Source organism: Paenibacillus sp. FSL P2-0322, assembly GCF_037975315.1.
Classification (GTDB): Bacteria; Bacillota; Bacilli; order Paenibacillales; family Paenibacillaceae; genus Paenibacillus; species Paenibacillus polymyxa_B.
Map to the genome: position 1 here is coordinate 5,558,015 of NZ_CP150243.1, position 57,671 is coordinate 5,615,685.

57 protein-coding genes and 1 riboswitch (2 of these 58 running past the window's edge) are annotated in these 57,671 nt (G+C 47.2%); of the genes, 11 read left to right on the forward strand and 46 right to left on the reverse strand.

What is annotated here, in order from left to right:
- The 30 genes from MKY24_RS24535 to MKY24_RS24680 all read right to left on the reverse strand — a co-directional run.
- Window positions 1-149: the beginning of a F0F1 ATP synthase subunit epsilon gene (locus MKY24_RS24535; protein WP_013312322.1), read on the reverse strand. 265 nt of this gene lie to the left of the window's left edge; only the first 149 of its 414 coding nucleotides appear in the window; it begins with the start codon at window positions 147-149; the stop codon falls past the left edge of the window.
- A gap of 69 nt (window positions 150-218) precedes the next feature.
- Entirely contained in the window at window positions 219-1,619 is a 1,401-nt protein-coding gene (gene atpD / locus MKY24_RS24540) for a F0F1 ATP synthase subunit beta (RefSeq protein WP_013312323.1), read from the reverse strand.
- Between the two features lie 121 nt (window positions 1,620-1,740).
- Window positions 1,741-2,607, reverse strand: a complete 867-nt coding sequence (atpG, locus tag MKY24_RS24545; RefSeq protein ID WP_339201057.1) for an ATP synthase F1 subunit gamma — start codon at window positions 2,605-2,607, stop codon at window positions 1,741-1,743.
- 214 nt (window positions 2,608-2,821) lie between these two features.
- The gene (atpA, locus tag MKY24_RS24550; RefSeq protein WP_013312325.1) at window positions 2,822-4,336 is read right to left on the reverse strand and encodes a F0F1 ATP synthase subunit alpha; all 1,515 of its coding nucleotides are present in this window, start codon (window positions 4,334-4,336) and stop codon (window positions 2,822-2,824) included.
- Window positions 4,337-4,355: 19 nt separating this feature from the next.
- The gene (locus MKY24_RS24555; protein WP_013312326.1) at window positions 4,356-4,901 is read right to left on the reverse strand and encodes a F0F1 ATP synthase subunit delta; all 546 of its coding nucleotides are present in this window, start codon (window positions 4,899-4,901) and stop codon (window positions 4,356-4,358) included.
- On the reverse strand, window positions 4,898-5,386 hold the full coding sequence (gene atpF / locus MKY24_RS24560) for a F0F1 ATP synthase subunit B (RefSeq protein ID WP_023990709.1): 489 nt from the start codon (window positions 5,384-5,386) through the stop codon (window positions 4,898-4,900). The genes MKY24_RS24555 and atpF overlap by 4 nt, the downstream gene beginning before the upstream one ends.
- Before the next feature lie 109 nt (window positions 5,387-5,495).
- Complete coding sequence (gene atpE / locus MKY24_RS24565) at window positions 5,496-5,720, reverse strand: F0F1 ATP synthase subunit C (RefSeq protein ID WP_007432750.1); 225 nt, start codon at window positions 5,718-5,720, stop codon at window positions 5,496-5,498.
- Between the two features lie 104 nt (window positions 5,721-5,824).
- Complete coding sequence (gene atpB / locus MKY24_RS24570; protein WP_028542178.1) at window positions 5,825-6,649, reverse strand: F0F1 ATP synthase subunit A; 825 nt, start codon at window positions 6,647-6,649, stop codon at window positions 5,825-5,827.
- 29 nt (window positions 6,650-6,678) lie between these two features.
- Window positions 6,679-7,059, reverse strand: coding sequence for an ATP synthase subunit I (locus MKY24_RS24575; RefSeq protein WP_013312329.1), 381 nt, complete (start codon window positions 7,057-7,059; stop codon window positions 6,679-6,681).
- Window positions 7,052-7,306 (reverse strand): AtpZ/AtpI family protein, encoded by a 255-nt coding sequence (locus MKY24_RS24580; RefSeq protein WP_023990711.1) that lies wholly within the window; start codon window positions 7,304-7,306, stop codon window positions 7,052-7,054. The genes MKY24_RS24575 and MKY24_RS24580 overlap by 8 nt, the downstream gene beginning before the upstream one ends.
- Before the next feature lie 171 nt (window positions 7,307-7,477).
- A complete protein-coding gene (wecB, locus tag MKY24_RS24585) occupies window positions 7,478-8,647 on the reverse strand; it encodes a UDP-N-acetylglucosamine 2-epimerase (non-hydrolyzing) (RefSeq protein WP_023990712.1) in 1,170 nt (389 codons plus the stop codon).
- A gap of 109 nt (window positions 8,648-8,756) precedes the next feature.
- Window positions 8,757-9,386, reverse strand: coding sequence for a uracil phosphoribosyltransferase (gene upp, locus MKY24_RS24590; protein WP_013312332.1), 630 nt, complete (start codon window positions 9,384-9,386; stop codon window positions 8,757-8,759).
- 356 nt (window positions 9,387-9,742) lie between these two features.
- Window positions 9,743-11,008 carry an ABC transporter substrate-binding protein gene (locus tag MKY24_RS24595; protein WP_053326266.1) on the reverse strand — a complete coding sequence of 422 codons (1,266 nt, stop codon included), beginning with the start codon at window positions 11,006-11,008 and terminating at the stop codon, window positions 9,743-9,745.
- A 15-nt stretch (window positions 11,009-11,023) separates the two neighbouring features.
- Window positions 11,024-11,860 (reverse strand): carbohydrate ABC transporter permease, encoded by an 837-nt coding sequence (locus tag MKY24_RS24600; protein WP_339201059.1) that lies wholly within the window; start codon window positions 11,858-11,860, stop codon window positions 11,024-11,026.
- A complete protein-coding gene (locus MKY24_RS24605) occupies window positions 11,860-12,741 on the reverse strand; it encodes a sugar ABC transporter permease (RefSeq protein ID WP_068938929.1) in 882 nt (293 codons plus the stop codon). The genes MKY24_RS24600 and MKY24_RS24605 overlap by 1 nt, the downstream gene beginning before the upstream one ends.
- A 174-nt stretch (window positions 12,742-12,915) precedes the next feature.
- Window positions 12,916-14,166 carry a serine hydroxymethyltransferase gene (gene glyA / locus MKY24_RS24610; protein WP_013312336.1) on the reverse strand — a complete coding sequence of 417 codons (1,251 nt, stop codon included), beginning with the start codon at window positions 14,164-14,166 and terminating at the stop codon, window positions 12,916-12,918.
- A gap of 120 nt (window positions 14,167-14,286) precedes the next feature.
- Window positions 14,287-14,874 carry a TIGR01440 family protein gene (locus tag MKY24_RS24615; RefSeq protein WP_023990717.1) on the reverse strand — a complete coding sequence of 196 codons (588 nt, stop codon included), beginning with the start codon at window positions 14,872-14,874 and terminating at the stop codon, window positions 14,287-14,289.
- Window positions 14,875-15,094: 220 nt separating this feature from the next.
- A riboswitch (ZMP/ZTP riboswitch) is annotated at window positions 15,095-15,176 on the reverse strand.
- A 78-nt stretch (window positions 15,177-15,254) separates the two neighbouring features.
- Complete coding sequence (locus MKY24_RS24620; RefSeq protein WP_028542181.1) at window positions 15,255-15,839, reverse strand: low molecular weight protein arginine phosphatase; 585 nt, start codon at window positions 15,837-15,839, stop codon at window positions 15,255-15,257.
- Between the two features lie 104 nt (window positions 15,840-15,943).
- Window positions 15,944-16,504: a manganese efflux pump MntP family protein gene (locus tag MKY24_RS24625; protein WP_023990719.1), complete on the reverse strand. Its 561-nt coding sequence runs from the start codon at window positions 16,502-16,504 to the stop codon at window positions 15,944-15,946.
- Window positions 16,505-16,645: 141 nt separating this feature from the next.
- The gene (locus tag MKY24_RS24630; protein ID WP_339201060.1) at window positions 16,646-17,893 is read right to left on the reverse strand and encodes an L-threonylcarbamoyladenylate synthase; all 1,248 of its coding nucleotides are present in this window, start codon (window positions 17,891-17,893) and stop codon (window positions 16,646-16,648) included.
- 154 nt (window positions 17,894-18,047) lie between these two features.
- Window positions 18,048-18,740 (reverse strand): stage II sporulation protein R, encoded by a 693-nt coding sequence (gene spoIIR / locus MKY24_RS24635; RefSeq protein WP_339201061.1) that lies wholly within the window; start codon window positions 18,738-18,740, stop codon window positions 18,048-18,050.
- 257 nt (window positions 18,741-18,997) lie between these two features.
- A complete protein-coding gene (locus tag MKY24_RS24640; RefSeq protein ID WP_028542184.1) occupies window positions 18,998-20,191 on the reverse strand; it encodes an FtsW/RodA/SpoVE family cell cycle protein in 1,194 nt (397 codons plus the stop codon).
- Window positions 20,192-20,266: 75 nt separating this feature from the next.
- Window positions 20,267-21,166: a peptide chain release factor N(5)-glutamine methyltransferase gene (gene prmC, locus MKY24_RS24645; protein ID WP_023990722.1), complete on the reverse strand. Its 900-nt coding sequence runs from the start codon at window positions 21,164-21,166 to the stop codon at window positions 20,267-20,269.
- A 3-nt stretch (window positions 21,167-21,169) separates the two neighbouring features.
- Window positions 21,170-22,237, reverse strand: a complete 1,068-nt coding sequence (gene prfA, locus MKY24_RS24650) for a peptide chain release factor 1 (protein ID WP_023990723.1) — start codon at window positions 22,235-22,237, stop codon at window positions 21,170-21,172.
- A gap of 271 nt (window positions 22,238-22,508) precedes the next feature.
- Entirely contained in the window at window positions 22,509-23,609 is a 1,101-nt protein-coding gene (ychF, locus tag MKY24_RS24655; RefSeq protein ID WP_023990724.1) for a redox-regulated ATPase YchF, read from the reverse strand.
- A 133-nt stretch (window positions 23,610-23,742) separates the two neighbouring features.
- Window positions 23,743-24,234: a GNAT family N-acetyltransferase gene (locus tag MKY24_RS24660; RefSeq protein ID WP_028542186.1), complete on the reverse strand. Its 492-nt coding sequence runs from the start codon at window positions 24,232-24,234 to the stop codon at window positions 23,743-23,745.
- Window positions 24,231-25,331, reverse strand: a complete 1,101-nt coding sequence (gene fni, locus MKY24_RS24665; RefSeq protein ID WP_023990726.1) for a type 2 isopentenyl-diphosphate Delta-isomerase — start codon at window positions 25,329-25,331, stop codon at window positions 24,231-24,233. Before fni ends, MKY24_RS24660 begins: the two co-directional genes overlap by 4 nt.
- A 311-nt stretch (window positions 25,332-25,642) precedes the next feature.
- Window positions 25,643-26,134, reverse strand: a complete 492-nt coding sequence (locus MKY24_RS24670; RefSeq protein WP_028542187.1) for a DMT family transporter — start codon at window positions 26,132-26,134, stop codon at window positions 25,643-25,645.
- 59 nt (window positions 26,135-26,193) lie between these two features.
- Window positions 26,194-26,898 (reverse strand): cyclic nucleotide-binding domain-containing protein, encoded by a 705-nt coding sequence (locus MKY24_RS24675; RefSeq protein ID WP_339201063.1) that lies wholly within the window; start codon window positions 26,896-26,898, stop codon window positions 26,194-26,196.
- Window positions 26,899-26,957: 59 nt separating this feature from the next.
- Complete coding sequence (locus tag MKY24_RS24680) at window positions 26,958-27,383, reverse strand: DMT family transporter (protein ID WP_023990729.1); 426 nt, start codon at window positions 27,381-27,383, stop codon at window positions 26,958-26,960.
- Between the two features lie 235 nt (window positions 27,384-27,618).
- On the opposite strand from MKY24_RS24680, the gene MKY24_RS24685 reads away from it, so the two are divergent.
- Window positions 27,619-29,115 (forward strand): phospholipase D family protein, encoded by a 1,497-nt coding sequence (locus tag MKY24_RS24685; RefSeq protein WP_075154860.1) that lies wholly within the window; start codon window positions 27,619-27,621, stop codon window positions 29,113-29,115.
- A 33-nt stretch (window positions 29,116-29,148) separates the two neighbouring features.
- Here MKY24_RS24685 and cls read toward each other — a convergent pair whose 3' ends face one another.
- Complete coding sequence (cls, locus tag MKY24_RS24690; protein WP_023990731.1) at window positions 29,149-30,660, reverse strand: cardiolipin synthase; 1,512 nt, start codon at window positions 30,658-30,660, stop codon at window positions 29,149-29,151.
- A 205-nt stretch (window positions 30,661-30,865) separates the two neighbouring features.
- Here cls and MKY24_RS24695 point away from each other — a divergent pair, with 205 nt between their 5' ends.
- The 4 genes from MKY24_RS24695 to MKY24_RS24710 are packed head-to-tail and all read left to right on the forward strand — an operon-like array spanning window position 30,866 to window position 33,148.
- Window positions 30,866-31,459, forward strand: coding sequence for a TetR/AcrR family transcriptional regulator (locus tag MKY24_RS24695; protein WP_023990732.1), 594 nt, complete (start codon window positions 30,866-30,868; stop codon window positions 31,457-31,459).
- 44 nt (window positions 31,460-31,503) lie between these two features.
- Entirely contained in the window at window positions 31,504-31,845 is a 342-nt protein-coding gene (locus tag MKY24_RS24700; protein WP_076264502.1) for a multidrug efflux SMR transporter, read from the forward strand.
- Complete coding sequence (locus tag MKY24_RS24705) at window positions 31,845-32,159, forward strand: multidrug efflux SMR transporter (protein ID WP_013312355.1); 315 nt, start codon at window positions 31,845-31,847, stop codon at window positions 32,157-32,159. Before MKY24_RS24700 ends, MKY24_RS24705 begins: the two co-directional genes overlap by 1 nt.
- Window positions 32,160-32,215: 56 nt before the next feature.
- Entirely contained in the window at window positions 32,216-33,148 is a 933-nt protein-coding gene (locus MKY24_RS24710; RefSeq protein WP_076156434.1) for a 1-phosphofructokinase family hexose kinase, read from the forward strand.
- A gap of 107 nt (window positions 33,149-33,255) precedes the next feature.
- On the opposite strand, the gene MKY24_RS24715 is transcribed toward MKY24_RS24710, so the two are convergent.
- Window positions 33,256-33,690, reverse strand: a complete 435-nt coding sequence (locus tag MKY24_RS24715; protein WP_339201064.1) for an Lrp/AsnC family transcriptional regulator — start codon at window positions 33,688-33,690, stop codon at window positions 33,256-33,258.
- Window positions 33,691-33,969: 279 nt separating this feature from the next.
- On the opposite strand from MKY24_RS24715, the gene MKY24_RS24720 reads away from it, so the two are divergent.
- Both MKY24_RS24720 and MKY24_RS24725 read left to right on the forward strand, forming a co-directional pair.
- A complete protein-coding gene (locus MKY24_RS24720) occupies window positions 33,970-34,431 on the forward strand; it encodes a VOC family protein (RefSeq protein WP_076156437.1) in 462 nt (153 codons plus the stop codon).
- Window positions 34,432-34,599: 168 nt separating this feature from the next.
- Window positions 34,600-35,064: a DUF3592 domain-containing protein gene (locus MKY24_RS24725; protein WP_076156440.1), complete on the forward strand. Its 465-nt coding sequence runs from the start codon at window positions 34,600-34,602 to the stop codon at window positions 35,062-35,064.
- A gap of 11 nt (window positions 35,065-35,075) precedes the next feature.
- Here the strand turns inward: MKY24_RS24725 and MKY24_RS24730 are convergent, their stop codons facing one another.
- From MKY24_RS24730 to MKY24_RS24745, 4 genes are all read right to left on the reverse strand, one after another.
- Window positions 35,076-35,690 (reverse strand): LysE/ArgO family amino acid transporter, encoded by a 615-nt coding sequence (locus MKY24_RS24730; RefSeq protein ID WP_339201065.1) that lies wholly within the window; start codon window positions 35,688-35,690, stop codon window positions 35,076-35,078.
- A gap of 74 nt (window positions 35,691-35,764) precedes the next feature.
- A complete protein-coding gene (locus tag MKY24_RS24735; RefSeq protein WP_339202402.1) occupies window positions 35,765-36,514 on the reverse strand; it encodes a molybdenum cofactor guanylyltransferase in 750 nt (249 codons plus the stop codon).
- A gap of 144 nt (window positions 36,515-36,658) precedes the next feature.
- Entirely contained in the window at window positions 36,659-40,267 is a 3,609-nt protein-coding gene (locus tag MKY24_RS24740) for an Ig-like domain-containing protein (protein ID WP_339201066.1), read from the reverse strand.
- Between the two features lie 18 nt (window positions 40,268-40,285).
- The gene (locus MKY24_RS24745) at window positions 40,286-42,022 is read right to left on the reverse strand and encodes a 6-hydroxymethylpterin diphosphokinase MptE-like protein (protein WP_339201068.1); all 1,737 of its coding nucleotides are present in this window, start codon (window positions 42,020-42,022) and stop codon (window positions 40,286-40,288) included.
- 603 nt (window positions 42,023-42,625) lie between these two features.
- Between MKY24_RS24745 and MKY24_RS24750 the strand changes: the two genes are divergently transcribed.
- A complete protein-coding gene (locus tag MKY24_RS24750) occupies window positions 42,626-43,834 on the forward strand; it encodes an MFS transporter (protein WP_103047381.1) in 1,209 nt (402 codons plus the stop codon).
- Window positions 43,835-44,033: 199 nt separating this feature from the next.
- Here the strand turns inward: MKY24_RS24750 and MKY24_RS24755 are convergent, their stop codons facing one another.
- The gene (locus tag MKY24_RS24755) at window positions 44,034-45,713 is read right to left on the reverse strand and encodes a glutamine--tRNA ligase/YqeY domain fusion protein (protein ID WP_023990741.1); all 1,680 of its coding nucleotides are present in this window, start codon (window positions 45,711-45,713) and stop codon (window positions 44,034-44,036) included.
- A 207-nt stretch (window positions 45,714-45,920) separates the two neighbouring features.
- Between MKY24_RS24755 and MKY24_RS24760 the strand changes: the two genes are divergently transcribed.
- Both MKY24_RS24760 and MKY24_RS24765 read left to right on the forward strand, forming a co-directional pair.
- The gene (locus tag MKY24_RS24760) at window positions 45,921-46,646 is read left to right on the forward strand and encodes a hypothetical protein (protein WP_023990742.1); all 726 of its coding nucleotides are present in this window, start codon (window positions 45,921-45,923) and stop codon (window positions 46,644-46,646) included.
- 84 nt (window positions 46,647-46,730) lie between these two features.
- Window positions 46,731-47,279: a GNAT family protein gene (locus MKY24_RS24765; protein ID WP_028540721.1), complete on the forward strand. Its 549-nt coding sequence runs from the start codon at window positions 46,731-46,733 to the stop codon at window positions 47,277-47,279.
- A gap of 97 nt (window positions 47,280-47,376) precedes the next feature.
- Here the strand turns inward: MKY24_RS24765 and MKY24_RS24770 are convergent, their stop codons facing one another.
- From MKY24_RS24770 to MKY24_RS24780, 3 genes are all read right to left on the reverse strand, one after another.
- A complete protein-coding gene (locus MKY24_RS24770; protein ID WP_339201069.1) occupies window positions 47,377-47,871 on the reverse strand; it encodes a GNAT family N-acetyltransferase in 495 nt (164 codons plus the stop codon).
- Between the two features lie 104 nt (window positions 47,872-47,975).
- Window positions 47,976-49,226 carry an MFS transporter gene (locus tag MKY24_RS24775; RefSeq protein ID WP_076156455.1) on the reverse strand — a complete coding sequence of 417 codons (1,251 nt, stop codon included), beginning with the start codon at window positions 49,224-49,226 and terminating at the stop codon, window positions 47,976-47,978.
- Window positions 49,227-49,272: 46 nt separating this feature from the next.
- Entirely contained in the window at window positions 49,273-51,405 is a 2,133-nt protein-coding gene (locus MKY24_RS24780) for a molybdopterin oxidoreductase family protein (protein ID WP_339201071.1), read from the reverse strand.
- A 71-nt stretch (window positions 51,406-51,476) separates the two neighbouring features.
- Between MKY24_RS24780 and MKY24_RS24785 the strand changes: the two genes are divergently transcribed.
- A complete protein-coding gene (locus MKY24_RS24785; protein ID WP_141697526.1) occupies window positions 51,477-51,764 on the forward strand; it encodes a hypothetical protein in 288 nt (95 codons plus the stop codon).
- 14 nt (window positions 51,765-51,778) lie between these two features.
- On the opposite strand, the gene MKY24_RS24790 is transcribed toward MKY24_RS24785, so the two are convergent.
- The 6 genes from MKY24_RS24790 to MKY24_RS24815 all read right to left on the reverse strand — a co-directional run.
- The gene (locus tag MKY24_RS24790) at window positions 51,779-52,612 is read right to left on the reverse strand and encodes a formate/nitrite transporter family protein (protein ID WP_023990747.1); all 834 of its coding nucleotides are present in this window, start codon (window positions 52,610-52,612) and stop codon (window positions 51,779-51,781) included.
- Between the two features lie 388 nt (window positions 52,613-53,000).
- On the reverse strand, window positions 53,001-54,362 hold the full coding sequence (locus MKY24_RS24795; RefSeq protein WP_013312369.1) for an FAD-dependent oxidoreductase: 1,362 nt from the start codon (window positions 54,360-54,362) through the stop codon (window positions 53,001-53,003).
- Between the two features lie 391 nt (window positions 54,363-54,753).
- Window positions 54,754-55,230, reverse strand: coding sequence for a glutathione peroxidase (locus MKY24_RS24800; protein WP_023990749.1), 477 nt, complete (start codon window positions 55,228-55,230; stop codon window positions 54,754-54,756).
- An 87-nt stretch (window positions 55,231-55,317) separates the two neighbouring features.
- On the reverse strand, window positions 55,318-56,121 hold the full coding sequence (locus MKY24_RS24805; RefSeq protein WP_339201072.1) for a hypothetical protein: 804 nt from the start codon (window positions 56,119-56,121) through the stop codon (window positions 55,318-55,320).
- A gap of 12 nt (window positions 56,122-56,133) precedes the next feature.
- Window positions 56,134-57,027, reverse strand: a complete 894-nt coding sequence (locus MKY24_RS24810) for an ABC transporter ATP-binding protein (RefSeq protein WP_339201073.1) — start codon at window positions 57,025-57,027, stop codon at window positions 56,134-56,136.
- 237 nt (window positions 57,028-57,264) lie between these two features.
- Window positions 57,265-57,671 carry the final stretch of an LLM class flavin-dependent oxidoreductase gene (locus MKY24_RS24815; protein ID WP_028540726.1) on the reverse strand. The gene runs 607 nt beyond the window's last position, so 407 of the gene's 1,014 nt are visible here — the last part of the coding sequence; the start codon falls outside the window, past its right edge; the stop codon is at window positions 57,265-57,267.

Genomic DNA, 57,671 nt, shown 5'->3' on the forward strand with positions numbered 1-57,671 from the left:
ATCGGTGCAATCTTCAAGGGAGTGACCAAGGGAAGGTGTCCAGGTAAAATCCCAAGATCGCCTTCCGAGCCGCGAACACTGATGCTGTTTACCTGTTCTGTATAAACCAGGCGCTCCGGCGTCACAATCTCTAGTAAATACGTGCTCACTTGAATCCCTCCTGGAAGCTGTCCGCAGACAGCTCACTTCGTAAGGCTCGGCTATTCTTTGCCTGTTGTTTACAACGTTTTAGCTTTTTCAACTGCTTCTTCGATGGCTCCTACAAAAAGGAAAGCCGCTTCTGGAAGATGGTCATACTTGCCTTCCAAAATTTCTTTGAAGCTTCGTACAGTTTCTTTAACCGGCACATATTTACCTGGGAAGCCGTTAAATGCTTCGGCAACGTGGAAAGGTTGAGAAAGGAAACGCTGGATTTTACGTGCACGTGCCACCAACATTTTATCTTCTTCACTCAGCTCGTCCATACCCAGGATGGCAATGATATCCTGAAGCTCATTGTAGCGGGCCAAAATTTGTTTTACCCCTTGTGCTACATTGTAATGCTCTTCACCCACAACATCTGGAGCCAAAATACGGGAGCTTGATGCGAGTGGATCAACCGCCGGGTAAATACCCATTTCGGAAATTTTACGTTCCAGATTCGTTGTAGCATCCAAATGGGCAAACGTTGTAGCAGGAGCCGGGTCAGTGTAGTCATCCGCAGGCACATAGATCGCCTGAATGGAAGTAACAGAACCTTTTTTAGTAGAAGTAATCCGTTCTTGCAATTGACCCATCTCAGTAGCCAGCGTAGGCTGGTAACCTACTGCTGAAGGCATACGTCCCAACAGGGCCGAAACCTCAGAACCTGCTTGAGTAAAGCGGAAAATGTTATCAATAAAGAGCAACACGTCACGGCCTTCTTGGTCACGGAAGTATTCCGCCATCGTCAGACCTGTGAGAGCTACACGCAAACGTGCACCCGGAGGCTCGTTCATTTGTCCGAACACCATCGCTGTTTTGTTGATAACGCCGGAATCTCTCATTTCATGATACAAGTCATTTCCTTCACGTGTGCGTTCACCTACACCCGCAAATACAGAAATACCACCATGCTCCTGAGCGATATTGTTAATCAATTCTTGAATGGTTACGGTTTTACCTACACCAGCACCACCAAACAATCCGACTTTACCACCCTTAGCATAAGGAGCCAGCAAGTCGATAACTTTAATACCGGTTTCGAGCATCTCTGCTTGAGTTGTCAGCTCATCGAAAGAAGGAGCTTGACGGTGAATCGGATTTCTAGCCGTTTCACTCATATCAGCACCATTATCAATTGGCGTTCCAAGCACGTTAAATACGCGTCCAAGAGTAGCTTCGCCGACAGGTACTGAAATAGGTGCTCCCAGATCTATGGCTTCAGCCCCACGAACCAAACCATCTGTGGAAGACATGGCAATACAACGCACACGGTTGTCACCTAGATGTTTTGAAGCTTCGAGCGTCAGATCAATTTTGACTCCGCTCTCCAGCACAGTCCCAATATGAATGGCATTCAGGATTTCCGGAAGTTGTCCACGTTCGAACTCAACGTCGACAACCGGACCCATGATGCTCACTACGCGTCCTTTGTTCATCTTTTGGTTTCCCTCCTACAAGCTTGCACAGCCGCAAATCCGAACCACTCTGATTTGTTTTGCGCCCGCAATTTATCATAATAGTGTAGACCCTGCTATAAAACAGTCGCAACAAGCCTGATTAAGACTGAGCGCTTGCCCCTGCAACGATTTCCGTAATTTCCTGGGTAATAGCCGCTTGACGAGCACGGTTATAGGTCAAGGAAAGCTCACCAATTAACTTGGAAGCATTCTTCGTAGCAGATCCCATCGCCGTCATCTTCGCTCCCAGTTCACTAGCTTTACCATCCAGCAAAGCGCCGTAAATGAGCGTTTCCGCGTAACGCGGCAGCAATACTTCCAGCACTCCTTCTGGTGAAGGCTCATACTCATAGTTAATTGAGGATGAAGCTGTAGCTGAATCCGGTGTTGCCATTGGTAACAGACGGTCAACTGTTGGAATTTGAGTCAATGCGTTGACAAAGCGGTTATAGCATAGATAAAGCTCATCAAATTCTTTAAGTTCAAAGCCTTGTACAGCCTTGCTTGCAATTGTTTTGATATCTGCAAAAGCAGGTGTATCCGACAGATCTGTTACCGATTCAGCGATAGGAAATTCACGACGTCTGAAATAATCCCGTCCTTTTCGTCCAATGATGAAAATCACAAATTCATCCTGTGAATGGTGACGTTCAGAAATCGTCTGCGTAACCTGTCGTAAAATATTGGCGTTATAACCACCAGCCAGACCACGATCAGATGTAATGATGAGATAAGCAGTCTTTTTAACCGGACGCGTTTCCAGCATTGGATGCTTGATGTTATTCGCTCCAGAAGCAATACTACTCACAACTTCCTTAAGCTTTTCCGAGTAAGGACGAGCCGACTCCGCTTTCTCCTGAGCTTTTCTCAGCTTGGATGCAGCGACCATTTCCATCGCTTTCGTGATCTGCTTCGTACTCTGCACACTTTTAATCTGACGTTTAATCTCGCGCATACCTTTTGCCATGATTTCACCACCTTTAAGCTCTAGCAAAGCCAAAGCTAACTTCGTAAGCAATCCCTTAGCTTGGGCCAAGTCCAAGCACTTCGTAAGATTCAAATCCAGCCGGACATATGTTAAAGGGCCTGTTATTGAGGGTAAAACATGCCAAGGAAGCCAAAACCCGGAGGGCACGCTTCCTTAGTACATCTTTCATCATAAACAGGCAAATTCCAATGTATTAAACCGACGTGGCGAATGATTTTTTGAATTTCTCGATAGCCGCCTTCAAAGCCGCTTCGTTATCAGCAACCAGGTCTTTCGTGTCGCGGATAGATTGAAGCACGTCTTGATGGTCAGACACCATGAAAGACAGGAAGTCTTTTTCAAAACGTTTTACATCCGCTACAGGGATATCATCAAGGAAGCCTTTTACAGCAGTATACAAGCTCACTACTTGTTGCTCTACAGCAAGCGGTTGGTTAACACCTTGTTTCAAAATTTCCATCATGCGTGCGCCGCGATCCAGACGGGCTTTTGTGGATTTATCCAAGTCGGACCCGAATTGGGAGAACGCTTGAAGCTCTCGATATTGAGCAAGATCCAGACGCAGGGAACCTGCTACCTTTTTCATCGCTTTAATCTGAGCTGAACCACCTACACGAGATACAGAAATACCTACGTTGATCGCCGGACGTTGCCCAGCATAGAACAAGTCAGCTTCCAAGAAGATCTGTCCATCCGTGATGGAAATAACGTTGGTTGGAATATATGCAGAAACGTCGGAAGCCTGTGTCTCGATGAACGGCAATGCGGTAAGTGATCCGCCGCCCAACTCATCATTTAGCTTCGCTGCACGTTCCAGCAAGCGAGAGTGAAGATAGAAAACGTCACCCGGATATGCTTCACGACCCGGTGGACGACGCAGCAACAGGGACAGTTCCCGGTAAGCTGATGCTTGTTTAGTCAAGTCATCATAAACTACAAGAACATGCTCGCCTTTGTACATGAAATACTCACCCATGGCGCAGCCAGAGTAAGGAGCAATGTACAGCAATGGTGAAGGTTCGGAAGCAGATGCCGTAACGACAATCGTGTATTCCAGCGCACCGTGACGACGCAATGTTTCAACAACTTGAGCTACCGTGGATTGTTTTTGACCAATAGCGACATAAATACATTTCATGCCGTTACCTTTTTGGTTCAAAATTGCATCAATTGCGATAGAAGTTTTACCTGTTTGACGGTCACCGATGATCAACTCACGTTGACCACGACCAATCGGAACCATCGCATCAATAGCTTTAATCCCCGTCTGCATAGGCTCATGTACCGATTTACGGGCCATAACGCCTGGAGCCTGACTTTCAACCGGACGGAATTCTGTTGTAGCAATCGGTCCTTTACCGTCTACTGGTTGTCCCAGTGGGTTAACTACACGTCCGATCAATGCTTCCCCTACAGGGACCTGCATGATTTGACCTGTACGTTTTACTTGACCGCCTTCACGAATGTCGGAGAATTGACCCAAAATAACAACACCGACATTGCTTTCTTCCACGTTGAGCGCCAAGCCCAATACGCCAGTGTCGAATTCAACCAATTCACCGGCCATAACTTTTTCCAGTCCGTAGACGCGGGCAATACCGTCGCCGACTTCAACAACAGTGCCGACTTCAACGACCTCGATATCATTTTTATATTGTTCAATCTGACTTTTAATCAATGAACTGATTTCCTCAGGTTTGATACTCAAGTGTGTTCACCCCTATCTTCTATACTCGTCTGTTAAAGGATTTCTCGAGACGATCCAGCTTGCCGGCCAGACTGCCGTCGTACAGTGTATCGCCGATAACCACTTTCAATCCGCCCAGTAGACTCGGGTCCACTATATTTTCCACACGGATTGTTTTATGTTCACGGGCTCCGAATTCCTCGGCTACCGCTGTTTTTTCCTGATCACTTAAAGCATAAGTCGAATACACCTTTGCATGAGCAATTCCCAGCTTGTATTCCTGAATATCGAGGTATCCGGCAAGGAGAGATTCGAACAAATCTGCTCTACTACGCTGAATCAACAGCTTGATCGTGTTAATTAGCGAGGCAGAAAGCTTGCCTTCAAAACTGTTAGCCAGAACTTGAAGCTTGACCGCTTCCGTAATGTTAGGAGAATTAATGAATTTACGGATTTCAGCATCCCCCGATACAGCCTCTACAAAAGCACGTAGCTCCTGCTCGGTTTCCATAATGGTCTGTTCCTGCTCTGCCACTTCAAACAAAGCTTTCGCATACCGTTTGGCTACTACCGTATCCCGGCTCATGCTTTGCCTCCTACCTCTTTAAGGTATTGGTCGACAAGCTCTCCCTGGACTTGGTCTTCCTTGATTTCCTTTTGAATCAGTTTGGAAGCAATTTGTACCGAAGCTTTACCCACTTCGCTGCGCAGTTCGGCAACCGCCTTATTACGCTCGCTTGTGATTTCACGAACAGCTTCGTCTTTCAGGCGGACAGCTTCGTCTTTAGCCTGAACAATAATTTGCTCCGCTTGTTTGTTACCTGTTTGTTTTGACTGCTCGATAATGTCGTACGCTTCCTTACGTGCCTGCTGGAGAGCCTGCTTTTGCTCCTCAACATAAGCAGCAGCCTGTTCACGCGTCTGTGCCGCTTCATTCATTTGCTGTAATACAAGCTGACGCCGCTTCTCCATAACGGAAAAGAGAGGGCCGAATGCATAACGCGTCAGTAACCAGTACAAGATCAAAAATGCAATGATTGTGAAAACGATACTTGTCCAATTTAAACTCAATTGAAGTCACTCCTTTCCGGTGAACGTCGGTTCTGGATCTTTCATGTTCAAACGAACAAAGAAGGCGCGGATGGCTGTGCCTTCCCCGCCAAACCTTGCTTCCATTCAATTAAGCACCTGCGTAGAAAATGAATGCCAGAACGACCCCGATGATTGGCAGGGCTTCGACCAGACCTACACCGATAAACATTACCGTTTGCAACGTTGCTTTTGCTTCAGGCTGACGAGCGATACCTTCAACTGTTTTACTTACGATCAGACCGTTACCAATACCTGCGCCCAAAGCGCCCAAACCTACTGCGATTGCAGCTGCGATATATGCCCAAACTCCCATTTTAAAAATCCTCCTTAGTGATGTGTATTTATATTGTACATGTATTTGCAGTTAAGAGCGAAGCGTACTCCTGAACTTAACTAAAAACCGGAAAACGAGCTTGTCTAATGCTCTTCTTCATGCGTGTCAATGGACTGCGAAATGTATACAAACGTCAGAATCGTGAAGACGAACGCTTGAATACTGCCGACAAAGATACTAAATCCTTGCCAAACAACGAGTCCCAATACGGAAGCAATCCAGCCTCCTACACCAAGTGCTGTCAATTTCAGCAGAACACTGATCAAAACTTCGCCGGCAAAAATATTACCGAATAGACGCATACCATGTGTCAATAGTTTTGAGAACTGCTCAATCAAGTTAATTGGCAAAAAGAATGGAAATGGCTGAACGTAATGCTTGAAGTAAGCTTTGGTATTGCGGAAGATTCCCAGGAAATGAACCAGGACAAAGATCATTAAAGCGAGTCCAATGGATACCCCTGCATCTGCAGTAGGTGATTTCCACCAGCTGATGCCTACATGGGCAGCTTCGCCTGGGTGAGACGCCTGTGCTTGTTCTAATGCTTCTTTGACTGGAATGATTTCATGTCCAAATACTTGGGCACTTTGCGCATTATCGAATTCGGTCACAATCCCGAACGGTAAGCCCAGCATATTCCCCACGAAAATGAACATGATCAGCGTCATCCCCAAGGAGAGGAATGGCTTCCCTTTTTTCAAATCCATCGTGCTGGTAATCAGTCCTTGAACGAATTCTACGACCCATTCCATAAAATTTTGCAACTTGCTTGGATTGTCCACAGACAAATTGCGCGTTGCAGCAAATGCCAGTCCAAATACAATCGCACAAGTCACAATAAGCATAATAATGACGGACAAGTCAATGTTAAACCCGCCCAATTGGATAATCGGTGATTCATGCAACATGTTTTCTCACCCCTTTCTCAGTTGAGCCATCATTTTTCCTGAAGCGCGAATATGATGCCTATAATTAACAGAAGAAATTGTCCAGTCACCAGGCTTGCCATTACAGCGATCTCATGGAAATAGGCCGGAAATTCTATCGCCAGCACCACTGCCAAAATTGAGGTCCCTAATCGAACGCCAAAGCCAATACCAAACACTCTCTTCTTTCTTTCACCGGCGGCCGCACTCGCAACCTGTCGAATTTTGTAGGCCATATACAGCACATTTAGACAGCTTACTCCCGTTCCCAGAATGATTCCGTGAGCAATGTCACGATGTTGGGGCATGAAGGCGGAGACCAGGAAACACAGAGCCATAATACCAAGCGCTACGATCCATAACATTTTTTGCATACGGGTCATCTCATTCATGGTTATCCCTCAGTACCTTTCCGATCACAAGGGCAATACTTAATGCGCCTACAACCAAGCCTGCGAGAACGCTTACGCCAATCCAAATTCCGGAGCCACCAAGTTTGGCATCAAGCCATTTTCCTGCATAGAAACCACCCAGTGTGCATATCGCCAAATCAATGCCGATCGCGCTCACCAGTCCTATAGCCTTAAAGGCATTTCCGGTGTTATTTCGGTTGTTGTTTTGCTTGGAAGGTTTGACCACTTTTCCATGTCACCCCTGCAATTCCAGTCCATTTTACTTAAATATAAGATACTTTGTCAATTGAGATATTTTAGTGCCCTAAAGTATAAAATCAAACGACAAAGCATCTTAAATTGCTGTATCCCTTGGTAACCGTACAGTTTAACTGTATGCTTGCCTTGTAAAGAATAATTATATCGGACGAACACCTTTTGTGAACATTGTGTGAAATTCTTCAGGGCGTTCGGATTGAACACCATAATGGTGCAAAATCGCATTGACAATTCTTACTGATGCTTGTCCATCGCCGTAAGGATTCGCTGCTTGGCTCATAGATTCGTACAACGCGGAATCTGTCAAAAGTGCCTTGGTCCGATTGTACACGTTCTCTTCACTCGTACCCACCAGTTCCAAGGTGCCCGCTTCAATTCCTTCCGGTCTTTCAGTCGTATCACGCAGCACCAGAACAGGTACTCCGAACGAAGGCGCTTCTTCCTGAAGCCCACCGGAATCCGTAAGGATCAGATGTGTATGTGGGTAAAAATTGTGCAGATCCACAACATCCAGCGGATCAATCAGCTTAATACGCGGATGGTTGCCTAAAATCTCAAATGCAGGTTCCTTCACAGCCGGACTCGGATGAACCGGGTAAACAATAGCGATATCCTCAAACTCATCCGCAATTCGCTTAACCGCATTAAAAATCTGACGATGCGGTTCCCCTTGGGATTCCCGGCGATGTGCTGTCATAAGAATCAGGCGTTTGCCCTGAGCCCAGTCCAGTACGGGGTGCTCGTAATCCTGGCGAACCGTATACTGAAATACGTCAGTTACTGTATTGCCTGTAACATATATTCGCGATTCAGGCTTATTTTCCTTCCGCAAATTTCCAGCAGATAAAGAAGTAGGCGAGAAATGCAGATCAGACAGCACGCCTGTGAGCTGACGGTTCATTTCTTCAGGATATGGAGAAAGCTTGTTCCACGTCCGCAAGCCTGCTTCCACATGCCCTACTTCAATCTGCTGCATAAAGGCTGCATAGCTGGCGAGGAAAGTGGTCAGCGTATCGCCGTGAACCAACACGATATCGGGCTTGGCCTCACGCAATACAGGTTCCAGACCTTGAAGTACCCGCATGGAGATTTCATTAAGTGTCTGGCGATCCTTCATTACGTCCAGATCATAGTCAGGGTGAATATTGAAAACTTCCAGAACCTGATCAAGCATCTGGCGATGTTGAGCCGTAACGCATACCACGGACTCGATATGCTCCGGGTGACGCTGAAGCTCCAAAATAAGAGGAGCCATCTTAATCGCTTCCGGACGCACACCAAAAATTGTCATCACTTTGATTTTGGACATTTTCTGTTGAACCCCTTTTCATAATAAATGTCCGCTTCACAGATCTTCCTTATTCAGAAAAACGACCTGTCATAACGTCCATAGATTTTGCCGAACCGCCAAAGGCAGTCTACTTGGTTCCGTACAAGCGGTCTCCCGCGTCACCAAGACCTGGAATGATGTATCCATGATCATCCAGACGCTCGTCCAATGCAGCGACGTAGATGTCTACATCAGGATGCGCATCCTGCACAGCTTTGACTCCTTCAGGAGCAGCAATCAGATTCATCATTTTAATTTGAGTGCAACCTCTCTTTTTCAACACATCAATCGCCGCAATTGCCGAGCCACCCGTTGCAAGCATCGGATCAATCACGATCAATTCACGCTCAGTTACATCTGTAGGCAGCTTCGTATAGTATTCTACGGGTTGCAGCGTCTCAGGATCGCGGAACAGTCCCACATGGCCTACCTTTGCTGCAGGCAGCAGCTTTACTACGCCATCCAGCATACCCAAGCCTGCACGCAGAATCGGAATAAGACCCAGCATACGTCCTGAAATCACTTTACCTTCTGTCTCAGCAACCGGTGTCTGCACCGTAATGCTTTCCAGCGGGATATCCCGTGTAATTTCATAAGCCATCAATGTTGCTACTTCATCCACCAGCTCGCGGAAATCCTTGGTGTTTGTCCGCACATCGCGGATAAATGTAAGTTTGTGTTGGATCAAAGGGTGATCGCAAACCACCAGTTTCGCCATAATATATTCCCTCCGGTATTATCGTCACGTTCTTTCGCGCCAGCATATCGAACTATCCTGAGTCGAAAGGATCTATGTAACCTATTTGTACAAACCAAATAAGCACAGATGCAATGCGTGCCTGTAAATCCTGTTTATTATAACATTCCCTTGATTGATTTAACACCTGCCACCGCAACCTTTTGTCAAGGGAAAGATATGACATGTAAAATACTTATTAAGACCACTTCACGTGTGACTTTCGTCACATAAAAACATATCAAAAAGGCCCTGACGGCACTTGACCGTCAAAGCCTGTGGACTTTAAGCTTCCTGCCCGACCTATCCCCTTTGCATCCTCATGCAGCGCTATTCTTTTATCTATACTTCAAATTGTCCCATGCTCCCTGAAATTGCTGAAGCATTTCATCCTTCGTGATAACCCCTGCAATATAGGCTTGCATACTACTGCTTAAATCCTGATTCAGCCCCTTCGGGAAGCGTTGGAAGTTCCAGCTCCATATCTTGCCTTCCCTCACATGCCGAGATATTTCTGCACCTAGATCACCTGTCATCTCGTCACTGGACGTGATACTTTTGAAGGCGGGAACAAACTTAAACTCCTTGGTGATATAGTGCTTGCCTGTTTCTGATGTGACCAACCAATTGAGGAATTCTTTTGCCTCCTGCTTCACAGGCGAATTTTTGTTGACCACCCAGTTCGAAGCCACTCCGACAGCCAGTCTACCTCCTGTGGAGGGATCATTGTCTATAGGAGCAGGCAGAATACCCAAATTCAAGTTAGGATTAATTCCATCCATTTGCGGTTGCGTCCAGTTCCCCTGGTGCATCATAGCAGCCTTACCTGTCGAAAACAGTGTCACTTGTGTATTGTAATCCGTAGTGAGCGGATTGCGGTTTCCATATTTTATAGTTAGGTCAAGCAACTTCACCCACTGATCGAACACGGGGTTACCGGGGATGCGAGCCGTTCCTTTGTTTAAATCCGCAACATAACTTTCCGGGTTCGGCTGTCTGGCAAACGGGATATTGATAAAATGGTTCCCCAGAACCCACCATTCCGCATACCCGTTAGCAAAAGGTATAATCCCTGCCGCTTTCAGTCGCTTAGCTGCTTCCTCGAGTTCATCTATCGTCTGAGGCAGTTTGGTTATGCCCGCTTTTTTGAACAAATCCTTGTTATAAACAAAACCAAATCCTTCTAGGTTCATAGGCTGTCCATAAATCTTACCGTTAACCGTCATCGGCTTACGAGCAAAATCGTCCAGATCTTTCACCCATGGCTGATCCGACAAATCCTCCAAGTACTCCAGCCACGTATCGCGGTCCTGGTAGCCCTCATTTGTAAAAATGTCCGGCTGATCGCCTGATGCGAATTTAGCCTTCAACGAAGCACCGTAGTCCGTACCACCACCGACAGATTGGATATCCAGCTTGATGCCAGGGTGCGTTTTTTCATATTCTGCCTTCAGCTTGTTTAACGGTTCCGATATCTCTACTTTGAATTGATAAATGTGTATCGTTTTCGTCTCACTCTGTTGAGCCTTCGTATTTCCACAACCTGCAAGTGTACACGCGAGCAGCACCATCAAGGAGATGACAAGTAACGCTGTTTTTTTCATCGGTTATCCCTCCCATCAGCCTTTGACCGCACCGGCTGCAATGCCAGAAACGATGTATTTTTGCATCACCAGAAAAAACACAACAACTGGCGCGATCCCCAATACCAGTGCTGGCAGCGCCAAATCCCATTGCTTGGTGTACTGACCAAACAACATATAGGTTGCAATCGGAATGGTGCGCAACTCAGGATCATTCAAAATGAGTGAAGGCAACAGATAGTCATTCCAGATCCATAAGGTGTTCAAAATAAGTACGGTTACGAACATAGGCAGCAGCAGTGGACAAACAACGCGAAAGAACACCCCGTACCGGGATGAACCGTCCACCCTTGCCGCCTGCTCGATCTCAATAGGTACCGTTTTAATAAAGCCATGAAAAAGAAAAACGGACAAAGGCGCTCCAAAACCCAGATAACATAAGATCAGTCCCGGTATACTGTTGTTCAAGCTCAATACGTTGGACACTTCCATAAGCGGCAACATAATTGATTGAAAAGGGACTACCATCGCAGCCACAAGCAAACCGAATAGGCAACGATTAAAAAGAGTGTCATGCCGAACCATCTGGTAAGCGGCCATTGAGCTGATTAGCAGCAAAAGCGCATTACTGACGATCGTGACAATCAGTGAATTCCCCAGTGCTGTGGGAAAGTTTATTTTATTCCAGGCGTTAGCATAGTTTTCAAAACGGAAGGTTGTCGGCCACGAAGCGGAATGGGCCAAAATGTCGCCAAAGGATTTAACGGAGTTTACGAGCAAAAAATAGAACGGAACCAGAAAGATTAACCCGATCACAATAAGCAATAATTCTGCAGCCCATGTGCCCAAACGATAGTTTGACGTTTTTCCCATTACATTTCGACCTCCTTTTTCTTCGTGAGACGCACCTGAATGCTGGTAATGATCGCAACGACCACAAAGAAAATCATAGCTTTGGCAGTCCCTAATCCAAGTCGATTATTTGTAAACGCTTCATTATATATGTCCAACGCTACAGACTCTGTCGACTTGAAAGGTCCCCCCTTCGTGAGAGCCAAATTCAACTCAAATACTTTAAAGGACCAGGATATCGCCAGGAACAAGCAGACGGTCACCGCTGGCATAATAAGTGGCACTACAATATGACGCAAAATCTGTCTTCGGCTCGCACCGTCGATTTGGGCCGATTCAATAAGGGCATGCGGGACATTATTTAACGAGGATATGTAAATAACCATGAGATAACCTGCATATTGCCATACAAACACAATGACAGTCCCCCAAAAAGCAGTTGGCCCATCACCCAGCCACGGCAGTTTAAAAAAGGAAAGCCCTGTCGCCTCTCCTACCGCAGAAAAGCCTCGTACAAAAATAAATTGCCAGATAAAACCGAGCAGCAAGCCGCCAATCATATTGGGCATAAAAAATACAGTTCGCAGTGCATTACGGGTACGCAGCGGTTTGGTAAGTGCATAGGCTAGGAAAAAGCCAATCAGGTTTGTCAGAATGACACCACATACGGTAAACCGGACCGTAAACCAGAACGCATTACGGAAATCTGGATCATCCCTAAAAATATGAACGTAATTCCCTAGTCCGAGCCATCGGATATTTTCAGATACTCCATCCCAGTTCGTCATGGAATAATACAGCCCCAGCAGGAACGGAATGACCATAATCAAGACGAAAAACAACGCCATCGGTCCCACAAATACGAGTTGCTGCAATAATTGCGCGGATTTTCTTTGACTCAATGCAATCACTCCTTTGTCGTAGATCATGAAGGAAAGCGCGCATAAACCCTTACTGTAATCGCTTATTACCCAAAAATGTATGTTTCGAGTCGTTCGGAAGCAAAAAAAGGCTGTTCTCCTCCGGCTTATGGAAGGAAAACAGCCTTTAACATAAAGATTATGAATATCGATGAATTAGTATTGAGTTCCTGGATAGATCGGGAACTTGTCTGTCAACTCGCCAACCGCTTGGCTTGCTTTGGACAATACAGTATCATCTTTCGGGTTTTTAAGGGTTTCAGCAATGATTTTACCGATTTTGACCATAGCCTCTTCATCCATACCACGAGATGTTGCAGCAGGTGTACCAATACGAATTCCGCTTGTTACGAATGGACTGGTCGGGTCAAAAGGAATCGCATTTTTATTGACCGTGATGCCCACGGAATCCAATACATGCTCCGCTTCTTTACCTGTGATATTCAAATTGCGCGTATCCAACAGCATCAGATGGTTATCCGTACCACCGGATACAATGTTAATCCCCTCAGCCAGCAGTGTTTCAGCCAGCACCTGTGCGTTGCGGACTACGTTTTGCGCATAGGTTTTGAACGATGGCTGGAGCGCTTCACCCAAAGCAACCGCTTTGGACGCGATCACATGCATCAGTGGCCCCCCTTGAGTACCAGGGAAAATAGCTTTATCAATCGCTTGCGCCCATGCTTTGCGAGTCAGAATCAGACCCCCACGCGGACCACGCAGCGTTTTGTGTGTCGTTGTTGTTACAAATTGGGCATGCGGAACTGGACTTGGGTGAATTCCCGCTGCCACAAGACCTGCGATATGTGCCATATCCACCATGAACAAAGCACCTACATCATTGGCAATGGAAGCAAAAGCTTCAAAATCAATAGTACGCGGATATGCACTCGCGCCAGCTACAATCAGACGAGGACGGTGCTTGAAGGCTGCCTTGCGCACTTCATCGTAGTCGATGCGGAAGTTGTCTTCGCGTACACCATAGGCAGCAAAGTTATACAACAAGCCGGAAGCGTTAACCGGACTTCCGTGTGTTAAGTGGCCACCATGCGCCAGATTCATACCCAGTACAGTATCTCCAGGTTTGAGAGCTGCCAGATACACCGCCATGTTGGCTTGTGCTCCAGAGTGAGGCTGCACGTTAGCATGCTCGGCGCCGAACAGTTCTTTCGCGCGGTCACGTGCGATGTCTTCAACGATATCTACATGCTCACAGCCACCATAGTAGCGTTTGTTCGGATAACCTTCAGCATATTTATTCGTCAGCACGGAGCCCATAGCTTCCATTACTGCTTCACTGACAATGTTCTCGGATGCGATTAGCTCGATATTGTGGCGTTGTCGTTTCAGTTCAAGTCCCATTGCTTCCATCACTGCCGGGTCACTTTTACGCAGGTGTTCCATCATGATTGATTACTCCCTCTCCATAGTCAATTGTCGGATATACAAGCAAACGCCTGCTCCTCTGTTGGGTACCTCATCATCAATGCAAAAAAGATTAGTACAAACATGCCGCCATGCCAAATGCTAATCGCAGTTTCCGCCGACTTCTTGCTCCAGACTGTACACCGCCCGTTGTCCGCCAATAAGTGGAGGACGGGTGAACGCTGCTGTCACACGTGCTTCGCCAATCCAGCGAAGGCTTGGGCGAAACGGAACAGCAATGGGTCGCAGATGCATGCCAATCAGCGTTTCGCCGATGTCTATCCCGGCATGAGCCTGCACGTTCGCCGCCAAACACGCGTCGCTCATAGAACGATAGGCGACGGTAGCCATAGAGCCTCCTGCTGTACGAACAGGAACAGCTGCAACCTCCATCAGTCCCAATCGCTCCAGCACAGCCCGTTCAACGACCAGCGCTCGGTTCAAATGCTCACAGCATTGAAACGCCACATCAAAGCCATACTCCCTGCGAACAGACTCTACTCCAGACAACAGTTGCTGAGCCACATCGAGCGCTCCCGCCGTACCAATCCGACTTCCAGCCACTTCACTTGTGCTAACGCCGATAACCAGCAGGCGACCAGCCTTGAGACTGGCTGCTTCTGCGATTTCCCGCACGACAGAAGTGGTCTGTGCTTCCAGCGGAATCTCATGATCTAATTGTTCCACCATTGGAACCTCCTTTGGTTGAACAGCCTCTCAGAGACTAGGCACGGTCTCATGCCCCAAGTTCAACACACTCTCTCCTGATCACAATCTGACTATATTATAGCCGATGTTTCAGATTTCGAGCAGAAAAAATGGAAGAATCTTTAATGGAATCAACTCTCAGCTAAAAATCTGGCATAACTTGTATATGAAAAAAAGAGCAGTCCACACCTATGTGGAATTGCTCTTTTGCCCAGGCGACCGGCCGTATATCCGATGCTCCATCGTGGTTAATCCCACTTTTGTCGCCAGTTACATCGGATTCTCATTTTTCCACCTTATCTTAACGGATTAACCGCCGAAAATCAACAGATTCCGTACAAAACAGATGAGTAATACCAATTTTATTCGGAAGATGCCTTTAGCTTGTCCAGCAGCTTATGCAGTGCCGTACGGATTTCCGCAGCTGTGACATCGTAATCTTCTCGCGAACCGCCAAACGGATCAGAAATATCAAAGCCCGGAATCCGTTGGTGTAATTCAATCATTCGTTCACGCTCCTGCGCCGATAGCTCTTGTCCGAGTGAAGCCATCAACTGCTGTGAAGCATATAAACTATCCAACTCCTGTACATCATTCAACACCGCATCCCGGTTCTCCACATATTCCTTAAGCGTAAATACTTTGCCCGCCGTTTGGGGAAAGCGCTGAATTACGTGCTGTTTATGTCCTTGCGTCAAGGTTAAGATCAGATGCGCCCACCCGGCAAGCCCGTCGCTCAAAGGGGTTGAAGTGATCTGATCGGATATATCATGATCACGTAGAACCGCCTCTGCATGTCGGGATATCGGCGTGCCTTCCATCGCGGCTACTCCCGCAGAACGCACTTCCAGTTCTAGCCCATGCTCAGCAGCCAACTTACGCAGCATCCCTTCAGCCATTGGACTGCGACAGGTGTTCCCTGTGCATACGAATAAGATATTCTTCAACGTTTTCACCCCCCGTATGTTAAAAAAATATATAAACAGAGGATTACTATAATTCTAATCCCTTACTATAATCCTGCATTTATTTTACACTGTCTACGCTAAAATCAAAACATAAACATAAAGCCGAATGCCAGCAAAATGGCACCGCCCACTGCTTCTCCATAATCTCCTAGATTGCGGCTGACCTTGCGACCCAGCAACAGGCCCAACATCGCCATTGCTCCCCCGCAAAAACCAAACGCCAGAACGGACAGCACCAGATCACTCTGGAACATACCCAGTGACACTCCTACAGAAAATGAGTCAACGCTCACCCCAAGTGCAAACAGCAAAAGGCCTAAAGGCGAACGATGATCCAACACCTGTACGCCGTCCCCTTTAAAGGAATTATACACCATATGCCCGCCCAAAAGGATGAGTAGCCCCCCTGCGAAGTAGGCCGTCACATGACCTAATAAAGAACTCATATAATGGCCTGTGAACATTCCCAGCAATGGCATCAGAATGTGAAAAAAGCCAATAACAGTACTGATGCGCAGCACGTCTCGCAGGCGTATCCCCTTCATGCCGATCCCTACGCCCAGCGATAACGCATCCATTCCTAGCGCTACCGCCATGATCAGAATCGTTACAACCTGCCCGGCATGGGCAGAGGCTGCCAGCATACTCCATCCCTCCATTATCCGTCTGTTCTTGTACACGTTATGCGGACAAGGGGCAAATCAGTACAAGCATACACTGAAAGTGCCCAATACCAAGACGAGGAGAGGAGAAATTTAATATAAGAGGCTCTGATTCGACAGAAGCTACAAGCGGACGATTCGGTGACCTGCCGCTTTAAGCAGGCGGTTCATGACGGCGTCTCCCAATCCTTTCGGCGGACAGGATTCCGACAAAATGTAGGTGACGCAGTCCTCGTCGCAGCGGCGCAGCACGCCGTACAGGCGCTGCGCTGCCTCATGGAGCGCGTCCAGCTTGCCTAACGTGTAGACGCGCTCTCCGGCGTAGCCGGCGGCATGCTCGTCAAACGCGAGCACTGCCGTGCGCTCCCCGCGCGCGGAAGCCTCCGCCAGCGCGGCGCGAATCCAGCCCGTCACCTCAACGGACGACGGGCCTTGTACCACGCTCAAGCGGCCTCGCGGCGCGTAGTGCGTGTACTTCATGCCCGGCGAGCGCGGCGCTGGGCTGTCCGCGTCTTCCCCGGGCGTAGCGGCCAACGCCGGGTCCAGCACGACAGCGCGAGCAACCGCAGCGAGCTGCTCAGCCGTCACGCCGCCGGGGCGCAGGATGGTGACGGTTCCGTCGTCACCCGCCTGCACTACCGTGGACTCCAGTCCCACCCCCGTGGGACCTCCGTCCAAAATGCCGCCGATGCGGCCCTCCAGATCCTCCCGCACATGCTGTGCAAGGGTGGGACTGGGTCTTCCCGACCGGTTGGCGCTCGGGGCAGCCAGTGGACAACCCGCTTCAGCGATCAACCGAAGCGCTATCGGATGATCCGGCATGCGCACACCAACCGTGTCCAGCCCGGCTGTCACACGTGATGACAGTGCCTGCGGCACTACCGGCAATACGAGAGTCAGCGGTCCCGGCCAGAACATATTTATCAGCGCTCGGGCTGTATCGTTTATTTCTGCTACCATACCCTCTAATTGATCAGCATCAGAAATATGTACAATGAGCGGATTATCGGAAGGGCGTCCTTTGGCAGCAAATACCGCCTCCACCGCTTTTGTACTACGCGCATCAGCCCCCAGGCCGTACACGGTCTCCGTAGGAAAGGCTACCGTCTCTCCAGCTTGGAGGAGTAAGGCGGCCTCGCGTATGCCCTTTTCCGCCGTGATCCGAGTCTGTTCATCCCAAATTTCGTCAGAAACATCCCCGTCAGTGTTGCTCAAAGGAACCAAACATCTTACATCCCACCATTGTGTATGGGAAGACTTCAATGCCTGCTTCAGCTCGCGAATTCCCTGTTCATCTAGCTTTTGCTCAGGTTTTTCCTTTTGCACAAATTCTCCGCGCAAGTCTTGCATTTGATTCGATTTATCGCTCATATCAGATCATCCCATATCTTATTGTCATACAGGCCAGTGATTTCGTTTGATCCCCATAAAGCTACTTTGAAAGATCAGTTCATTTGGCTCTGCCATGTGTATATCTATCGTAAGCTCCATTATAGCATATGGGGAAACTTACACTCCTCAACGTTTAGGCAAACAAACCACTCACCCAGTTACACAGTCCCGTAAGTGCATCCCACAGAAAAAAACGTACTTCCGGCTCCTTGTCAGTAGCATTCGTCCGACTATCTCCGTGATTCGTTTTTGCTGATACCGTTTGTGCCGTTGCTTCCCCACTGCCTGCATCAATAAAACATAGCGGAGGAAACAGCACGCACCACCAATTTTGACCTTTTCCTTGCCCCAGCGTAACCCGAAGTGCCTCATAATTCCCTGCCGGGTAGACAAGACCACCGTACATTTTCGTTGGGAAAGGTACGCTCGCCAGTTCCACCTGATGATCATACGCAATGCCGCGACGAGCCAGTTCCGTACCTACCAAACGGTCAATTTCAGGTAAATGAGCACCAATCAATGATCTAGCTTGATCTAAGCTTTGCGGGTTTTCCAGCTCACCCACCCAGGCATTCATCTGCTGTACAATAGCGTCCCGTATTTCGCGTTTAACCAGCTGATCCTCCGGACGATCCGAGTTGGCCAAAATACGCAGTCGAATGGAGTCATGTGGAATCACATTCAGCCCTGTTGTAGCTACTCCTGATGCTAAGGTTCCTCTTGTTCCAGTGGTCATAGCAGCATCCGTCTTTTGACCTTCCCAAGACATCATTAATATCGAAATACAAAATAGTATCATTGCGGCTTGCTTTACCCAACTTCTCATTTTCGTCCCCCCAAACCCAAACTCTATCATGTCTATCAGTCTGTCCGGTTTGGGAGAGTCTAAACCTATGATTCTTGTAAAAGATTCAGGACCACTTTACAGATTTTTTTCAAAAATACCCTCAAATCATGCTACACCAAGCTTCTGACCCTCACCGAGGAATATGAAAAAGCCCAGATTTCACAATCTGGACTCTCTCGTTGCACCGTTTCAACTCACACAAATACCAATCATTATCTAGCCACATTCCACCTGTACTAGGCCTTTTTCGCCTTCGTCAAGCTTAGTCTGGAAGGCTGTGGCAGATCATCCTCCAGCTCTTGGCCGTGCACCTTAATACTCATAACCAAGCCGATACTAGCCATGTTAATAAGCAACGAGGTACCACCATAACTTATGAACGGGAGCGTAATCCCCGTAAGCGGCATAATGCCCAGAAACGCACCAATATTCTCAAAAATCTGGTACAGCAACATGGACACAATCCCGACAATAATATACGGTCCGGCGCGATCCCGGCATTCCAGCGAAATCAGGATCATGCGGTGAATCAAAATAAAATATAACAATAGCAGCACTGAAGAGCCTACAAAGCCAAATTCCTCCGCTACGACCACAAAAATAGAATCCGCGTACGTATAAGGAACACGCCCAGACTGTACCGAGGTTCCTTGCAAAAAGCCCTTGCCCATCATCCCGCCAGAGGCTATCGCCAGCTTGGCATTTTTGGTATGATAAGACGCCTTCGCGGTTGCCTCTTCCGGTACCAACCAAGGGTCCAAACGCTCAACCCAGTGACTACGGCCAATCCCCTTCATAAAGGAATCAATCTCATCGTGAAACGAAATATAAGCTTTGATCCCGCCGCCAACAGCGACTGCAAATACTATGAATCCGATCAACGCATGGGATGCCTTCACATTACCAATCCATAGCATACCGATGACGATGACAATATAACCGAGCGCATTACCCAAGTCATTTTGTGCCATAACCATGGCAAACGGGACAAAGCTCACTAGAGCCACTGGAAGAACATCCTGAATAAAATACAGCTTGCTCTTGCGCTTTTTGATCAGCATATAAGTCAGAAAAACGATAAGGACCAGCTTGAATACCTCAGCAGGCTGAAGATTCAAGCCACCAATTTTCAAAAAGCCCTGAGAGTTGTTAACCGTCCCGCCAAAAAATCCGAGACCCAACAAGAATATTCCGCCTCCATATACGTACAAGGCTTTTTTAATGAATATCCGAAAATCGACCATCGCTAAACCCAAAATCGCCACAAAACCCAATATATAATACCCGATCATCTTCTGGTAGTCATTGCCGTGCTCTGCCAAGTTCGTAGGGCCCCTACCTGCGCTGTATACCGTTATGATACTAATCGCCATGAGCAAAACCAGAATAAAGATAACCGGACCGTCAATTTTTTTCAATTTCTGAAGCATGATTTCCCCCTGAGCCGTTTCTCGGTCATACTCCTCTTATTCTAAAGGAAAGACTCGCAAAAAGAAAATGCAGCACTACTCCGAGACACCTAGGACATGTCGCTCGATCCCTGCAAGGTCAGGAACGATTATAATGTTCTTCCAATGACCTGCCTGTGCCAGCAGACCAGCCACGTCTCTGGCCTGTCCCATCCCCAGCTCAAACCCGATTAGCCGCGGCGGAGCCTGAAGGAGTCCGAGCTGTTCCAGCATTGCCCGATACGGGCCGAGCCCGTCAGGACCACCATCCAACGCCATCCGCGGCTCATGGTCGCGTACCTCTGGCTGTAAGCCAGCGATGTCAGCAGCCGGGATGTACGGCGGGTTGGACACGAGAATGTCCACCGCCGTTCCCACGAACGGCGCCAGCAGATCGCCCTCGCGGAATTCTACGGCTGCGCCGTTCGCAGCAGCATTATGAGTCGCTACTTTTAACGCGGCAGCCGAAATATCCCCTGCCGCCACGCGCCAGCTCGGTCGCTCAGCCGCCAGCGTCACGGCAATCGCACCGCTGCCTGCGCCGATGTCGAGCGCCTGCGGAGCGCCGCTTGGCCACAGCCGGTCGCCGTGCTGGAGTATCGCCTCGACGAGCAGTTCTGTCTCGGGGCGCGGAATCAGCACCGACGGCGAAACCGCGAACGGGCGGCCATAAAATTCCTGCCGTCCGATAATATACTGCGCCGGTTCACCCGCAGCTTTGCGGGCTATAATCCGTTCCCACGCCTCCTTGACGGAGGAAGGGAACGAATCACCCAGAGCAGCGTAAAACGCCGTGCCTTCCAACCCGAGCACATGCTCCAGCAGTAAGCGGGCATTGTGCTGCGGCTCCAGAACACCACAGCTTCCTAAAAAAGAAGAAGCCTCAACTAAGGCTTCTCTGACACTCATGTTCCGTTCCGGCGACATCCGATACACACAATCGCGTTCGTTCCCCAAAACTTAAACCTCTTGTTCCATCAAATCAGCCTGCTCTGCAATCGTGAGCGCTGATACGATTTCTTCGATCTCCCCGTTCATCACCTGGTCCAGCTTATGCATAGTTAGGCCAATACGATGATCCGTTACACGGCTTTGCGGGAAGTTGTAGGTCCGGATACGCTCACTGCGGTCTCCAGTACCTACTTTGCTCTTACGCTCGCCTGCATATTTGGCTTCCTCTTCCTGACGCAACATATCCGAAATACGGGCACGCAAAACTTGCAGCGCCTTCTCCTTATTGGAGTTCTGGGATTTGCCGTCCTGACAGGTTGCCATAATACCTGTAGGCATATGTGTCACACGCACCGCCGACTTGGTCGTATTAACGGACTGCCCGCCTGCACCGCTGGAGCAGAACGTATCCACGCGAATATCCTTGTCGGAAATTTCAATATCCACTTCTTCTGCCTCAGGCATAACGGATACTGTAGATGTCGACGTATGAATACGTCCACCTGATTCTGTTGTCGGAATCCGCTGTACGCGGTGTGCGCCGCTTTCGAATTTCATTTTGCTGTATGCACCACGGCCGTTAATCATGAAAATAACCTCTTTAAAGCCCCCGAGATCATTCATGTTCGCGTCCATCAGCTCTACACGCCAGCCTTGGGTATCGGCATAACGAGTATACATCCGATACAAGTCAGCTGCGAACAGTGCCGCTTCGTCACCACCCGCTGCACCACGAATCTCGATAATAACGTTTTTATCATCATTCGGGTCCTTCGGCAGCAGCAAAATACGGATTTTTTCATCCAGCTCCCGCTTGCGAACACTAAGTTCATCAATCTCCATTTTGACCATTTCACGCATCTCGTCGTCCAGCTTTTCACCCTGCATGGTTTTTGCAGCTTCCAGCTCTTCAACGACATTTTTATATTCGGTATATGCTTCATAAGCAGGCTGTAAATCAGACTGTTCTTTGGAATAATCTCTAAGTTTTTTGCTATCGTTCGCTACATCCGGATCGCAGAGCAGTTCGCTCAGTTTATCGTAGCGGTCCGCCAATGATTGCAATCGGTCCAACAAGCGATTCACCTCTTCAGTTAAATTAATATGAAACCAGCTTCAATTTCACTGGCTACAGCTCTTTATTATACCAACTAATTCATGAATTAGCTACAAGAAATACTGACTAATTTAGGATTTTGCAAAAATCCACACAACATGCAATACAATAAAAAGTCGCCGCCCTAATATAGGCAGCGACCACATAATCTAGCACATTTCAGAACACAAATACATTGAGTTATCGTCTTTTATATATCCGAATCGAGCATTGTACTCTGGAAATTATATATTAAACATTAAAACGGAAATGCATAACGTCTCCGTCCTGCACTACATATTCCTTACCTTCCAGACGAAGCTGACCACGTTCCTTAGCCCCGTTCATCGAACCAGCAGCGACCAAATCGTTGTAGGATACAACCTCGGCACGGATAAATCCGCGTTCAAAATCCGTATGAATTACGCCCGCAGCACCCGGTGCTTTCGTTCCTTTGTGAATAGTCCAAGCGCGTACTTCCTGCACACCTGCTGTGAAATACGTATACAGGCCCAGCAAGCGATAAGCTGCTTTAATCAGACGGTTCAATCCGGATTCAGCTAATCCCAGCTCCTCAAGGAACATCGCCTTGTCTTCGCCTTCCAGCTCAGCAATTTCAGATTCTACCTTGGCGCTGATCGGCACCACTTCTGCATTTTCATCTATGGCAAAATCGCGTACCTTTTGCACATATGGATTGCTGTCAGCTTCCGTTACGCCATCTTCGCTGACATTAGCTGCGTACAATACAGGCTTCATCGTAAGCAAATGAAGATCGCGTACAATCAACCGTTCTTCATCCGACAATTCTAAGCTACGCGCCGGTTTATCAGCATACAGCGATTCCTTGATCCGCTCCAGCACTTCAACCTCTTGGGTGTACTGCTTGTTGCCACCCTTCATGTTTTTGCGGGAACGTTCAATACGCTTGTCTACGCTTTCGATATCCGCCAGAATCAGTTCCAGATTAATGGTCTGAATGTCGCTGATCGGGTCAATTTTGCCGTCCACATGGGTAATGTTCTCATCTTCAAAGCAACGTACCACATGTACAATCGCATCCACTTCACGAATATGAGCCAGAAACTTGTTACCCAGACCCTCGCCCTTGCTCGCACCGCGCACAAGTCCTGCAATATCAACAAATTCAAATGCCGTTGGCACCGTTTTATTCGGTACAACCAGTTCAGTCAGCTTATCCAGCCGCTCATCCGGTACTTCAACGACACCCACATTCGGGTCAATCGTACAAAATGGATAGTTTGCGGATTCCGCACCCGCCTGCGTTATTGCGTTAAACAGTGTTGATTTGCCCACGTTCGGCAGACCCACAATCCCCGCTTTTAAAGCCATAATCAGAACAACTCCCGTTTATATAAAATATGCGTTATGCCATCCGTTAGTTTACCAACCCACATTATATATGAGAACCTATACACGCGGCAAGCATACGGTTATGAAATTCAGGATTTTGCTATATCCCTATTTAGATTTCTTTGCTCATCTGGATATCCGTAACCCGATAGCCCGATTTGCGATATACATGCAAAGCTCGCTCATTATGCCCAAATACATGCAAACCGATGCGGACAGCTCCCAGTCTGCGAGCCTCCTTTTCCAAAGCCTCCATCGCCAGCGTACCTAGACCTCTCCCCTGGTATGAATCGTATACAAGAATATCCAGTAGAAAAGCTTCTTTTCCTTGCGCGCCGTCCGTAATATTGAACCAGATATAGCCAGCTTCCTCCTGACTCTGCCCCCCGGCATCGGAAAACATCAACATATACAGGTGAGCATGAGGTGTGTCTAGCCTCTGTGGCAGGTATCGAGCAAAACTTTCTGCCGCACGTTCTGGTGCTTCTTCTACCGTCCATGTACCTGCTTGGATTTTCTCATCCGCGTAGTCGGCAAGCGAGCGTTGTTCAAATCGATCATATTGCTCCGCATTCATCTGAACCAATGTAATAAGTCCGCTCATCCATTTACCTTCTTTCTTAGTCGAGTCGTATCTTTAAGCCCTTCTATTCCATCTACCCCAATCCCAAACATGACCGTTCGGAGTTCCAGCTCCACCTGCTCCAGGCGTGCTTCCAGCGCTTCGCTGGAGTCAACCGCCGAACCGAGCAAAGAACGCCCGAAGCCTGCCATGTCAGCCCCCAGAGCGAGCGCCTTCGCTGCATCGACACCGTCTCTCAGTCCACCGCTACCGATCAGAGCACCATGTGGCTGAGCAGCTCTAACTTCCACGATACAATCAGCGGTTGAATTTCCCCAATCCGCAAACGCCTCCGCCGCAGCACGACGCACAGGATCAGGATTACGAAATTTCTCCACTTGGCTCCAGCTTGTCCCACCTGCGCCAGCGACATCAATAAAGGCAGCACCCGCATCATACAGTCTCGATGCCGTCTCGCCATCTATGCCCCAGCCTACTTCCTTCACTCCTACAGGCACTGAAAGCTGACGACACAACTCCTCGATGCGCTGAAGCAGGCCGCTAAAATCCAAATTCCCTTCGGGCTGGAAAATCTCCTGCAATCCGTTCAAATGCAGCACCAACATATCTGCTCCGGCAATTTCCACTGCACGGCGACAATCGTCCACGCCAAATCCGTAGTTCAGCTGCACCGCGCCCAGATTGGCAAGGACCGGGATGCTGGGTGCTAGACGGCGAACCGCAAAGGTTGAAGCTAATTCTTCCCTTTCCACCGCAGCCCGTACCGAACCGACGCCCAGCGCCCAGCCGCGTCTCTCCGCTGTCTCTGCTAATCGCTCATTAATCGCTCCTGTCTCGGCGCTGCCGCCTGTCATGGAGCTAATAAGCAGCGGTGTTCGTACAGCCTGTCCTAAAAAGGTAGTATCCAGACGAACCTCGTCAAAATGCAACTCCGGCAGAGCGCAGTGCTTAAAGGCATATCGCTCTAGCCCGCTGGTGATGCCTTGTCCGGCCACATCTTCTTGCAAACAAAGGCGGACGTGCTCAATCTTCCGTTCGCCTGTCCGTGCGGCAGGTAACAAAGAGCCGGATCTATTAAAACCGTCAGGTGCTCCTTTTTCATTTTCTGTACTACTCATCTATGTTCCACCTCATCCAAAGTCACTCTGTTTATTGTATCAAGTTCAAGAAGCACAAATAAGACCGTTCCCGAACACGGTAACCGATCTATTTATCGTCTCTTATATCAAATATCGTAGCCCTTAATGTGGCTATTTTAAGATACTTTCATTGTATCATGGATGGAAAAATATATACACGATCGTGAACATTTTTTCTTTCGGAAACTCTACAGAAAAGCCGCTCCTAATTGAGCTGCCGCTTTTCTGCAAAATGCCTATTCGAAAGGACAATCCCTATCCCAGCAAGATAAAGGTCATTACAATCTCCTTTATCCCTTCATCGAATCAGGTACAGATGAAATGCTTTCTGCTTGCTCCTTCGTACGCCCATGTCCAAATTTGAATACGAGAATACCACTGATAATGACCAATACACCGATCAACTTGCTAAAGGTAAACGGAATCTTTTCTAATCCCAGCCATCCTAACGAATCCCACAACAGGGCGGTACCTAATTGTGCCGTCAATACAATGGAGATTGCATAGGTCGGGCCAAGTCGCTTCATTCCTTGTACCAGACAGAACACAACACCGACACCAATCATGCCACTGAACCAGTACCACGGCTGCATATGCTGTAAAGCAAATGTATTTTTCCCTTCAAAAATAAGACTCCCGAGTAAGGAAGCCAAGAACCCTGTTCCCAGCACCAATGTTGTTGTGGCCCACGATCCTGTCCGTTCATTCACCTTATTATTGAATATCGTTTGCAGACTGACCAAGGCACCTGCGATAATCGCCAATACAATTCCTAATAACATATTTTAACTCTCCCTTGATGATCCCTGATATTCTTCTGCCTTTATCCTAAATGCTCCTATTACAATGATTCATAAATATTATGTCCTGCCAGTTCACTCAAACCTTTTCTGTCCCGAATGACAATGTAACCTTTTGTCCGTTCAACCCATCCATCTTCAATCATTTTGCGAATGACACGGTTGAGATGTCTATAGCTGGTTCCGATCAAATTCGCCACATCTACCAGACTAGATGCACGTAATTCCTCATGAAAAGCCGTATTCGATTCGTCAAAAGAAACCGATAGCAGGTAGCTCGCCAGCCTGACTTCCACCGGATACATGAGATTGAAACTGGAAAAGTCGGAGTCCAGGCAAAACTTTCGCGTGACAACATCCAATAGAAATTGCAGCAAAGGAGCATAGTCTCTGCCGTATTTGTTCATCCATTGGTGGTGAATACCGATCACATAGATCGGAGACACTGCCTCTACTGTGTTGATAACGTGACTACTCCGAATATATTCAACATCTCCTATGACCTCGATCGGTGTTTTGAAGCAAAGGATCAGGGTTTTCCCTTCTGTAGAACTGGTATAAATCTTGACCTTGCCCTGCACCAGTATATATAGATGTTCGATGGAATCTCCCTGTGAACAGAGCTTTTCCCCTCGCTCCAAACGATGCAACGACAAATAAGGATGTAGTGGCTCGTAGAGTATGGATTCCAACTCATGCAGCTGCAAAAAATATTTTAGCTGCTCTTGATCCTGAATTTCTCTCATTCCTAAGCTCACCTTCAATTTCTACATACTAAGCTTTCTTTACAAGTTAAAATTCTATTTTAGAGCTTCAGAATAATTACACCCGCGATCATCATACCAATACCTATAAATTGTGGCAGCTTCATCTTTTGCTTCACTATACCGAACCATCCCTTAATATCTACCAGGAAGGTTAAACACAACTGCGCAATCAACAACGCCGAGATCGTGAACGTAACCCCAATATGTTGGATTGCCGTGACTTCACTAAATATAATAATAGCTGCAAAGGCACCGCCCCAAAGATACATCGGCTTTACCTGTTTCATTTCAGCTACATTGCCATCCCTTGTAAACATCCAGACTAATGCTGCCAAAATAAAGCCTATTAGCTGAGTAACAGTGGCCGCCGGCCATGTACCGATATCCTGACTAATCCGTGTATTCGCTACCCCCTGTAGCGTAATACACGCTCCTCCCAGAAAAGCAAACAAGATTCCTCTCATAAATCGTTATTCTCCCCATGTAAATGACTTTTCTATATATTAAAGTATAGGGCAGACTCTCTATAAAGGACATATGTCCTCAATGAATAGTAAAACATACTCCATTTCATTCCATTCAGTATCCGCGTCAATCCTGCACACTTGCGTTAATAACTTGACAGTATCCCATCATAAAACTGCATGTTCCGGCACGATAAAATGGAATGCAGCATTCAATTGAGGAGTTGATCGTCATATGACTACACGTGATCCGCTGCATTCTGTGCCGGAATATCAAAGAAAAACCGGGAAAAAGGGCCGTACTCTTAAAATCGCTATTCTGGTACTTATTCTCTGGCTGATTACCGTCATGCTGTATCAGACCCATAAACCATTGCCTCCGTTCGTCTCCTATGAAAGTCAGGAATATTCAACCCATGAGGTAAACTTCTGGACGGATTTGACCTATCCGACCGGGGATGGAAGCACTGCACAGCATGAAGGACAAATTTTGAATCGTATGCTCGGGATCATTGATGAAGCCCAACAATTTATTGTCATCGACCTGTTTCTGTTCAATGACTATAAGCATAAAGGTCAACGCTTCCCCCAAGTCAGCGCACAAATGACCGATCATCTTATTGCCAAAAAGAAAGCTCATCCGGATATGCCTATCTTTTTCATTACAGATGAAGTCAATACCAACTACAATTCTGCCCCCAATCCTTTGTTGGAGAATATGAAGCGAGCAGGGATTCAAGTCGTGCAGACCGATGTAGACCCGTTGCGGGACTCCACCCCCATATATTCGGCAGTGTGGCGTACCTTTTTCCAATGGTTCGGGCAACAGGGCACAGGCTGGATTCCCAACCTGATGGCCAGTGACGGACCTGATGTAACGGCTCGCTCCTATCTTAAGCTGTTAAACGTCAAGGCCAATCACCGAAAATTGGTTGCCAACGAACAGACAGCGCTCATTTCTACAGGCAACGTGCACGACGCGAGCGCCTATCACTCCAATGTAGCGCTGGAGGTGAAGGGGCCTATCATCGGAGACATTTTACAAACAGAGCAGGCGGTGTTGGACTTTTCGGGCGGTGGGCAGCTTCCTGCCTATACACCACAAGCTGAACCCAAAGTTCCATCGAGTAAGGACAGCTACCGGATCAAATATCTAACTGAGGGCAAGGTGTACACCTCAGTTCTGGATGGCATTGCGCAGACGAAAAAAGGTGACAGCATTCATATGGGCATGTTTTATTTGGCTGACCGCAAAGTATTGAACAGCCTGCTGGATGCCTCTGCGCGCGGTGTAAACATCCAATTGCTGCTGGACCCCAATGAAAACGCGTTTGGTCAGGAAAAAATCGGCATCCCCAATCGTCCGGTTGCCCAGGAGTTGTCCGATAAATCGGGCGGGAACATTCAAATTCGCTGGTATCATACCACCCATGAGCAGTTCCATACCAAACTGATTTATATCGCCAAGGCACAAGGAGAGCATATCATTTGGGGTGGCTCTACCAATCTGACCCCCCGTAATCTGGATGATTTGAATCTGGAAAATGAATTGTGGGTGGCCGCTCCGGCGGACAGCAAGCTGACCCGACAGGTTGCGGCCTATTTTGATAAGCTATGGAATAATCAGGGGGCTGAATACAGTTTGGATCTAGCAGCTTACGAGGATCATTCAACATTTTGGAAAGATATTATATACCGTCTACAGGATATTTTAGGCTTTACTACATTTTAACTACGGGATACTGCTGTAGCGAATTCGTTTATGTTACAGCAGCGGTGAAAGCAGCCGCGCGAGTGATTCCATCAAACGTTTGAACAGACGTTTTTTCATGAATTCTTCGCGTACGATCAGACTGGCAGAGTGCAAATCTCGTTCGTAGTCTGTTACCATCTGCTGCACACTGTGCGTTTGAATTAACAGAGCGTTAACTTCAAAATTCAAATGAAAGCTACGCATATCCATATTGGCTGTCCCGATGGTCGCAACTTCCCCGTCAATGATGAGGAGCTTGGAGTGGAGGAACCCTTTTTCATATTCATATACCTTGACTCCAACCTCCAGCAACGACTGGAAGTACGAATGAGACGCGAGAAACGGTAGCCATTTATCCGGTTTTGCGGGAAACAGAATACGCACGTCCAACCCGGACAAGGCAGCCATCCGTAAGGCAGTCAGGATATCTTCATCCGGGATAAAATAAGGAGTGGCAATCCAGACTGATTTTCGGGCAGATGTGATCATGGAGAAAAAGAGATTTTTAAGTACTCTCCGCTCATTATCCGGGCCGCTGGCAATAATCTGCACGCCTCCATCCGTAATGGGTTCAATATTGGGAGACAGATATTCGCTATCGAGCACCGACTCGCCCGTCATGTGAAGCCAATCCTGTAAAAATATAAGCTGCAACGTCCGCACAGCTTCGCCCTTCACAATCATATGCGTATCACGCCAAAAGCCGTAGGCTTTGTTGCGGCTGAGATACTCATCCCCTACATTTAGTCCACCAATTAATCCGATATTACCGTCGATAACTACAATTTTACGGTGATTACGATAGTTTACCCGGCTGGAGAAAAACAAGATCCGAGCACCACCGTATGCAACAACCTCTACTCCTGCATCTCTCATTTCCTTCAAAAATGACTTCGACAACTGAATACTGCCCACCGCATCGTACATAAACCGAACCTTAACACCCGCTTTGGCCTTTTCGATCAAAATCTTCTGAATGCTGGTACCGATATCATCCGACCGGAAAATGTAATATTCCATATGGATATGATGCTGCGCCTTGCGCAGTTCTTCCAGCAAAGTGGAGAAGGTTTCATCTCCATTGTTCAGAATTTGAGTTTCTGTCGCAAAATAAATCGGGGAGCGGGCCAGTCTGCGGGCCAAACGCATCAACTGCTGCTGCTCATCTGTAAAGCAGGTCAGATCCCGTTTGACTCGCAAAGCATCCTTTTCAATGCGGTCGTAAGCCTGTTGGTCACGCAATGCCTTTTTGTCATACTTGCGACGCTTGAATACATTTTGCCCAAACAAAAAATAAAGAGGAAGTCCAACGACTGGCAGCAATGCCAGCAGCAAAATCCAGGACATCGTGGTGGAGGGATTACGATTCTCCGTAAAAATAATCAGACTGATGGAGATCACTGTCAGGGTGGAAAAAATACTGATGACAGTTCCTTCATTTTTGCCGATGTAATTAAACAAGCCAAAATAATAAATAATAAACACCATAGCCGCGATCAATACGGCCAGTAAGCTTCGCCTCATAACTAACCTCACTTCCAGTGGACTGCATTTGACAGGTATTCTTCATTATATTGTACATGAGCCCCTTATTTCTTCCCACTTTTTTATTAAAATGTTGATAAAAAAAATCCAAAGAAAAGCTTTATACAAAACGCAATGATGCTGGGTTGACACTTACTTTTTTTCGTGTAAAAATAAACTAACGAACGTTAGGTAGGTGAAAATAATGGGGATGGAAGAGATTCGAAAGGCCGCTCTTTTTCAGTTTGCCACCAATGGGTATGAGGGAGCCTCCTTGAGCAGTATTGCCGCTGAGGTCGGTATCCGAAAACCGTCTATATACGCGCATTTCCAAGGCAAGGAGGATCTGTTTCTACAGGTGGCGAGGTACGCTTTTCAAGAGCAGAATTTACGTATTTTCGAATACTTTACGGAACGTAAAGATCAGCCGCTTAAGCATACCCTGCATGACTTCTTGTTTTGGATGGGACAGGAATATGAAAGCAACGACTCAGCCAAGTTTATGCTTCGCTTTTCCTTCTTTCCGCCTGTATCGTTGTATCACGAGGTGCTGGATATTGTTAATCCTTTTCTGGATAAAATGGAGCGAAAATTAACTCGCCGCCTCCGGAATACACGGGATCGGGAACCCTTTGGGCATATGGAGCCAGTGGATGTGGCTTTAGCCTTCATGACACTGGTGGACGGAATCATGGTGGAGCTACTGTACAGTGGAAGCATCAACTACCACCGAAGACTGAACGCTGCATGGCCTATTTTTTGGCGTGGGATTACGTTAACCTCACCTCATGAAGCGTGAAGCTGTCGAACTTATAAAATCTATTTTTGAGGAGAACATTCATCATGAATCGCAGTTGGATTTACGTTTTTGTTGGCGGCCTGATTGAGGTCGTATGGGTATCGGGTTTGAAGCATGCGGATTCCGCACTCACCTGGGCTGTAACCGTGCTGGCTGTGGTAGCCAGCTTTTATTTGATCATGAAGGCTGCGAAGCGTTTGCCTGTAGGCACGGTATATGCTGTATTCACCGGACTGGGGACAGGGGGAACGGTCGTAGGCGAAATGCTGCTATTTGGGGAACCGTTTCAATGGTCCAAAACGCTGTTAATTGCCCTTTTGCTGGCAGGTGTGGTCGGCTTGAAGTTAGTTACCGACCGTGATGTTCAGGAAGGGAGTGGTGCATAATGGCTTGGATTGCATTGGTTATCGCGGGATGCTCGGAAGTGTTAGGAGTCATCGGTATGAAGGGCGTTACGGTGGGCAAAGGCTGGAAGTCCTTAGTGCTTATGGTCTTATCCTTTGTTCTTAGCTTCTCTCTACTCAGCTATGCCATGAAAAGTTTGCCTATGGGAACTTCCTATGCGGTATGGACAGGCATCGGAACGGTTGGCAGCACGATTACAGGCATGTTCTTGTACGGTGAACAAAAAAGCGTACTGCGTGTTTTATTCATCGCCATGATTCTTGCCGCAGCATTGGGATTAAAGCTGATATCTTAGCATGAGCGAATGGCATCAAATGTTGCAAATTGCTGATCTTAAAGGAGTGATGCCTTGTGATTACCACCGTAACGCTTAACGCGGCTGTGGATAAAATCTACACGGTTGCAGGCTTCGGTTTGAATGCCGTCCACCGCATTGAAGGCGGCCTGACGGTACCGGGCGGCAAGGGCGTGAATGCCGCCCGCGTCGTTCGCACGCTCGGCGAGCCTGTACGAGCGACCGGGTTTGCTGCCGGACACACTGGACGGCTACTCATTGACGGGTTGAGCGCAGAAGGCGTAAGCGCCGATTTCATCGAAACGGCTCATGGGGAGACCCGTCTCGCCATTACCGTGCTCGACCCGTCCGCGCGCACGCAGACCGAGCTGATTGAGAGCGGGCCAACCGTTGGGCCGCTTGAATTAGCCGCACTACGGCGCAAAATCGAGACCCTTGCCGAGGATTCGGCTTGGGTCGTATTCTCCGGCAGCCTGCCACCCGGCTGCCCGCCCGATCTGTATGCCGAGCTGTGCACGCTGGCGAAGGCGCGCGGCGCGCGGGTGGCGCTGGACGCGAGCGGTGAGGCGCTGCGCTTGGGGCTGCGCGGAAAGCCCGACCTCGTGAAGCCTAACGAGGACGAGGCCGCCCACTTCGCGGGAATCGACGCAGCGCGCCCGGATGCCGCTGAAGCGGCGGCAGCAAAGCTGCTGGAAGCCGGAGCGCAGCTGGCCGTCATCTCGCTCGGCGCGCGCGGGGCGCTGGCGGTAACGAGCGATGCGCGCTACCGCGTGAGCCTGCCAGACGCGGACATTGTCAGCGCGCTCGGCAGCGGTGACGCCATGGTCGCCGGACTGGTCACCGGCGCGGCGACGGGGCTGGATCTCCCTGCCATGCTACGGCAGGGAGCGGCCTGCGGCACAGCGGCAGCTCTGCACGCCATGGCCGGGAAAATCGAGCTCCAGGACGTGAAGCGCCTGGAGCAAGGCATTACGGTGACGCTGTTGTAATTCAGCGTCACTTTTTTTTATTTCATCCAAGCATTCGCTTATCTTTATTTCACAAATACAGTTATTCCGAATGCTCTATATTCCAAATGTTCGGTTCTCCGATTGGCTTACAGCAAAACCCTGTTCTCCAGTATATTTTTCATACAAATATGCGACTTCGAAGGACCCAGCTTGACTAGTGAATCCTGAAGCTCTGCAATTTCCTCTACTGACGCGGTTTGTACCTTAATGAGATAATTAAATTCCCCACTAATGCGAAATAAATCGGTGACTTCCTTCGCCTCTCTACAAAATTCAACCAGCTCTTGGCAATGTTCTGTCTTTATTAGAATAAATGTAGTCGTCCCTCGATTCATTTCCCGTAAATTAAATACGGTGCTATATCCAGAAATAATCCCTCGTTCTTCAAGCTTGGTTATCCTTTCTTTAACAGACGGCTGTGACATCGAGATTTCTTTACTGATTTGGGAAATAGTTATCCGAGCGTCATGCTGTAGCAATTCCATGATTTTGTAATCTATATCGTCAATGTGATGCTGCATATCGAGCCCTCCTAACCTGAATTTAAAAAATAATATTTTTCACCCAAATTAACTTTTATTTAATAATTAATATAGTATAAAAACCTTACTTTAAATATATAAGCACCACATAATTATTCATATAATAAGGTTTACTTACATGAGGATTTTGCAAAAATCTCATAAGCGACTTCCAATGAACAATATATAGATCGAAATGGTCTAGTTCGTCTATATATTGCACTTCGGAGCGGCTGGAATCGAATTTCGCAAAATCCTGAATCAAAAGGAGGATCTGAAATGAGCGTAAAGGGACTAGCGCATGTTGCCATACAAGCCCGTGACTATCAAGCGACCATTGCATTTTATACCAAGGTATTGGGATTTAAAAGAGGACATCACTGGAGTCTTCCGTCTTTTCGAATTCAAGAGGCTTCCATGCTGATCTCACCCGATCAGAGAACCTGTCTCGAAATTTTTGATAATGATGCTGTCATTCCTGCCCAAGGAAAAAAAGCTTCATCCGAGCAAGAGATTGCTCACGGGGCTTTATTACACTTGGCATTTTACGTAGACAATGTAGATGAAATATATCAAAAAGCCCTTGCCCACGGAGCAAGAACCTTTGTGGAACCCAATCAACTTACACTTGGGGAACCTCCTCTGATTGTAACAAATGCATTAGTCCACAGTCCTAATGGTGAGGTTATCGAATTTATCAAGGATGTTGATTTTGATATGTCCCTATCGAGCAAAAACTAATCCTCGCAGCTATTAAAAAGATCCACTTCCCGGTGAAGTAGGATCTTTTTATATTCCATACAGCTCTGCCGTTATCTCTATGGAAGAATTAAACTGTTCCTAAAAACGTCCGATATATTGATTATCGCTTATTTAAAGGAGTAGATTATCATCTCAATTGATTTCAATGTGTATTGGTTTCATTTTAGCTCCGATCTGCTGATGCCATTGTTCAGCTTGATTGGACTGCTACTCATCTATTTGGGATTCAGAACGATCCGTCGTCATCGTTATCGTAAACGCCACTGGATCCGTACCAAGGGGCAAATCGTTGATGCGCATATCGAAGTAGATATTGATGTCGTTCCCTTTGACCGAGATGATCCGGTAGATACTAGCTACACCCGCCGATTAAAGGTGCGCTTCTATACAGCTTCAGGTGAAGCCGTAGAATTCTGGAATCCTTATAGCACCAACCTAAGCCTCAACCGGGTTGGCAGCAAGATTAAGGTATTATACAATCCATCCAACCCTCGGGACGCCCGAATTGCAGGCGGTATAAATGGTGCTGGCTGTCTGGCCTTTATGCTGTTTTTGATCGGTGTTCCCTTTGCTTTGAGCGGGGTATTCGCTGTTTTGAAGTTTTTCCTCTAACTAGGCTTGGATCACATACTGGTAATAAAATTTATCGCCATATACATCGCCAGGACTAAAATAATCAGTGCCGATATTTTGTTGAGCACAGTCCCAAACTTCCCTTCTGAATCCATACGTCCCACGAGACGCCCCGCCGTTGCCAGACCGATAAACCATATCCAAGATACGGACACGGCAGCCAGACCAAAGGCCCAGCGTTCCCCGCCGTCATATTGAAGGGAGCTGGTTCCAATTACCCCAACAGTGTCGAGTATGGCATGTGGATTCAATAGCGAAACCGAAGCAGCAAAAATCATCTGTCGTTTCGGGCGCATCGCCTGACTTTCTCCTGAGGAAGCTGCCTTCGACCTCCATAGAGTCCAGGCCATATATAGCAGAAACAAACAGCCCGCTGCATAGAGTACGTTCGTGAGCCATAGAAATTGCTGCAAAATAAGAGACACGCCCCCAACCGCAAGCGTGATCAGGATTGTATCACAGATACCCGCTGTAATGACAGCAGGCAGTGCATTGCGAAACCGCGACTGGGACGCCCCTTGATTAAACACAAATACATTTTGTACCCCTAAAGGCAAAATCAAACCCAGCGCCAATAAAACGGCATGGATAATAGCTTCCAACATGTTATGTACTCCCCTCAAAATCATTACACTTCTTCTCTCTCATGTCCTGTTATTTCCTTCCGTTCTTGACGTGGTTATCGTTCTGGTTTTTCCAGGTTCTGTGCACGTTTGGTACGTTTTTGTATATGCTCCAATTGCTCCACTGTAGTCTGATAATCTTGCGGGTAGTTCATATTAAACACAGCTTGCCGCCACATCTCTAAGCTCGCACCTGGCCAATCGCCCGCTGTCTCATAACGAACGTTCAATGAATCTAGCCAGTCGATCAGACGAAGACGGTCACTACGCAGACATTGCTCGGCAGACGGCAACACACTTTGATGGTATATGCCTAGCAGCGGATGTATACGTCCATCCACCGAGGCGATCACTGCCTGTAACGCAGGTTGTGCTGGCTGGGGCAATGAGCCATTTCCTGTCAAGGTTATATGATCTCCTTGTACTTGTTGCTTTCCTTGTTCACTGCTTGTCTCTTGCGCCGCTGTCCAGTTCGTTGCGTGAGTAAGCAAAGCACACAATATCTCTGGCTGCACGAAGGGCATATCGCAGGCAACGACAATGCCCCACTCCGTTGTGGAAGCAGAAAGCCCCGCATGAATGCCGCTCAAAGGCCCTAAGCCGGGATACAGGTCTTTTGTCGTTTCCAGATCAAACTCTCTATACTGTTGTGCATCCCGGGTCACTACAATAACCCGTTTTGCTACCTGCCCTAGCACAGCAGCTATTCTCTCCAGTACCGTAATCCCTCCCAGCTGAAGCAGCGCCTTGTCCTGTCCCATTCTGCTAGAGCGTCCGCCCGCCACGATAATGCCAGTCACCTCCATCATCACCATCGCACCTCCTTTTTTCTAAAAAAATCTATCATTGAACAGCGATAGCTCTAATAATAGCATCTATTATAAAGCATAAAAATGGCGATCCATACGGACCGCCAAAAAAGAGTACTTATTCGTCTAATTTATTGTTTTTTAATTTGTGAATTTAATAAGTTGCAAAAACCGTTTTAATATCGAGGTCGCTTCTACCCGCGTTGCCTGTTGTTTGGGAGCAAGCAGGTCTGGAGACACACCCTTAATTAAGCCTTGCTCTGTAGCCTGCGCCATAGCATCTTGAGCCCAAGGGGAAACAGTAGATGCGTCGCTGTAAATCTCTTTATATTTCTCATTAGTAGGATCAGCATTCAGTGTTTGAGCATAATGTACAGCCTTTTCGGTAATAACCACGATTTCCTCACGCGTAATTAACCTTTCTGGTCCAAATGACTGATCCCCATAACCACGAATCAAACCAGCTTCCACCGCAGCTCCAACACTACCAGCATACCAGGCATTTTCTTTCACATCTGTAAAATGTTCCGTTAACGGCTTTTCCTGCATACCAAGTCCGCGAACAAGCATTGACACAAATTCAGCTCTTGTTACAGCCCGATTTGGTTCAAAAATATCAGACTGAACACCTTGGACAATCAACTTGTTTGCCAGCATCTCTACATCTTTCTGCGCCCAATGATTTTCTAGATCCTTAAACTTTTTGTCTGCTGAGACTACAGCATAAATGCTGTTATGGTTTGACTTAATAATTGCCTCTAATTGCCCATCCACATTCTGTATCAACACGGGAACAGACGACAACACACCTGTCTTAGGATCGAACCAAACGGCCGCTATATGCTTAGGATCAACTTCATGATCGAGAATCAATTTCCGTTCCACGTAATGCCCGAAAAATTCAGTGATCTCTTGATCTCCAGCCATAAGCTTGAAATCAACCGGGTTTACGACAACATTCGCTAAACCCGTGTCTGCAATAGCTTGTCGCACTTGTGCACCGTTTTCGCCTGACAGCGCTGAAATTTCGACGATCAGGTTGTCTTCAGGATATAATGAGACCAATTTGCCAACTAATTCAGCAGAAAGAGTAAACTGGGCTACTGCTGTGTGAATGCTAATCGGCACCTTTGTATTTTCTTTCTCATATTCCTTTAAAAAGGTAGAAGGTATACTCACTTTTGCTGCTTTATTGTACCCCGAGGCGTTCACGACCAACTCTTTCTGCTCACCGATTGTAACATTCAGGGCTTGGCTGACGTCTCCATCGTTCAAACCAATAAGTTGAATAGTGCGGCTCTTATCGGCTACTGTCTTAGCGTCTGTTAATACGGCTCCCGTCTTAGTCTCTGTTTGGGAAGCCGCTGACGAAGTACCCTGAGCTGACGTTTCCTTATCCTTAGAACGATGTGAGCGCTCATCTCGTACGCGGAACGCCCATTCCTCTGGAGTATGCATCCCCACATACGGATTCATTGCATGGTCTGTCAGCGCTCCCGAGGTAATTTCCAGATAGTACGACTTTCCTTCTTCCAACCCGCCTGATAGCTCGATGTACGCTATATTTTCCTCGCCTTTTAACGTAAAATTCGAATTTCCTGCACCGGATACTCGCAGTTCGCGAACCACTGCCCCACCTGAGGCTTCGTGGAGCCTTACATAGCCTTGGTTCCACTTCATCGGCTCATTAAACTCCAGCATAAAGCCTGCATACTGGCCTGCACCACTAAGCTCTGAACCTTCTGGTGATACCTTCCTTACCAGCTTCGGCGCTGTGGTGTCTGCCGTCTGGAAGGTCCACATGTCCTTGTCCCAAATGGCATTTGTCCCCTGACCCGCACGGTCTACAAACATACCCGAGCTGACCTCTACATAATACTGGGTACTATCTGCCAGTGGATGATCCAGTTCCATCCGCACATGCTGACCACTGATATGTACCGTGCCACCTACGACTGTACCTCCGCTTATGTTTATTCTTCCCACTTCACTTCCATCTTCCTGATGCACCACCAGGTGGCCTGCTCCCAGTTGCACCTCTTCGCTGAAGTTCATGTACAGGTTCGGGGTGAGCGTATGTGCATATTCACGGGGGTATGTATAGATAGAATATGGGCGCTCATCTCGTACGCGGAACGTCCAATCCTCAGGCGTATGCATCCCCGCATACGGGTTCATCGCCATATCCGTCAGTGCTCCCGAGGTAATTTCCAGATAATACGACTTCCCTTCCTCCAGTCCACCCGATAGCCTAAAGTACACTACATTCTCTTCGTCGTTGATCGTATAATTCGCATTCCCGGCTCCGGATACCCGCAGCTCTCGCACCACGGCCCCACCCGAAGCTTCATGGAGTCTTACGTAACCACGGTTCCACTTCATCGGCTCATTGAACTCCAGCATAAAGTTCGCATCTGGACCCGCTCCGCTTAGCTCTGTACCTTCCGGCAATATTTCCCTTACCAGCTTCGGTGCTGTGGTGTCTGCTGTCCGGAAGCTCCACGTGTTCTTATCCCAAATGGCGTTTGTTCCCTGGCCCGCGCTATCTACAAACATTCCCGAGCTGACCTCTACATAGTACCCCGTACTATCCGTCAGCGGGTGATCCAGTTTCATCACCACATTATGACCACTAAAATGGATATCTCCCCCTGTGACTGTTCCTCCGCTTATGTTTATTCTTCCCACTTCACTTCCATCTTCCTGATGCACCACCAGGTGGCCTGCTCCCAGTTGCACCTCTTCGCTGAAGTTCATGTACAGGTTCGGGGTGAGCGTATGTGCATATTCACGGGGGTATGTATAGATAGAATATGGGCGCTCATCTCGTACGCGGAACGTCCAATCCTCAGGCGTATGCATCCCCGCATACGGGTTCATCGCCATATCCGTCAGTGCTCCCGAGGTAATTTCCAGATAATACGACTTCCCTTCCTCCAGTCCACCCGATAGCCTAAAGTACACTACATTCTCTTCGTCGTTGATCGTATAATTCGCATTCCCGGCTCCGGATACCCGCAGCTCTCGCACCACGGCTCCACCCGAAGCTTCATGGAGTCTTACGTAACCGTGGTTCCACTTCATCGGCTCATTGAACTCCAGCATAAAGTTCGCATCTGGACCCGCTCCGCTTAGCTCTGTACCTTCCGGCAATATTTCCCTTACCAGCTTCGGTGCAGTGGTGTCTGCTGTCCGGAAGCTCCACGTGTTCTTATCCCAAATGGCGTTTGTTCCCTGGCCCGCGCTATCTACAAACATTCCCGAGCTGACCTCTACATAGTACCCCGTACTATCCGTCAGCGGGTGATCCAGTTTCATCACCACATTATGACCACTAAAATGGATATCTCCCCCTGTGACCGTTCCTCCGCTTATGTTTATTCTTCCCACTTCACTTCCATCTTCCTGATGCACCACCAGGTGGCCTGCTCCCAGTTGCACCTCCTCACTGAATGCCATATACAGATTTTCATAAAAAGAAACACCGCTTTCCTGAGGTGAAAGCCATGTATAGTATGGAGGCTCGTCCATTTGCGCCTGCATATAGACTGATAAGGCCACGGGGGATGAGAAAGCGTCTTGTATGAACCCGTCCGACACCGACACATTCTCCGTCGTATTGTCGCTTACGCTCTCCGATGCAAACGTCGCTGAAATATATGGGTTGGCTAGGTTGAGCACCTGTGTTGTCAGTACACTTACCTTAATCATTCGATTTACATGATTCTTATTTCTTTTCTTCTTACTCATATACGTGCTCCTTTTTATCTAGGTGTGAATGGAATGGTGAAATTCATGGATCTCATTCTTGATTTCCATATAATCCTGCTGGCATTTCCATATGAAATCCCCGAAGTACAGCAGAATTTGCTCCCCTCTGATTAGAGGATTCCTACTGCTCTGAATGGCGCCCATTTTACTGTACAAAAACTCATACAGCATACGATGGCGAGGAAGAACATATATTTTGAAAAAACAATTACCTAATAATGAGGCAAATAAGTCATCAAACTGTCCAAAGGACACGTTCAGCATATTGGCCTGCTTCAGACTGAGCTTATGTTTGATGCCGAGCAAAGCATGATGAATCTGTTCCATAATGGTTTGAAAAACCTCTTCATCCCGCTGAAGCTCTTCAATGCGTGACCTCAGAAACATGAGATCGTATTCCGAATTACTGCTGGTTTGCAGCCACGTATCGTCAATAGCACCTTTTAACCGCGTCTGGATTACCTCTTCCAAGTTCTGAAAAGATGTTCCTTTGATAACAGCGCCTTCACGCGTTGTGTTTATAAATTCAGTTCCCTTCACTGTACTAATGTAAAACTCCATCTCTATTTTCATTTTAATAAAAGAATGTCGTGTAACTACCTGTTGACCATGAACACCCTGTACACGCGGCAAATCGGCACTAGCTGGAACACCTTGGGCATGAGTAATCCCCTCAGCATAATATTGTTCATCCCGATAAGCTAAATTTTGCCCTACCAACACAACAGGGTCTGCTTTCATCTGGATCAGACATTGGAGTGCAATGACCGCTACTGAAGGAGCATCGTTAATAATCGTTGGTTTATTTCCCTCCGGTGTACGCAATACGTGTTTGGAGAGTTCATCCTGAGAAATGATGATATGCATAAGACGACCTGGATAATGATCGAGTGTGTGTTTACCGACCGTACTGCCGAAAATAAGTGGAATTGAATCAATTCGCTTGTCGATCACCTTTTGAATTACATTTACGTTGTGTTCGTTCGGGTCATAACTGAACGTGCCGTGCGGATAAATGCCATGCTCCACCAGCGTGTTCACTGCCGATCCTACCGTAAACAGATAAGCAAGATTATTCTCACGAATATGTCGCAGGTGCTCAATTTCGTCGTTAAGCGAAGGGCCAGCGGATATTACTAAGGCTGGCTTACTCCTAATATGCTCTGAGCCCGCCTGCAGAAAATCCGAACTATGTAAAATATAAGGGAAATTATGAATACTGTTTAACGCCCATTTTTTTTCGTACACGTTATTGATAGCCATTTTGTCCTTCTTGTTAGAGACCATTTTGTACAATATTTCATTAAACTTCTTCAGTTCCGCAGCAAATAAGGAGCGATACGGGAGCCATGGAACAACTAGGATCCCAGATACACGGTCGATCAACCTATGCAGTGTACCGATTGTCTCTCCTGTCATTCCTCCTACCATTACCTCTTCGATCATCTCATCAGCCAGCCAATCGTTTTCATTCAGATGCTGCAAAAGAATATTCATCAAACCAGTGTCTGGCTCGACGATGGAGAAGCTGGTATTCGGGTACTTGCGTAGAAATTCACGAATATGGTACCCAAGTCCTACACCAAAAAAGATCACGTGCGCTTGAGGTTTAACCTCGTTAAAACCCAAAACAAATAATTCTGCTTCCCGCTCAGGCTGCTCAGGATCATGCAAATAATATGATTGTCCCTCACGAGTCAGTATTACATTGGGCTCGTTGGTTTCAGAAGTCACCAACGCACCTCCTTCTCCTGCCTGAAGCAAAAGAAGCCGAGGAAATCGGCGGTACAAGGAATTGTCTCTATGATGCTGTAATGCCATTTTCCATCCCTTTCCACCCGATATTTCATAAAACCAACTATACAGGCCAGTCGATTAAACCTATATCATTTCTTACGAAGCATAGTATTCTGATTTTATGTAATATCTGCGACAATATATTTTTATTCAAGAAAAAATAATCCTAAATTCTCCTGATTATGGATTAAGTATCGGCTATTCTATGTATAAACTTTAGGTCTTAAGAACCTATTTATAAATAAAGATTTTGTAACTAACCAAGCATTTACTTGAACTAACCATATATAGTCTTAAACCCTGTAGTTCGTCTACATGTCGCCCCTTAGAGCTACAAAAACAATAACTAGTAAAATAGCGAAATAATCATTAAGTTTGCATAAACCAATATCAAATTAGTATCTTCTAATAATTATTACATAATTGTTAATTTATTGGTTTGTTAACCCTTTCAACACATGATACATTGGAATAAAGAACCTCCCACAGATCGGCATCGATGCGCAATTCTCTATCGGGCTAAGAAAGGAATGGCTTGTCTTGCAAAAGAGAGAAATTCAAGAGACTCCTCTATATTCCTTAAAACTGTATAATTTTTTTCTATATGGAGCTATGGTCATTTTCTCCAGCTTCTTCCCGTTGTATCTGCAAGATATCGGCATGGACAAGCTGGAGATCGGGAGTCTGATGGCCATCGGACCTTTTGTATCCGTATTCGCGAACCCTTTTTGGGGCTATACAAGCGACCGGAGCCGTAACCTCCGACGTATTCTGCTATTTATGATTATAGGTACCTTGTTATTGCTGCAAGCTTTATTTCATGTCCATACGTATATCATGATTTATGTGTCGATGATTGGTTTTTATTTTTTCCAAAGCCCTTTATTTGCGCAAAGCAACAGCCTAATTCTCAGCTATATTGAGGGCACAGACCGGAAATTTGGTTCATTCCGTATATGGGGTTCCTTCGGTTGGGCTGTGACAGCAGCAGTTGCCGGCATAGTTATTGACCAAACGGGGATATCCAGCATATCCACCATCTTTACGGTACTTCTTCTGGCTGCATTGATCTGCACCTTGTCGATTCCACCACTGAAAAGCACTGTGGAGACAGCAACTATTCATTTGCGTGGCTTTGGCAGCGTTTTAATGAACGGATACTTTATATCCTTTATTTTATTGGGCATCCTTGTATCCATCCCGAATTCGATCAACAGCGCCTTTATGTCCCTGTACATCACCGAGCTGGGCGGGTCCAAACAGATGCTTGGTTTTGCCGTTTTTATGTCATCGGTATTCGAAATTATTGTCTTTTTGCTGTTTGATCGCTTCTTGAAGAAAAGAATGACCGTGATGGTCGGTTGTTTGGCACTCGTCAGTTTGCTGTTTGCCTTACGGTGGGAACTGATGGCTCTGGCCACAGACCCGATTCAGATCGTGTTCATTCAGGCACTTCATTGCGTCACCTTCGGTGGATACTTCTATGTAGGCACCCAGTTGACCGTCCTATTTACCCCTGCAGCATACCGATCATCCGGACAGGCCGTATATACCTTGACCTGGAGTGGTATATCCGGTATCGTAGCAGGTTTTGCGGGAGGTTGGCTATTCCAGAACTTTGGTGGAGAAATGATGTACCATGCAGGGGTCTTTTTCGCCCTACTTGGCTCTGTGGGATTCGCTATCATGTGGTATATGCTGTACAAGAACGGTTATCAGCCAGGACTGCCAGCGGGCACTAACGAATAGAAGAAGCCCCTTAACAACACTAGAGGAATGAGCTATCCCCTCTTCCCTTCTGGCTTGTTAGCAAAGACAATAGAGTATCGTCAAGTCAATGATCATGGATAAAGAGTGTGCATGCGTAAAATAAAGGAGTCTGCCGACGGCAGACTCCTTTTCAACTTGGTCGCACGAAGCTACCATCTCTCCCACACTTTCCAACAATCTATTGCTTAGGCAATTGGAAAGAGCTTTTCAACGAAACAACACGGTTAAATACAGGCTCACCCGGCTTGGAAAGCTTCGGATCGACACTGAAATAACCATGACGGAAAAATTGGAACTTGTCCTGCGATTGAGCTTCTTTCATGTTCGGCTCGACATAGCCATGAGCAATTTCCAAAGAGTTCGGATTCAATTGGTCAAGGAATGTTTTTTCCGATGCATCCTCTTCAATCTCTTCCGTGACCTCTGCGTTAATCAAAGGCTCATACAAACGGAATTCGGCAGGTACAGCCTGAGTAGCCTCCACCCAGTGGATCGTGCCTTTCACTTTACGTCCTGTAAAGCCTGATCCGCTCTTGGTTTCTACATCATAGGTACAGTGAATCTCCGTTACATTTCCGTCCGCATCCTTAATCACATCGTTGCATTTAATGAAGTAAGCATGTTTGAGACGCACTTCATTACCAGGGAACAAACGGAAGTATTTGCTCGGCGGATTTTCCATGAAGTCCTCACGCTCGATATAAATTTCACGGGAAAATGGAATTTGGCGTGTACCAAGTTCAGGGTTTTCAGTATTGTTTTCCGCCTCTAGCATTTCAACTTGTCCTTCAGGATAGTTTGTGATAACCACCTTCAACGGATCTATGACTGCCATGGTGCGGGGTGCCTTAAGCTTCAAATCCTCACGTACAAAATGCTCCAGCACCTGCAAATCAATGACTCCGTAGGCTTTGGAAATGCCTGTCTCATATACGAAGCTGCGGATGGCCTCAGGCGTATAGCCGCGACGACGTAAACCGGATATCGTCGGCATACGCGGATCATCCCAACCATCTACATGCTTTTCATCCACCAGAAGCTTGAGCTTACGTTTGCTGGTTACGGTTTGAGCCAGGTTCAGCCGTCCAAATTCGTATTGATGCGGTACCTTTTCCATCTCGCATTCAGCTACAACCCAATCGTACAGCGGGCGCTGATCTTCGAACTCCAGCGAACAGAGCGAGTGCGTTACTCCCTCAATCGCATCTTCCAGCGGATGAGCATAGGAGTACATTGGATAGATGCACCATGTGTCGCCTGTATTGTGATGTGCTGTGTGTGAAATGCGGTAAATAACCGGATCACGTAAATTAATGTTTCCTGAAGCCATATCAATTTTGGCACGCAGCACCTTTTCACCATTTTGGTATTTGCCTGCACGCATCTCTTCAAACAGCTTCAGATTGTCTTCAACACTTCGATCCCGATAAGGGCTATTTTGCCCCGGTTCGGTCAGTGTGCCACGAGTTTCGCGGATTTGGTCCGCGCTTTGGTCATCCACGTAGGCTTTACCCTTTTGGATCAGCAGGATGGCACGCTTGTACATTTCTTCGAAATAATTGGAGGCAAAATGTTTTTCCTCCCATTCATAACCGAGCCACTTCACGTCCTCCTGGATGGAGTTCACGTATTCCGTGTCTTCCTTCGCCGGATTGGTGTCGTCAAAACGCAGATTGGTGCGTCCTCCGAATTCATCTCCCAGCGAGAAATTGATCCAGATAGCTTTGGCATGTCCAATATGCAAATATCCGTTAGGTTCAGGCGGAAATCGTGTAACAACCTCCTTTACCTTACCCGTACGTAAATCCTCTTCAATAACATTTTTAATAAAATTGGGGGGAGTGATCGGCTTCTCCACGCTAATCAACCTTTCTTCCGTATAATCTGTGTAAAACCTGTTCCCTTAAATATACCCTTTCACACCGCATAACTCAATAAAATGAAAATCCTTATGCTCGCTTCAGCAAAAAAAGTGACAAGTTATGAAAAAGAGTTAACATTTTCGGCAAATAAATTCGTTATAGTGTATATATCTTTTATTTTGCCCGGAAAAGGAGACCCACCCGTGTTTAAGCTGCTCATTGTGATCCTGCTGTCTATGCTTTTGTCCTCTTCCGTCATGACTTCCGGTCATCCTTCATCGGACCCGGTGAACGAAACCGTACAATCTCGTCCGCTAGCCAGCGCTCCAGAAGACCCCTCCGTCCATTTATATGCCGTGAATCCGTCACAGGGACTATTCCATTCAGCTGTACTGGAAATCGGCCAGCAGCGTCGCACATTCCGCTGGTCGGGCTCGGCAGATATCTCCACCGCACCACAATTATATTACAGGGATGTAAACGAGGATGGTGTCCGTGAAGCCGTCGTGATCATCACACGCGCCTCGGGAACGGGTGTCGAATTGCAGGAGCTGCATATTATTAACGCACAGACGATGGAAGAATATGCGGTCGAATCGGCAGCATATGCTGTGTCCCAGCGCGTACACAGCTCAGTGGAGCTACGTGACCACAACCGCCAGGTGCATATTACTGTCACGATTGACGGTGCTACACAGACGATGGACCCTAAAGCATCAGTATTTTACGATGATCCAGTGCAATTTACAAAACATCTCGATTTTAACTCCGTCGTAATGTATGATGCCGAACAGCTCCCTCTGCAAGCCACTGTATCTGGCAGTGTATCCCCGACCGAATTTGTAGGGGATTTGGATTTGAAATATGTATACGAGCATGAACGGTTCCGGGTGGGACCTATAGAATTTGAAGCTTCCTCTCCCTTTTGACGACTCTCGCAGAATAAGGTAGCATGGGATTAAATGCTAGACTGGCTGGTTTAGCGATTTTCCGAGTGAAAGAGGGGATCAATCATGTTTACATATGCGTTGGACGAACGCACAGTCCTTCGGCCGCTCACCAAGGAGCATGTGCAGCCTCTGTTTGAGCTGATCGAAATGTCCCGTGACCGCCTGCGTCAATGGCTTCCATGGGTAGACTCTACCACGGAAATCAGCCACACAGAGCAGTTCGTGCAGGGCGCCTTGAAACAAGCCGCAGAGAACGGTAGTCTGACCGCCGGAATTTGGATAGACAACGAGCTTGCTGGCATCATCAGCTACCATGAGATCAATTGGACTCACCGCTCCGTTAGCATCGGATACTGGCTTGGACACGGGTACGAAGGACAAGGTCTTATGACCAGCGCCTGCCGCGTATTCGTTGAATATGCTTTGATGGAGCTGGACTTGCATCGGGTCGAAATCCGTTGCGCAACTACGAACCGCCGCAGCCGCGGTATTCCAGAACGTTTGGGCTTTGTGCTCGAAGGCATTGTACGCGAAGCGGAATTGCTGCCCGACGGCTACATGAACCACGCAGTGTATGGTATGCTCCAAAATGAATGGAAGCAACTTCGGTAATATTGATGTACAACAACGCCGCAGACCTGATCAGGTCTGCGGCGTTGTTTGTTTAGGCCGGGCATAAAACCGAATATTACTATCTGTAGCCTCCCGCCTATTTTAAGAAATAGGCCATTAACACATCATCCACGAATTGGCCTGCTATGTAAAATTCCTCATGCAAACGTCCTTCAATCGCGAAACCGCTTTTTACATAAAACATAAGGGCTTCCGTGTTGCATGAGAGTACACGCAAACTCAACTTGCGTATGCCCTCGGCAGCTGCAATGTCCTTCATGGAGTTCATGAGCGCCGTCCCAATACCTTTACGATGATAAGCTGGATGTACAGCTATATTTATTTCGAGTACATGACAATTACTAGCCAACAGCGTTGGAGAACGAAATCCAATATACCCGCAGAGTACTTCCTGTTCGATGGCGACCAGTTGAGAGCCTGGAGGCGTATTGCGCAGAAACTCTCCGCGCGACTTCCAGGACAGCGAAGCGGGAGCCGTGCGTTCATTCCATACCAATTCATCCAGCGCAATCAGATCAGGAGCATCCTTCATCTCCGAATGACGTATTGTCAAAGGTTGACTTGTAAACAATTCCTTTCAATCCTTCCTGTGAAGGCTTTCCTGAAGCAATAACTACAACCATTCGTCACTTATTGTACCATAATTACAGCATATTACTGCACTTTTATTAGGACTTAAGAACTGGGAGTATCTACCTTGGGTGTCGTAGTATCCAAAGTATCCGAATGATGCCGGAAACGGTTCAACCAGCTATGCAGGACGAAAAACAGGATCGACAACACCGCTACGCCTGATGCCAGCCAAAGTGTAGGCGGTAACCCACCGCCATCATACAACTTCCCCATAATATAAGGCCCCATTACCCGTCCGGCTGCGCCAATCCCCCCCACAAGCCCAATGTAAAAGGGTGCACCCCGACCTCCATGATCAGACAGGAATGCTGGAACCGCAGGTGCAATCAGCATTTCTCCCAGGGTCGCCAGAACCATAGCGAATATCATTCCAGTATAGTTCTGTGTGCCCAGCATGACAATATAAGCCGCCAAATAAAATCCTCCGGCCCATGTCATTTGCGCTGAAGCGTGATGAGCGTACAGTCGTTTTATCCAAAAAATAATGGGTTGTGCGGCAAAAATAAGGATACCATTCAGTGTCCATAGTAACCCATACATCGTTTTAGGCAAGCCCTGCTCAATAATATGGGGAGACACTCCTGTATTCCAGATCGAATTGCCGAACCATAAAAAAAGCGAGCCTACCCCCACAAAGAGATACAATCTGGTATCACGAAACAGTAAACGAGCTGGTATTTCCTCTCTTTTCTTCACGGACTTGCTGAGCTGTACTTCTCCCTCTTCTCGATCTACCCTGCTTAGATAAGACCAGAAGAACCCGGCAAATACCGCAGAAGTCACCCCGTTCATCACAAAGCTGAGCTGATAGGAAAGGTCAGCCAGAACGCCACTCAATCCCGTACCCACTGCAACCCCAATATTGTTAGCGACATAAATAATATTAAACAGCTCTCCACGACGGTCAGCGAAACGAAAACCTACAAAGGCCTGAATCGCAGGCACAGATACGACATTAAAAAAGCCGATAAAGCCCATCATGATGACAAACGCTACCCAATGACCACTGGTAAATGGAAGCGTGAGAAGTCCCAGCGCGTTCATCGCCAGTGAGCCAACAATCAATTTTTTGGCTCCAATACGATGATAGAGGGCTCCGCCCAGCACTTGACCAAAAATTCCGCCCAGAGACTGCACTAAAATCGCAATCCCTGCATCTCCCATACTACGGTTCAGTTCGTCAAACACATACATGCTGACCAACGGCCACATCAATGAACTTCCAGCGGAATTAATCAGGCTAGCAATGAGAAACACTTTCACTTCTTTCGGATAAGACTCCAACCATTTCATATCTTTTGTTTCTCCTTTTGCATCTGACGCCATAAATGGCATTATCTCATTGGCGCTTCACATTCACCACCGTTGAGAAGAAAGTAGCCCCCTGTCCCATATCCGACAGCCGATCAGAGGTTAACACATTGGCACGCTGTCTGCGTCCTTTGCCTTCCCACCATAATCCCTGGCTAATCACTGTACCGGGCAGCATCAGATCGGTGACTTTGGCTTTCAGCTCATACGTCCCCCGATCATTCCATACGGTAACCGGTTCCCCATCCGCGATGCCTCTTGTCTGAGCATCCTCCGGGTGAATTTGTAGCAAGGGCTCCCGCTCTAGCCGCTGATGCTTGGGCAAGTTAGCGAAAGTAGAATTCAGAAAATTATGGTTTGGCGGTGAAATAAACATTAATGGAAACCGCTCGTCCGCTTGCGGTCGATGCTCTCCATCATACCCTTCAATCAGCGGCACATATGAAGGCATCGCGGGCAGACCTGCTTGTTTCATTTTTTTCGAATACAACTCAATCTTGCCTGAAGGCGTGGTTAGACGATCCAAATAAGTGGCCTTTGGCGACATATCGAGCTTTACAAAAGGTGACTTCTTTAAGGCTTCCAAGGTTACACCGTTGAGATAAGGGTTCGTTGGATTATCCAGCGCGCCTGCGATCATGTCCGCTTCACTTTCCGTAAAGGCAGCTTCGTCAAAGCCCATCGCCCGTCCGAGCAGGCTAAACAGCTCATAATTGCTTTTGCTTTCCCCGAGTGGAGCAATGACGGGTTCCTGCATCTGGACATAGTGATGCCAGTAGGATTTATATAGGTCCGTACCCTCAAAGGAAGACGCTGCAGGCAGCACAATATCGGCATAACGGGCCGTATCCGTAAGAAACAGGTCATGTACGACTGTGAACAAATCCTCTCGTTCAAATCCTTCAGTCACCCGTTCCGAATCGGGAGCTACAACTACCGGGTTACTGCAGTATACAAATAACGCCTTAATCGGCTGTTCCTTCTGTAGCAGCGCTTCTCCGATCCGGTTCATGTTGATCACCCGGGCATCCGGGTTCTGTCGCAGATCAGGACGCGCCAGATTGGCGCCGTTAAATTTGCCATAAGCGCCATTAGAGCGTGACGCTCCCCCGCCGTGCTTTAGCCATTGTCCAGTGAGCGCAGGCAAGCATGTAACCGCACGTACGTTCATACCGCCATTATCATGATGCTGAAGCCCATTACCTATATTGATATACGCTGCTCGCGCAGTTCCGTACATTTCCGCTAAACGGATAATATCTGCTTCCGGCACGCCGGTAATCCGCGAAACTCGCTCTGGTGTATATGTCTTAACATGCTCGCGCAGTTCCTCATGGCCTACCGTGTAGCGATGTAAAAATTCGGCGTCCGTCAGTCCCTGAGCGAACAGCACATTCATAACACCCAGCGCGAGCGCCGTATCCGTCCCCGGATATAACGGAATGAACCAATCCGCCCATTGCGCCGTCCGGTTGCGATGAACGTCAATAACGACCACCTTAGCACCCTTTTTACGTGCCTTCTCAGCCAAAACGACCTGATGCATGTTGGTGCTAATGACATTTCCACCCCACACAATAATGAGGTCTGCATCCTCCGTGTCCTCCGGGCTGGTGCCGCCCTTAAAGCCCATAACGGATGCCCAGCCTTCATTCCCTGCCACGCTGCAAATCGTCTGATCCAGTTGGCTTGAACCCAGCGCATTAAAAAATCGGCGATCCATTCCATCCACACTCAATACGCCCATATTGCCATAAAAGCTGTAGGGGAGAATAGATTCCGATCCGTCCGTACGTATCAGCTCCTTGAACCGACCTGTAATGGTATCGACCGCTTCCTCCCAGCTAATTCGTTCAAACTTCCCTTGTCCTTTGGGGCCTATACGTTTCAACGGATAGAGCACCCGATCAGGATCATATACCCGCTCCGTCATATTGCGAACTTTGTTACAAATAGCGCCTTTGGTAATAGGATGATCCGGGTTCCCAGTGACCTTGACTATCTTTCCATTTTCCTTGTGAAGCAGGAGCCCACACGTATCCGGGCAATCTAACGGGCATACAGCTGGAAAAATACCGTCCTGCTGCTCCGTCATCCGCTGTCCCCTTTGTAAGTCTTGTTGAAGCGTGGCCTCAGGAGGCGCGCTATTGCGATGATCCATAGTGTTGATGCTCCTTTCCGTTACCGTTTCCAAAAATTACACTGATCTTATCATATCCACAGCTTTGGCCTATGGCAAGAGAAGGATTTTCCCACACAGCCGCTCTCCAAAATATTAAAAAAATCCGTCTGCTGCATAGAGCAAAACGGATTTTTTTAAGAATCATAATTTTTTTCGACATCCTGTTTCATCATATCTTACCGAGGGTAAAAGAGATCAAGGCATTATGGGACGAGAGCACACTCATCCTCCATGCCAAATCATGGACCACTCCCAAAAAAATCCGCCATGACAGGTTTCGTTCCCCCGGGCCTGTCATGGCGGATTTGCTTTGTTTATTGCTGTTTAAAGTGCCGTAATTAAGCAGGGTCACTCAACGGATTTGATGTGCAACCGAAGAAGTGGTTGGAGATTCATTCACTGGATGTGCGTTGGCTTGAGGCTTTTTCAAATAAGCCAACCAGTAGGCTCCAGCCACAAACAGGCTACCTCCTACCAAATTCCCCAGCCAGACCGGAATGAAGTTCATAACATAATCTGCCCATGAAAAGTGGCCTGCAAAGATAGCCGCCGGAATGAGAAACATATTGGCAACAACGTGCTGAAATCCAATAGCGACAAAGGCCATGGTCGGGAACCAAATCCCCATAATTTTGCCGCCAATTGAGTCTGTGCTATAAGCCAGCCATACAGCCAGTGCTACGAGCCAGTTACATCCTATACCCGATATAAAAGACTGCAAAAAGCTTTCATGTAGCTTATGTCCTGCCATATCCACCACTTTGTCCAGGTAAGGACCCGTTTCTGTCAAACCCAGCACATGGCCAAAGAAAAAAGCAACGAATAACGCACCCGCAAAATTACTGAGCGTAATAATCGCCAAATTACGAAGCATGGCCCCTGTCTTAATCCGTCCTGCCCATCTCGCCAAAGGAACCGCCATCATATTGCCGGTCAGCAATTCTCCGCCGGCGATCAAAACTAATACCAGACCTACAGGGAACACCGCAGCTCCAATAAAGGTGGCAATGCTTCCCCATTCTTTAGGCGCACTTGCAATAACACGTATATCCAGCAAAAACCCGAGTGCAATAAATGCACCTGCCAAAAATCCCAGTACCACCGCCACAGTCCACGGGTTGTTCGCCTTGGCCACTCCTGTTTCCACCGTCTTTTCGGCAATTTGCCCCGGTTTATAGCTCGCCATATGTCCCCGCTCCTTTAATATCTTTTCACTAAAATGTTCTTCTTTCATATTTTATTTAAAATCAGTGATTATGTTTGTGAAAAAAATCACTTTATCAAGCATTAAAAAAACAGCCCTTGGAAAAAGGACTGTCTTTTCTGTATTATTACATCTACTGCGCTACTACGCGCTTTGCATTTAGTTGTATTCTTCCTTTTCAACTGCTCTCAAGAACCAAATAACTCCACCGAGGCCTACCAGCGCTACGACTACAAGAAAAAGGATATAAAACAAATCCATAAGCTACTTACCCCCTAATCCTTATGCTACTCTATATTGTACTATAAGGATTCGTCCATACGTCTCAGATTGTTGACAAACTTATGAACAATGTCACAGACAAACCGAATTATACAGTAACTGGGTTCCGTTCGGATATTGTAGGCAATGCTTGTAAACCTGCTGCGTTCAGGAAATTCCAAGGCTTGTTATAATGTGGCTGGAAGAAGAAATCGACAAAGGCCAACTGGTCAATGGTCATATGATTTTGAATGGCTACGGATAGCGTGTTAATGGATTGCGTCAAATCCACCTTCGACATAATTTGTGCCCCCAAAATTCTCCGTGTCTCCTGCTCATATACCACTTTCAGTAATACCTTTTCGGAGGTTGGCATAAATTCAGGCCGGTAGCTGTCTTCAATGGTTACAGCTTCTACAGTCATGCCTTCGTCCGTTGCCGCCGCTTCCGTCATGCCTGTTCCTGCAATATTGTCTTCGTAAATTTTGATACCCGAAGTTCCTTGGGTTCCCATGTAGGCAATGGTTGGTTGTACCAGATTACGTGCTACCAGCGTACCCATACGAACTGCGTTGGTTGCCAAAGGGATATAAGCCGTTTTGCCTGTCGGATTATAGCGGATTGCACAGCTGTCACCTGCTGCAAACACGTCCGGGCAGCTACTTTGCATATAGTTATCCACAATGATCGCACCGTTAGGCAACATATCTACCTGACCTTTGAGCAGATCCGTTTGAGGTCGGAAACCGATGCAGAGAATAACAAGCTCTGTTTCATATTCTCCTTTAGAGGTCACGACTTTACTTACCTTACCGTTCGTACCCTCAAAACGACTCACCGTCTCGCCAAGTACCAGCTTAATGCCATGCTCCTTCAGGGAACTTTCAATCCGGTCTGTATACTCATGGTCCAAATACTTATTCAATATACGATCAGCACTGTCGATCAGTGTTACATTTTTACCGTTCATTTGGAAAGCTTCTACCAGTTCAACACCAATGTATCCAGCTCCGACAACTGTAATGTTCTGTACATGCTGGGCTTTCTCAATGATATCATTCGAATGATTATAGTTTTTACAGAGCAAAATATGATCAAGTTCAATGCCTTCCAGCTTCGGAATAATAGGCCATGATCCTGTGGTCACAATTAATTTATCAAATGTGTCTGTAAATTCTTCACCTGTTTGGAGATTACGTGCATGCAGCGTCTTGCCTGCCGTATCCACACTCGTTACCTCATGAAGCATCTTGGTCTCTACACCCAAGTCAGCCAGTTGATCTGGAGACGAATAAAACAGTCCGTGCGGATCTTTGACGACACCACCTACGTACAGAGCAATACCACAAGATAAGAATGAAATATTATCATTACGCTCATAAACGGTAATTTCGGCATCTGGATAACATTTAGCTGTGTTGACGATAGCTGCCGTGCCTGCGTGTGTACATCCGATAACTGCTACTTTCATGTTAAATTCCTCCTTGGTGTGTGGGCATAAAATGTATAATAATTGTGAATAGTTTCACGTAAACAGCTCGTTAGCGTTTGTGATTTATTTCACTTCATGCGCTTATTATAGTGTGATATTTTTCACATTACAATAGCTTTTTAAGATATTCACAATTTGTCCACATTTAAAAAAGAAAGGATATACGAGTTCAGTCGTTTGCTGAAATGTTTCTTTGCTCCATCCAGTTTTCCCTGTAAGCCTCCTGATTATGCCCTTGGAATCGACCTTCACATGATGCAACACACCTTAAACAAATGCATATGTAGAGAACAAAAAAGGTCCGTTTCCCGGAGAAATTCCGGAAATCAGACCCTTTTTAAACATATACGTTGGAATTAAAGCGAAGCTACTATAGCAATTGCTCAATAGCTGCTTTCATCGCTTCTGGTGACTCCTTCGGTTCAAAACGACCCACAGGTACACCTTCACGATTCACAATGAATTTCGTGAAATTCCACTGAATTGTCCCATCTTCCTGTTCTCCAGGTTGTTGCTTTTTTAAATATTCAAACAGAGGCGCTGTATCCGGTCCGTTGACGTCCACTTTGGCGAATATCGGGAAACTAACCCCATAATTCAATTGGCAAAATTCAGCCGCTTCCTCGCTGCTGCCCGGCTCCTGACCGCCAAATTGGTTGCAAGGAAATCCTAATACAACTAATCCCCGATCCTTATATTCGTCATAAAGCTTTTGCAAATCCCCATATTGCGGGGTAAGTCCACATTTACTGGCGGTATTCGCAATAACCAGCACCTTACCGGTGTAAGTATCCAGAGAAACCTCCTGATTCGCTGGTGTTACGGCATTATGTGAATAGACAGACATACAGCATCCTCCTTCGTGTCGCTTGGTTTAGGTTACATAACCTATTTTAACCAAAACGTGACGGACATGCCAACATCCACAGTGACTTTACCGTGATGCCATCACTTCGAGTCTGCGTTCTTCGCGTTCGGAAGCGGACATTTTTGGGCAAGCATAACAATACCGCTGGCCTCCACCTGTCTTGTAATATTGGCAACAGGACGGTTTCATGTAGGTATTTTCACCGGGGCGGTAAGGATTGTCCAATTCAATGAGACGAACCGTAAACGGATTTCTTTTACGCCCGAATACCTCTCCCTCCAGCTCACGTGTCACATACATATAATCTTGTTCAAAGTGCTCCACATCCTGAGGATCAGTCAACGATGGCTGTACTCTATCCTTAAAATACAGCAATGTCAACGGAAACTGTCCCCACATTTGCCCAATAGATGCGCTCCCCACTGCAGCTATTGCCTCCAATATGGGCCGCATCTGCAAACTGTAAAAGTCACGTAACGCTTGCTGAGCCTGTCCGGAAGAATGGTCATCCCCATTGTTCCGCGTATTGTCCAGCTCTGTTAGGTCGATGACCTGGAGGCTAATAGAGGGATATTGACCTTCATAACAAATATGAAATCTGAGATTAGAAACGGACAGGTCCAAACGGCGTTCACACAGTGACACCATAAAATGCTGTGCAAACACGAGACCACGCAACTGGTTCACAAAATAAACGGCTGCGGTTAAATCGTCTTCAGCACGCAGAAGATCGCCGTAATACTCCATCACAGAGCGGATTTTCTCTGGTTCAAGCCATTCGGCCACTGGGCCGGAATATACTGCATCCTCCGGCGTGACTCTCACTATTTTCGCTAATTGCTCAAGCTGATTGTAATCCAGTGGTCTCATGGTATGTCCCCTTTAACCTCTTGCCGCTACTTGTGGTCTGGCATCACGTCGCTCGGCAACAGAACCCACGGGTTGCTTCTCTTCCACATTCATTTCCTTTACTGCTTGGCTTACCGCTGGCTGTCCAGCCAAAGCATATGGAAGACAGAGCGGTACACCCGTACGAGGATCTGTTACAATATCCGCCTCAATCCCGAACACCTCGCGCAGCACATCAGGAGACATAACCTCAGTTGGAGTTCCTACCGCCTCGGCCTTCCCTTTTTTGATCGCAATCATATGCTGAGCATACCGGGCCGCATGGTTCAAATCATGTACGACCATAACAATGGTGCGCTCCGCCGAAGTATTCAGATACTCTAGCAAATGCAGCACTTCCAGTTGATGCGCCATATCTAAAAATGTCGTCGGCTCATCCAGAAACAAAATATCCGTATCCTGCGCAAGCGCCATAGCAATCCAAGCACGCTGACGCTGACCGCCAGAAAGCTGATCAATCGGACGATCGTGGAACTCGCTCATTCCCGTTACTTGAAGGGCCCACTCTACCATTTTGCGATCTTCCGCTTTCATGGAACCAAAGCCTTTTTGATAGGGAAAACGTCCGTAAGATACCAGTTCCGTCACGGTTAATCCTTCCGGTGCAGTCGGATTTTGTGGCAAAATAGCCAGCTGTTTAGCTACTTCCCGGGTGGATTGCTTATGAATGGATTTACCGTCAAGCAGAACACTGCCGCCCTTAGGATTCATGATGCGAGCCATCGTCTTCAGAATGGTGGACTTGCCAGAACCATTTGCGCCCACCAAGGCTGTGATTTTCCCTTGCGGTATTTCTACGTTCAGATCTTCTACAATCAATCGATCTTCATAAGCAATATCCAGATTTGCCGTTTTCAGACGAAACATTTGGAATCATCCCTTTCCCTTATCCAATATATATAGTCACGGGCTTAACGCACGACTTTCATCAAAACTTCATTCTATCTTTATATAATAAAGATATTGATAATCATTATCAAGTGTTAACTGGTTTATTTCCTATATCATACAGTGCATATCATCCAATATTCCCTCAAAAAATTCAAAAAAAGATCACAGCTCCTCGAAGCTGTGATCTTTTAAATCCGGCGAATCGCATTATGACTATACAGAAGACAGTCCAAATGCTTCAGCCATGAGACGTATAGATTTCATTTTGGCATCAAAGTCGTGAATAATGCTCGCAACCATGATCTCCTGTGCATTATAGTCCTTACTTAATTGCTCAATCTGACGCTTCACCTGTTCGGGCGAACCGACCACCATACGTTTGCGATTCTCACGAATACGCATCCGGTCAAACGGCGTATACGGATACGCCAGTGCCTTTTCGACGGAAGGTGTTCCAGCGGAGCGCATTCCCTGCTCTAATAGTACAAGAGACAAGTCCATACTGGAAGCCAACCGATTCGCCTCCTCTTCGGTGTCCGCACAGATCGCAAATACGGCAACAAGCGAACGCGGTTGGTCACTATGCTGGGAAGGCTGGAAGCTTTCCTGGTATTCCTTCA

Bases quoted from the DNA above. Each gene is read 5' to 3' on its own strand.
- atpD (WP_013312323.1), bottom strand. From the start codon at position 1,619: ATGAACAAAGGACGCGTAGTGAGCATCATGGGTCCGGTTGTCGACGTT.
- atpG (WP_339201057.1), bottom strand. From the start codon at position 2,607: ATGGCAAAAGGTATGCGCGAGATTAAACGTCAGATTAAAAGTGTGCAG.
- MKY24_RS24555 (WP_013312326.1), bottom strand. From the start codon at position 4,901: ATGAGCCGGGATACGGTAGTAGCCAAACGGTATGCGAAAGCTTTGTTT.
- atpE (WP_007432750.1), bottom strand. From the start codon at position 5,720: ATGGGAGTTTGGGCATATATCGCAGCTGCAATCGCAGTAGGTTTGGGC.
- atpB (WP_028542178.1), bottom strand. From the start codon at position 6,649: ATGTTGCATGAATCACCGATTATCCAATTGGGCGGGTTTAACATTGAC.
- MKY24_RS24575 (WP_013312329.1), bottom strand. From the start codon at position 7,059: ATGAATGAGATGACCCGTATGCAAAAAATGTTATGGATCGTAGCGCTT.
- wecB (WP_023990712.1), bottom strand. From the start codon at position 8,647: ATGTCCAAAATCAAAGTGATGACAATTTTTGGTGTGCGTCCGGAAGCG.
- upp (WP_013312332.1), bottom strand. From the start codon at position 9,386: ATGGCGAAACTGGTGGTTTGCGATCACCCTTTGATCCAACACAAACTT.
- MKY24_RS24595 (WP_053326266.1), bottom strand. From the start codon at position 11,008: ATGAAAAAAACAGCGTTACTTGTCATCTCCTTGATGGTGCTGCTCGCG.
- MKY24_RS24600 (WP_339201059.1), bottom strand. From the start codon at position 11,860: ATGGGAAAAACGTCAAACTATCGTTTGGGCACATGGGCTGCAGAATTA.
- glyA (WP_013312336.1), bottom strand. From the start codon at position 14,166: ATGATGGAACACCTGCGTAAAAGTGACCCGGCAGTGATGGAAGCAATG.
- MKY24_RS24615 (WP_023990717.1), bottom strand. From the start codon at position 14,874: ATGGTGGAACAATTAGATCATGAGATTCCGCTGGAAGCACAGACCACT.
- MKY24_RS24625 (WP_023990719.1), bottom strand. From the start codon at position 16,504: ATGCTGGCAGCCTCTGCCCATGCCGGGCAGGTTGTAACGATTCTGATC.
- MKY24_RS24630 (WP_339201060.1), bottom strand. From the start codon at position 17,893: ATGAGCGATAAATCGAATCAAATGCAAGACTTGCGCGGAGAATTTGTG.
- spoIIR (WP_339201061.1), bottom strand. From the start codon at position 18,740: ATGAGAAGTTGGGTAAAGCAAGCCGCAATGATACTATTTTGTATTTCG.
- MKY24_RS24640 (WP_028542184.1), bottom strand. From the start codon at position 20,191: ATGCTTCAGAAATTGAAAAAAATTGACGGTCCGGTTATCTTTATTCTG.
- ychF (WP_023990724.1), bottom strand. From the start codon at position 23,609: ATGGCTTTAAAAGCGGGGATTGTGGGTCTGCCGAACGTGGGCAAATCA.
- MKY24_RS24660 (WP_028542186.1), bottom strand. From the start codon at position 24,234: ATGAGCGGACTTATTACATTGGTTCAGATGAATGCGGAGCAATATGAT.
- fni (WP_023990726.1), bottom strand. From the start codon at position 25,331: ATGAGTAGTACAGAAAATGAAAAAGGAGCACCTGACGGTTTTAATAGA.
- MKY24_RS24670 (WP_028542187.1), bottom strand. From the start codon at position 26,134: ATGTTATTAGGAATTGTATTGGCGATTATCGCAGGTGCCTTGGTCAGT.
- MKY24_RS24675 (WP_339201063.1), bottom strand. From the start codon at position 26,898: ATGAGAGAAATTCAGGATCAAGAGCAGCTAAAATATTTTTTGCAGCTG.
- MKY24_RS24680 (WP_023990729.1), bottom strand. From the start codon at position 27,383: ATGAGAGGAATCTTGTTTGCTTTTCTGGGAGGAGCGTGTATTACGCTA.
- MKY24_RS24685 (WP_075154860.1), top strand. From the start codon at position 27,619: ATGACTACACGTGATCCGCTGCATTCTGTGCCGGAATATCAAAGAAAA.
- cls (WP_023990731.1), bottom strand. From the start codon at position 30,660: ATGAGGCGAAGCTTACTGGCCGTATTGATCGCGGCTATGGTGTTTATT.
- MKY24_RS24695 (WP_023990732.1), top strand. From the start codon at position 30,866: ATGGGGATGGAAGAGATTCGAAAGGCCGCTCTTTTTCAGTTTGCCACC.
- MKY24_RS24700 (WP_076264502.1), top strand. From the start codon at position 31,504: ATGAATCGCAGTTGGATTTACGTTTTTGTTGGCGGCCTGATTGAGGTC.
- MKY24_RS24705 (WP_013312355.1), top strand. From the start codon at position 31,845: ATGGCTTGGATTGCATTGGTTATCGCGGGATGCTCGGAAGTGTTAGGA.
- MKY24_RS24715 (WP_339201064.1), bottom strand. From the start codon at position 33,690: ATGCAGCATCACATTGACGATATAGATTACAAAATCATGGAATTGCTA.
- MKY24_RS24720 (WP_076156437.1), top strand. From the start codon at position 33,970: ATGAGCGTAAAGGGACTAGCGCATGTTGCCATACAAGCCCGTGACTAT.
- MKY24_RS24730 (WP_339201065.1), bottom strand. From the start codon at position 35,690: ATGTTGGAAGCTATTATCCATGCCGTTTTATTGGCGCTGGGTTTGATT.
- MKY24_RS24735 (WP_339202402.1), bottom strand. From the start codon at position 36,514: ATGGAGGTGACTGGCATTATCGTGGCGGGCGGACGCTCTAGCAGAATG.
- MKY24_RS24740 (WP_339201066.1), bottom strand. From the start codon at position 40,267: ATGAGTAAGAAGAAAAGAAATAAGAATCATGTAAATCGAATGATTAAG.
- MKY24_RS24765 (WP_028540721.1), top strand. From the start codon at position 46,731: ATGTTTACATATGCGTTGGACGAACGCACAGTCCTTCGGCCGCTCACC.
- MKY24_RS24775 (WP_076156455.1), bottom strand. From the start codon at position 49,226: ATGAAATGGTTGGAGTCTTATCCGAAAGAAGTGAAAGTGTTTCTCATT.
- MKY24_RS24780 (WP_339201071.1), bottom strand. From the start codon at position 51,405: ATGGATCATCGCAATAGCGCGCCTCCTGAGGCCACGCTTCAACAAGAC.
- MKY24_RS24785 (WP_141697526.1), top strand. From the start codon at position 51,477: ATGGCAAGAGAAGGATTTTCCCACACAGCCGCTCTCCAAAATATTAAA.
- MKY24_RS24790 (WP_023990747.1), bottom strand. From the start codon at position 52,612: ATGGCGAGCTATAAACCGGGGCAAATTGCCGAAAAGACGGTGGAAACA.
- MKY24_RS24795 (WP_013312369.1), bottom strand. From the start codon at position 54,362: ATGAAAGTAGCAGTTATCGGATGTACACACGCAGGCACGGCAGCTATC.
- MKY24_RS24800 (WP_023990749.1), bottom strand. From the start codon at position 55,230: ATGTCTGTCTATTCACATAATGCCGTAACACCAGCGAATCAGGAGGTT.
- MKY24_RS24805 (WP_339201072.1), bottom strand. From the start codon at position 56,121: ATGAGACCACTGGATTACAATCAGCTTGAGCAATTAGCGAAAATAGTG.
- MKY24_RS24810 (WP_339201073.1), bottom strand. From the start codon at position 57,027: ATGTTTCGTCTGAAAACGGCAAATCTGGATATTGCTTATGAAGATCGA.